Genomic DNA, 57671 nt, shown 5'->3' on the forward strand with positions numbered 1-57671 from the left:
CACCAAATTTGACGAAGAACCGTTTTTCAACTTTATAGTAGGAAAAAATTTCATTCATTTCTGCACCGTTTCATTCATTTCTGCACTGAAATGAGCAAAATAGTGCGATTTTAGTTTATTTCTGCACACTTCTTTGCTAAATGGAAATTTATATTTCACCACAGAGGACACGGAGGACACAGAGATTAACTATTTTTTATTCACTATAGAGTAATACAGAGTAATCGCATTTATCGCTCTGTTTTGCTTACGGAAAGAGAGAAAAGAACTCTGTGTCCTCCGTGTCCTCTGTGGTGAACTCGTAAAGTTCCCGTTTTTTTGTATTCCATATAAAGGTTAAGAGGCAGGATATGAAAAGACAGGAATATTGAACATAAATAAACAGGAGTTGTTTTAGTATATTATTCGCTATTTATCAACGCAAAACCTCTAAACATCAACGTGGTATATGAAAAAGGAATTTGGATTCGTCCTGGCGGCTGCAATCTTGCTGGCTGGCTGCGGACAGAAAAAAGAAACGACAACGACAACTGCACGTCCTGTAAAGACTACGATTGTCGAGTCAAGATCGATTATCAGAAAAGATTTCTCGGGAATCGTGGAAGCGGTGGAATATGTGAAGCTGGCTTTCCGGGTCAACGGACAAATCATCCAGCTTCCTGTCATCGAAGGACAGAAAGTGAAAAAAGGACAGCTCATCGCGGCTATCGACCCCAGAGACATCGCGTTGCAATATGCCGCCACGAAATCGGCATACGAAACGGCTTCGGCACAAGTGGAACGTAACAAACGGCTCCTCTCCCGGCAAGCGATCTCCGTGCAGGAATATGAAATCAGCCTCGCCAACTTCCAGAAGGCGAAGTCTGAATACGAACTGTCTGCCAACAATATGCGCGACACCAAGCTGACAGCTCCTTTCGACGGTTCTATCGAAAAACGACTGGTGGAAAACTATCAGCGTGTCAACTCCGGTGAGGGTATCGTGCAGCTTGTCAATACACACAATCTGCGTATCAAATTCACCATTCCGGATGCGTATCTTTATTTGTTGCGCGCCAAAGACCCGCGTTTCCTTGTAGAGTTCGACACATTTAAAGGACACGTGTTTCAAGCGAAACTGGAAGAATATCTTGATATTTCTACGGATGGCACAGGAATTCCGGTCAGCATCACGATTGACGATCCGTCATTCGACCGCGATCTGTATGCTGTTAAACCCGGTTTCACGTGCAGCATCCGTTTCACGGCAGATGTAGGGCCGTTGGTGCAGGATAGCTGGACGATCGTACCGCTTAGTGCCGTATTCGGCGAAAGCGAAGGGAATAAAATGTATGTCTGGGTGGTAGAAGACAACAAAGTCCACAAACGGGAAGTGACCGTCAACGCCCCGACCGGAGAAGCACAGGCGCTCATCTCGGAAGGTTTGAAACCCGGTGAAAAAATCGTCATAGCAGGCGTATACCAACTAGTAGAAGGAGAATCTATCACAACTGTTGACAGGTGATAGTTGATAAATGATTATGTATCATTTATCCGCTGTCATTCATCAATTATCAACGATCATTTATTATGAGTTTAGCCAAATATTCATTAGATAATACGAAAATCATCTATTTCTTTCTTGCTGTATTGCTGATTGGGGGAATCACTTCCTTCGGCAAGCTGGGTAAGAAAGAGGATGCTCCTTTCGTCATAAAGTCGGCGGTTATTATGACCCGCTATCCGGGTGCCGAACCGGCAGAAGTGGAGCGGTTGATTACCGAGCCTATCTCTCGTGAAATTCAAAGTATGAGCGGTGTGTACAAGATAAAATCAGAATCGATGTACGGGCTCTCAAAAATCACATTCGAGTTGCAACCTTCCTTGTCGGCAAGCTCCATTCCGCAGAAGTGGGATGAGTTGCGACGGAAGGTGCTTAATATACAGCCACAATTGCCGAGCGGTGCTTCCGCACCGACGGTTTCCGATGATTTCGGCGACGTGTTCGGTATCTATTACGGTCTGACGGCAGACGACGGTTACACATACGAAGAGATGCGCAACTGGGCGGAACGGATCAAGACGCAGGTAGTGACGGCGGACGGGGTGATGAAAGTCGCCCTATTCGGGACGCAGACGGAGGTAGTCAATATTTTTATTTCCACCAATAAGCTCGTAGGTATGGGCATCGACCCGAAACAGCTTGCCAGTCTGTTGCAATCGCAGAACCAGATTATTAATACCGGAGAAATCCGTACCGGCGAACAACAGCTCCGGGTGACTGCCAACGGTATGTATACCACCGTAGACGATATCCGTAACCAGGTGATTACCACCCAAGCCGGACAGGTGAAACTGGGCGATATCGCCGTCATCGAAAAAGGGTACATGGACCCTCCATCCAACATCATGCACGTGAACGGCAAACGTGCCATCGGCATCGGCGTCTCCACCGACCCGCAACGGGACGTGGTGCAGACGGGCAAGAACGTGAAAGCCAAACTGGACGAATTGTTGCCACTGATGCCTGTGGGACTGGAACTGCAAAGCCTGTATCTAGAGAACGAAATTGCCAACGAAGCCAACAACGGATTTATCATCAATCTGATCGAATCGATTCTGATTGTTATTGTGATTATCATGTTGGTGATGGGTTTGCGCGCAGGTATGCTGATCGGCTCGTCACTGATTTTCTCTATTGGCGGCACATTGCTTATCATGTCTTTCTTCGGTGTCGGGCTGAACCGTACTTCGTTGGCGGGATTTATCATCGCCATGGGGATGCTGGTGGATAACGCCATCGTGGTGACAGACAATGCACAGATTGCCATCGCCCGCGGAGTAGACCGGCGGAAAGCGCTGATAGACGGAGCAACCGGTCCGCAATGGGGATTGCTTGGAGCTACGTTCATCGCTATCTGTTCGTTCCTCCCGCTCTACCTTGCTCCTTCTGCCGTGGCGGAAATCGTGAAACCGCTTTTTGTGGTGCTTGCCATCTCGCTGGGATTGAGCTGGGTGCTCGCGCTGACGCAGACCACCGTTTTCGGTAATTTCATTCTGAAAGCGAAGGCAAAGGACGGCACGAAAGACCCGTATGACAAACCGTTCTATCACAAATTCGCCTCCATCCTCCGCACGCTGATTCGCAGAAAAACATTGACACTGGGTTCGATGGTAGTGCTCTTTGTTGCTTCGCTGGTTATCATGGGAATGATGCCGCAAAACTTCTTCCCTTCTCTCGATAAGCCTTATTTCCGGGCGGACGTGTTTTATCCCGACGGGTATAGCATCAATGATGTAGTGAAAGAGATGAAATCCGTGGAAGAGCATCTGGCAAAGCAGCCGGAAGTGAAGAAAGTATCGATCACCTTCGGCAGCACGCCGTTAAGGTATTATCTGGCTTCTACTTCGGTGGGGCCGAAACCGAATTTTGCCAATGTATTGGTTGAATTGACGGACAGTAAATATACAAAAGAGTATGAAGAAGATTTCGACGCGTACATGAAGGCGAATTATCCGAATGCGATTACCCGCACCAGTCTGTTTAAACTGTCGCCTGCGGTGGATGCCGCTATCGAAATCGGGTTTATCGGTCCGAATGTGGACACGCTTGTGGCGCTCACCAACCAGGCTTTAGAGATTATGCACCGGAATCCGGATTTAATCAATGTGCGCAATTCGTGGGGAAATAAAGTTCCTGTATGGAAGCCTGTATATAGTCCCGAACGGGCGCAACCGTTAGGGGTATCGCGTCAGGGAATGGCACAAAGTATCCAGATCGGAACCACAGGTATGACGCTTGGAGAGTACCGGCAGGGCGATCAGGTGCTTCCTATCTTATTGAAGGATAACACGGTGGATTCGTTCCGCATCAATGACCTGCGCACGTTGCCCGTGTTCGGCACGGGGAATGAAACGACCAGTCTGGAACAGGTGGTATCGGAATTTGATTTCCAATATCGTTTCTCGAATGTGAAGGATTACAACCGGCAAATGGTGATGATGGCGCAATGCGATCCGCGTCGCGGAGTGAATGCGATTGCTGCTTTCAATGAGGTTTGGCCGCTGGTGCAGAAAGAGATTAAAGTGCCGGAGGGGTATACGATGAAGTATTTCGGGGAACAGGAAAGTCAGGTGGAGTCTAACGAGGCGTTGGCCAAGAATTTACCGTTGACGTTCTTCCTGATGTTCGTCACGCTGTTGTTCCTGTTCAGGACGTATCGTAAGCCGACAGTGATCTTGTTGATGTTACCGCTTATTTTTATCGGTATCGTTTTGGGATTGGTGTTGCTAGGCAAGTCGTTCGACTTCTTCTCCATCCTTGGTTTGCTCGGACTAATTGGGATGAATATCAAAAATGCGATTGTACTGGTGGAACAGATTGATCTAGAGGCTAAAACGGGCAAAAAGCCGTTGGATGCTGTTGTCAGTGCTACAACGAGTCGTATTGTCCCCGTAGCAATGGCGTCCGGCACTACCATTCTGGGTATGTTGCCATTGTTGTTCGACGCGATGTTCGGCGGTATGGCGGCTACGATTATGGGAGGTCTGTTGGTGGCTTCGGCTCTGACATTGTTTGTTCTTCCGGTAGCTTATTGTGCCATTCAGAGAATCAAAGGCTAATTGCCTTCTCTTATATGAAACTTGAATTTATTGTATAGATTGAATAAAATGAAAACTCAACTTATAACTCTGTCTCTGCTGTTCCTCGGTCTCACTGCCGGGGCACAGCAGCCCTATCTTAGCCGGGAAGCTTACCGGGATAAAGTGGAAGCTTACAGTCAAATTCTGAAGCAACAGAAACTAAAGACGATGGCAAGTACGGAAGCACGGAAGATTGCTCACACGGGATTCTTGCCCAAAATTGATATCAATGCGGACGGGACCCTCAACATGAGCGACCTTAGCGCATGGAACGAACCGGTAGGCGAATACCGCAACCATACCTATCAAGGTGTATTTATCGTCTCGCAACCGTTGTACACGGGCGGAGCACTCAACGCCCAACACAAGATTGCCAAAGCGGATGAAAGGCTGAATCAACTAAATGAGGAGCTTACCATCGACCAGATTCATTATCAGAGCGATGCGGTTTACTGGAATGCTTCTGCTTCACAGGCTATGTTGCAGGCGGCGGACAAGTATCAAAGTATTGTGAAGCAACAGTATGACATCATTCAGGATCGTTTTAACGACGGTATGATTAGTCGCACGGACTTATTAATGATTTCCACCCGGTTGAAAGAAGCGGAATTGCAATATATCAAGGCGCGTCAGAACTATACGCTGGCGCTGCAAAAGCTGAATATCCTGATGGGAGAAGATCCGAACAATCCCGTAGACAGTCTGTACACGATTGACACGGCTTCCGCTCCGGTGCAGATCCTTTCTCTGGAGAATGTACTGCAACGTCGCGCGGATTATGAAAGTACGGAGGTGAATATCATGAAAAGTCAGGCGCAACGCAAAGCGGCTCTTAGCCAGTTCAACCCGCAATTGAATATGTATTTCAGCGGCGGATGGGCTACAGCAACACCTAACCTCGGTTATGATGTTTCTTTCAATCCCATCGTCGGCATTAACCTGAATATACCGATCTTCCGTTGGGGAGCCCGGTTCAAAACAAACCGTCAGCAGAAAGCGTATATCGGCATACAGAAACTGCAACAAAGTTATGTGACGGATAATATCAACGAGGAACTTTCTGCCGCCCTGACCAAACTGACGGAAACGGAATATCAAGTGAAAACCGCCAAAGAGACTATGAGTCTGGCTAATGAAAATCTTGATTTGGTTTCTTTCTCGTATAATGAGGGAAAGGCAAATATGGTGGATGTGCTCTCCGCGCAATTGTCATGGACACAGGCGCACACTAATCTGATTAATGCGTATCTGTCGGAAAAGATGGCGGTAGCGGAATACAGAAAGGTTATCAGTGAATAAATTTAGAAACAAAAGAAACTTGTTCACAAAGTCTTAGTCTTATAAAAGAAATCGTCCTGTTATCACGTAACCGTGAAACAGGACGATTTCTTTTTATATCATAAGGACTACAAAATACCGTTTTGCTTCAGGATATCTTCTATTTCCTTATCTGTGATATTTGCACGTTCTGACTTATCATAAATAGTGAGCAATTTTATCTCTGTATCTATTTCTGTCCAGATTATCGTATAGGTTATCACCCGTGCACCTCCACTTTTACCTTTATTTTTCGAAGTTATCGCTATACGTATTTTACGAAGATTATTGCCCAAACTGACTCCTTGTTCAGGATTTAATAACAAATCATTTCCAAAATTCCTAAGATCTTCTTTCAACGATTTATACCGTTTTGACAAATGCTTCATTTCCCTTAAAAATTCGAGGGTAACGCTTATTCTATATTTCATTAAGGGCATCATCTAATGACTTAAACTCCAACTTACCCTCCAGATTCAGTTTCAGTTCCTTACACGCCTGATCTAAGCTTGCCAGAATCTCCGCCTTTGTCTGGTAGGGAGCTGCTTCCTCTGCGACAACATTCGTTTGCTCTTCTTCACAACTCAACATCGATTTCACTCTCCGCAGAATAGCGACATCATCCACATCCAGAATCCGCCGAATCAGTTCGTTCTTTTCGGCTTCCAATGACATTGCACTCATACGCTTGCTATTTTTACTGTTATACATTCACACAAAGATAACGCTATCAAACGAATCTTCCAAGTGTGAATGTATAAAAAGTCTTTTTCAGGCAGGAATTATCTTACGCAAGGAAGGAGATCAACACACCCGCAGCTACGGCAGAACCGATTACTCCAGAGATGTTGCTTGCCATGCAATACTGCAATACGTGATTCTTCGGATCGTATTTCAAAGCAATCTCATTGGCTACACGGCTCGCCATCGGAACGGCACTCAAACCAGTGGCGCCGATAAGCGGATTGATTTTTTTCTTCGAGAAGAGATTTACCAGCTTCACAAAGAAAATACCACCGGTTATAGAAAGTGCAAATGCAAGGAATCCACCGATCACAATACCGATTGTTGTCCAGTTGAGGAATGCTTCGGCTGTCATCGTTGCTCCTACGGACAGTCCGAGGAAGATGGTGGCAGCATTCATGATACTATTGGAAGCGGCATCGAACAAGCGGAATGTGTTGGTTCCGATTTCTTTCACCAGATTACCAAACATCAACATACCCACCAAAGGCACTGCACTTGGCACGAAGAGGGCAACAATAGTAGTTACCACGATCGGGAAGATAATCTTCAACACACGCAGGTTCTTGATTTCAGTCTTCGAAGGGTACTTCTTTTCCTGTTCTTTCATGTTGATGCTCAACTCTTTCTTCGTACAGAACAGTTTCACTACCAGCGGAATAATCACCGGAACGAGCGCCATATACGAATAAGCGGCAATGGCAATCGGGCCCAGCAAATGCGGCGCCAGTTTGATGGTGGTAAAGATAGCTGTCGGACCATCCGCGCCACCGATAATGCCCAGAGAAGCGGCTTCCTGTGGGGTGAATCCCATCAGGATGGCTACCAGCAATACGGTAAAGATACCCAACTGTGCAGCTGCACCGAATATAGAAAGATGCAGGTTACGCAACATCGGCCCGAAGTCCGTCAGCGCACCGACACCCATAAAGATGATCGGAGGCAGGAAACCAGTTTTAATCAACATATAGTAGATGAAGTTCATGATTCCCAGTTCGTGGGCAATGTCATGCAAAGGCATTTCCCAGATGTTCTTCAACACTCCGTTTACCATCACCATACCATTTTCGTCGGCCTGAATCACGCCCATATCTCCTCCGGGGAAGTTGGCTAGCAACACACCGAAAGCGATGGGGACAAGCAGCAACGGCTCGTACTGTTTCTTAATACCCAAATAGAGCAGAACGAACGCGATGGCATACATTATCAGGAACTGCGGTTCGGCAATGATATTGCTGAACGCAGTCATGTCATATAAGTTCTCAAATATTTCGTTCATTATCCTATCTTCATTAATACGTCATCTTCTGAAACAGCATCTCCCGGGTTGACACAGATAGCAGTCACTGTACCGCCAAACTCTGCACGGATGGCATTGTAGGTCTTCATCGCTTCTACATAGCAGATTACATCACCTTCTTTCACAGTGTCACCTACTTGCAAAGGAGTTTCCTGCGCACCTTTCACTAAGAAGAACTTGCCTTCCAACGGAGAAAGTACTTCTTTACCCTCTCCTGCCGGAGCAGCGGCAGCACCCGCAGGAGCAGCAGGTAGTTCGGTATCACCGTATGCTACCGTCACACGATAGGCCTGTCCGTCCACTTGTACGGTCAGTGTCTTCGGTTTGGCATCTTCTTCCGGAGATTTATCTTTTTCGGCACGACGTTTGACCACGTCTTCCAGGAAGTCTTCTTTTGCTTTGCCACTCTTGTAAGCCTCATATTGAGCCGGGTGCATAGCATATTCGAAGAGTTCTTCGTCGTCCTGTCCTACTTCCCATTTGTTCTCTTTCATCAGTTTGCGATATTTGTCGAGGGCATCGGGATAGTTATTCTGCGGATCACCTTCGAAGAACTTACGGCCTTCACGTTCTGCCTTTTCAATGATTTCGGGAGCAAGTTTGCCCGGCAGACGTCCGGCTTTACCCAGAATCATATCCCAGATATCATCGGCAATCATTCCCCAACGTTCTTTTCCTTTTTCCATAGCCATCACATTCATCATGGCGAGGTTCTTCACGTATTGGCTGAACGGAGTCACCAATGGAGGATAACCGACACGAGGCCATACGTAAGCTACTTCATCAAAGAGCTTGATGAGCAACTGGTCTTGCGTCATAAACGGCAGATTGTGTTTTGCCTTATATTTATTGATTGATTCCAGATTGGATTCGAGATCGGCCATCAAACTACCCATCATACCGCCGGGAAGTCCGGGAGCAATCAGCAAGGAGTTCATCAGGCGGTTTTTCGGGCTGATATACAAGCCGAGGAAGTCGTCCATAAATTCCTGAATCATGCCGCGCACTTTCATGTAGGCTTCCATATTGATTTCGGGCACTTGATATCCGGCGTCTTTCAGCATTGCCTGCACGCTAAGCAAGTCAGCGTGGCCTGTTCCCCAGGATAGCGGTTCCATGCCTACGTCGATGTAGTCACAACCGGCTTCACATACTTCGAGGATGCTTGCCATATTGAATCCGGGACCTGCATGACTGTGATACTGAACGGGGATTTCGGGATGTGCCGCCTTGATATTTGCTACAATCTTACCTAACGATACGGGACGACCGATACCTGCCATGTCTTTGATACAGATTTCGTCTGCTCCCAGTTTGATGAGTTCCAGCGCCATATTGGTGTAATACTCTACGGTATGGATAGGCGAATGAGTGATGCAAAGCGAGCATTGCGAAATCATGCCTGCTTCCTTTGCGTATGTGATGGAAGGAGCGATGTTACGCACGTCGTTCAATCCGCAGAACGTACGGGTAATGTCTGTTCCTTGTGCTTTCTTTACTTTGTAGAATAATTTGCGGACGTCTGCCGGAACGGGGCTCATACGGAGTCCGTTCAGTGCGCGGTCGAGCATGTGGGTTTGAATACCGGCTTCGTGGAACGGTTTTGTCCATTCGCGTACCGCTTTATTCGGGTTTTCACCAAACAATAAATTTACCTGTTCAAAACCTCCGCCGTTTGTTTCTACGCGGGCAAAACAGCCCATTTCAATGATGGCAGGAGCTACCTTTACGAGTTGGTCTACACGAGGTACGTATTTTCCGGCAGATTGCCACATATCTCGGAAAACCAAACTAAACTTTACTTCTCTTTTCATGTCTTTCAGTGATATTCTTTATAGATTTATAATTTTTCTACTTTTGTGATTTTTCCTTTACCTTGTGTCACCACATTTACAGCAGCTGTAATGGCGGCTAAGATGTTTCCCGGAACAGGGGCAGGACCTTGCGATGCTTCCCGCTTCACAGGAACCACTTCTTCAGGAGCATACTTGTTGACTAATGTAATCAACAACTTACCTAAATAAATCACAATCAGCAGAATAACAAACACGGTAGCCATTCCGACCACCATCAGCAGGATCGCTGTTTCGATATTTTCCATATAATAAACTATTAGTATTTTAAGTTGTTCGTCTAAAAAGCGTTCGAAAATACCAAATTTTTATTATAAAATAAATTAAGAAAGGAATATAATGTATAAAAACGTCATTTCTCTGATTGGAAAACTGGGGAAGTTTATGATTTATGATTTATGATTTATGATTTAGCGTGCCATCCACATCTAAACTAAATTCCCATTTATCTTATTTATTATCTGCTTCTATTGCACAACCCAAATAGTAAATGGTAAATAGTCCAATAGTAAATCGTCCTATCTATTGTTCCTACAAAAAAATGTGAGAGAAAGCCCCTCAACTTTCTCTCACACTCTGATAAAACAATTATTAAATAAAAATACTCAATGATAGACCGGTTCAGCCCTTTTCTGGTTTCATACTCTCTTAACCTACTATTAAACTACCAGATAAAACCGGCCTTGTTAAACCTCTCATGCGCCATCACGGCTTTCATTCTTTTAATTAGCGTAGCAGTCTAGTTGAAAAACCCTTTTTTAAGCCAACTAAGTCTGTTTAATCGGAAAAAACAAGCCTCTAAAGCTCATATCACGTCCGATGAGGGAATCTTTCCGGCTTACGTTTGTGGCAGGAATAATTCATCTGCCGCTGTCTATTGTTTGCTTTGAGCCCTAGTTTGCATTTCTTTTAAAACATTGTTTGTTTTGGGTTAAATTTAAATTTTATAAAAAGCATCTATTGTTTGTTTTGAGTTTAGTTTGTAATTCTCTATAAAACATCTATTGTTTGTTCTGAATCCCGGCCTTATTTCTGCCGGATAATTTCTAATTTCTTCTACTACAACATTTAATCTTCTAATCAATTCTACCGTTTTCTTCAAATATCATTAAATAGCTCTTATATTAGAAAGAGAAGCATCCGTTGTTTTTTTACCAAGAAAAAATGAAGAAAATTTGAAGAAAAACAAAAAAGCCTCTTCTGGATAGTCAGAAGAGGCTTTTTTTATTTTAAAATAATTTCTTTCCCTCGAATTTGATAACTGATTCCACACGACCCGAAGACTTTTTCCAGTGTGGCGTTCAGGTCTTTTGTTAAGACCGTCCCGTTATAGGTCAGCCCCTCGCATTTCTCATGCCCGACGACTGTTACCTCAAATATATGCTCAATATCTGCCACTACATTTATCAGCGGATCGTCTTCATACCCTAGCACTTCAGGGAATTCCGATTCTTCCGCCTTTTTTTCTACTGGCACAATCTTGGTTTCATCGCAACGCACACTTTCACCGGCAAGCAATGTACGCTTACCTACGGCAGTCTCGACTTTCACGCTTCCTTCCTCACAGTTTACGAACATCTTCTTTCCCTGCTGATCGACCAAGAATTTAGTACCGAGTACCGTCACGTCGCCGGCTTCAGTGCTAACGGTGAATGTCTTGCCTTTGGTTACATTGAAAGAGGCTTTGCCCAACAATTGCAACTTACGCTCCCAAAGCCATGTTATATGATTGTAAGTCAGACGTGAGTTTTCCATCACCTGCACACTACTGCCATCGGGCAATTCATAATTCATTGCAGTGTTATCCGTCACTACCTTTTCCTCTGCCAGAAAGTAACTGCCTACTCCCAAAAGAAGAACGACCGCAGCTGCCACTCCCCAAGAGAAGGAGAAGCTTCTTCTTCCGACACTTTGTTTTCTTTTCCGGCTTAAGATAATCTTATGGCTTTCTTCGCGCTGCAACTTTAATTTATCACCTATTTCTTTCTTACGGGAAAATATTTCGCCCACTAGAGGAAGCTTACCTTCCTCCAGGTATTGTTCTAAAGATTCTGTCCACTTTTCCATATCTCACCTCAATTAAAAATCCACAAATTAGCTGCCACCAGTAGCAAGAAAGATTTGCTCATACGCTCCCGTAGACTGGATATAGCCATATGAGTCGTATTATAAACTGTACGCGAAGTGAGCCCCATCACCTGGGCTATTTCTTCCGGACTCATCTTCTTATAGTACTTAAGATACAATACCTCCCGCTGTTGCTTTGTCAAATTGTTCAGCTCTTTCTGCAAAACTTCCAGCTGTTCTTTTTCCAACTCTGAATGGATAATAGCAGTTTCAATATCGATCTCCAGATCAAACTGATATTCGTTTGTGCCTACTTCATCCAGTGATTTGAATGATCCACTATTCTCTTTTTTCAGCTCGTTCACTATCATGTGTCTCAACGAAACACATAAGTAAGCGGGTATGGATTGAGGGGCCGCGCAAGTTTCTCTTTTCTCAAAGATGTAAACAAACAACGACTGTATCGCCTCGGTTACCAAAGTCTCATCACCGGCTATCTTCATGCCATATCCATACAGTAAATCTGCATATTGCTCATAAAGCTGCCGGAATGCCTCTTCATCCCCTTGCTGAATTTTATCCCAGGATAGTGTCTTCATTTCTCTTCACTCATTTATATGAGATATGTTTTTCCTTTTTTTACCTGATTTTTTAGTTAAAATCGTACGAATATGTTCTAAAACTCACTTGTAAAGTGGAATTTGATGTGTTTAAAGTCTACTTGAGCCATCTGAAGTACATAACTGGAGTCCGCCAAAAACACATCGCGTCCTTCTCTATCCTTTGCCATGTACTGGTATTTACGTTTCTTGAAGGCTTCCAGCTCCGCCGGATCATCGCTTTCTACCCAGCAGGCCTTATAAAGGCTTACCGGTTCCCAGCGACAGGATGCATTGTATTCATTCAACAAACGATACTGAATGACCTCAAATTGCAACTGTCCTACCGTACCAATAATCTTACGGCCATTGAATTGATTGACAAACAGCTGTGCCACACCTTCATCCATCAACTGGTCAATACCTTTTGCCAATTGTTTCTGTTTCATCGGATCGGCATTCTCGATATACTTGAACATCTCCGGCGAGAAGCTCGGCAATCCGCGGAAATGAAGCAGTTCACCCTCTGTCAATGTATCGCCAATCTTAAAGGTACCATTATCCGGCAGACCGATAATATCTCCTGCATAGGCTTCGTCAATCGTCGTTTTGCGCTGTGCCATAAACTGGGTAGGCGATGAAAAACGCACTGTTTTTCCATGACGGACGTGTGTATATGGAGCATTGCGGACAAACTTACCGGAGCAAATCTTACAGAATGCCACACAAGAACGATGGTTGGGATCAATGTTGGCGGTTATCTTAAAGATGAATCCGGAAAATTTCGGTTCGTCAGGTTTCACTTCACGCTCTTCTGCCTGTACAGGACGAGGGCTGGGAGCTATCTCTACGAAACAGTTCAGCAACTCTTGCACACCGAAGTTGTTCAGCGCTGATCCAAAGAATACAGGCGCACAGTCTCCTGCCAAATAGGATTCAGAATCAAATTCCGGATAAACACCCTCAATCAGTTCCAAATCGCCACGCAGTTTGTCTGCCAACGACTTGCCAATCTGCTGATCCAGTTCTTCCGAATGAATATCGACTGCCACTTTCTCTGTTACCATCTGTTTGGATGGCTGATACAAGTCCAGTTTCTGTTCATAGATATTGTATACCCCTTTAAAACGTGCTCCCTGCTCTATCGGCCAGGACAAGGGACGAACCTGAATCATCAGTTCTTCTTCAAGTTCATCAAGCAAATCGAACGGATCTTTTCCTTCACGGTCCATTTTGTTGACGAAGATTATTACCGGAGTCTTTCTCATACGGCACACCTCCATCAGTTTACGTGTCTGCGTTTCCACACCTTTCGCACCGTCTACAACGATGATAACACTGTCTACAGCTGTCAGTGTGCGGTATGTATCTTCGGCAAAGTCCTGGTGACCGGGAGTATCGAGAATGTTAATCTTATAGTCCCGATAGTCGAATTCCATCACGGAAGTCGTTACCGAAATACCACGTTGTTTCTCGATTTCCATCCAGTCGGACGTAGCCGTCTTTTTAATCTTATTACTCTTTACTGCGCCAGCTACCTGTATCTGACCTCCGAAAAGCAATAACTTTTCCGTCAAAGATGTCTTACCAGCATCCGGATGTGCAATAATGGCGAACGTCCGCCGTCTCAAAATTTCTGTATTATCTGCCATAGTTTTTTAGTTAGAATTATGAATTATAAAATATGAATAAGCTATGCTGGAATAACATAGCCTAGATTCATTATTCATCTTTCATAATTTTATCAATGCATTGTTTGAGGCTCTCCTCCCAATGAGGAATCTCTATATCGAACGTTGTTTTTATTTTTGTTTTATCAAGCACGGAATATGCCGGGCGGTTTGCTTTCGCGGGATATTCGGCTGTATGCAAAGGTTTCACTTTGCAGGTGGTTATTCCTGCCAGACGATGAATAGCTACCGTGAAATCATACCAGGAACAAACTCCCTCATTGCTGAAATGGTAGATACCGCGAACAATACCTTTATTAATAATAGCATAGATGGCCCGTGCCAGGTCATTGGCATACGTCGGAGTCCCGATCTGGTCGAAAACAACTCCCAGGCTGTCACGCTCTTTTCCAAGACGAAGCATCGTCTTTACGAAATTATTGCCAAAAATAGAATAGAGCCATGCGGTACGGATAACGACTGCTTGCTCGCAGTGATTCATTACCTCCTTTTCTCCTTCCAGTTTAGTGGTGCCGTATACAGAATCCGGGCAAGGATTGCAGTCTTCCGTGTATGGAGTATGCGCAGTACCGTCAAATACATAGTCAGTAGATACTTGTATCATGGCAGCACCATTGGCTTGTGCTGCACTTGCCAGTTGTTTCGGTGCTTCACAATTCAATTTGTATGCTAATTCTTGATTATCTTCAGCTTTATCTACAGCTGTATAAGCAGCACAATTAACAACAAGCTCAATCTGCTTCTCTGCCATATAAGTCCACACAGCTTGCTTGTCACAGATATCGAGTTCCTGCACATCTGTGAAATAATACGTATGTTGCGGGTTCTCTTTCGCAAGCACCTGCATCTCATTGCCAAGTTGACCGTTGGCACCCGTTACTAAAATTCTCATTTATTCATCCAGTTTTAATTCACCTTTACGGTCTTTATCATAATAATTTGCCAACATAGAAAGGAAACTAGTGATAGCTTCCACTGCCTTGGCAGTTCCTTCGCTGATAGACTTCTTTTGAAGACGAAGCAGGAGTACTCCATACAACGCTTCAAAACAGGTTTCCAGTTCGGGTTCATCTTTCTTGCCGTTTTTATTCCGTAATTCTACGATAAACGGTAATGCCTTGAAATAAGCAGCACTGTAAAAAGGAAATTTAGGAGAAGAGGACAATGCGTTGTGCAACTCTGTCAGATTGATAATCACGTTTTTATTAATCTGCAGATGCCCCTTTTCCCGTACTCCTTCCTCGCCCATCATCGTAATCAGGTTGGTATACCATTCTCGCATGGCAGGCCGCTGTTCTTCCGGATAGCGGGCAATTACATTTGCCTCCATCTCTTCCGGTTCACAATGATTGGCACGGATCAAGTCTTCCTCTTGCCACATATATATAAGGTATTCGGCAATATTCTTCTCTTTCAGTTGTTGTGCTATCTGATTCATTATGTTATCTCTTAATAAAGTGACTCTCCCAACAAAGTATAAATCAATCCGGCAACAGATACCAGCATTACGATACTTCCTACAACACGATTCAGTATCCAGATACCACGTAAATTGAATTTAGTGCGCACCTTATTCACAAAATAAGTGATACCCAACCACCAAGTCAATGCTCCTATAGCAATTGCAAGATATCCCGTGATCTCTTCAAACACCAGGACTCCCGGCTGCACAAAGGCAAAGCGGGCAAAAAGTCCGATAAACAGGAAGATTATCAAGGGGTTGGATAGAGTGACGAAAAAGGCGGTAATAAAATTATGGAAATAAGAACCTTTGCTGGATGAAGCCGGACGAATGGATTGCACCGGATTGCTACGAAAGGTATATATACCAAAAAGGAGTAGCATGACACTCCCCAATAACTGCAGATAGAAAATATTCTTATTGATATAATCGAACACAAAACTCATCCCATAACCGGTGAGCAAAGCGTATGCTATATCGCTCAACGAGGCTCCCAGCCCCGTTACGAATCCGTACCAACGCCCTTTATTCAGAGTCCTCTGGATGCATAATACGCCCACCGGACCGAGGGGTGCGGACACAACAACGCCAATAATAAAGCCTTTCACTAATATATCGAATATGGTCTCTATCTGAATCATGTCGCAAATATCGCACTTTTTTGTGATATGGGGATAGTATATTAACGTTTTTTCCACACAAGAATCACTATATATAGCGATAATAAGTAAAACGTACATCAAAAATAAACATATTAATAAGGTATAGGAATTTATTCTCTATTTTTTTCCTACCACCAACGAAATTGATTATCTTTGCGCCACAGAAAAAGAGAAGAGTTTCTCCTGCAGGAACTTCAATCGTAAAATCGTAAATCGTAAAATCGTAAATATACAACATGATTATTTTTTTCAGAACCCCTTCCAAGAGCGTGATTGCCGTAGAGAGCAACCATCAGCTCACCCCTGACGAAAGTAATAAACTCTGCTGGCTTTTTGGCGAAGCCGTGATGGAAAGTGAAGAAAACCTGAAAGGCTGTTTCGTTGGCCCACGCCGCGAAATGATCACTCCCTGGAGTACAAACGCAGTAGAAATCACCCAAAACATGGGGCTCGAAGGCATCAGCCGCATCGAGGAGTACTTCCCTGTTAAGGACGAAAACGCAGACTACGACCCGATGCTCCAACGCATGTACAAAGGACTCGACCAAAACGTATTCACAACAAACCGTCAACCGGAGCCGATCATCTATATCGAAGATCTCGAAGTGTACAACGAAAAAGAAGGTTTGGCTCTTTCTAAAGAAGAAATGGACTACCTGAAGAAAGTAGAAAAGGACCTCGGACGGAAGCTGACAGACTCTGAAGTATTTGGTTTCGCACAAATCAACTCCGAACACTGCCGCCACAAAATTTTCGGCGGAACGTTTATTATCGACGGCGTAGAACAGGAATCTTCTCTGTTCCAAATGATTAAAAAGACGACACAGGAAAATCCGAATAAAATAATCTCTGCTTATAAAGATAACGTAGCCTTCGCTGAAGGTCCGGTTGTGGAACAGTTTGCTCCGGCAGATCATTCAAAACCTGATTTCTTCCAGGTAAAGGACATCAAGAGTGTTATCTCACTGAAAGCGGAAACTCATAACTTCCCTACTACTGTAGAACCATTCAACGGTGCTTCTACCGGTACGGGTGGTGAAATCCGCGACCGTATGGGTGGTGGTAAAGGTTCATGGCCGATTGCAGGTACTGCTGTTTACATGACTTCTTACCCGCGCACAGAAGAAGGACGCGAGTGGGAAGAGATTCTTCCGGTACGTAAATGGTTGTACCAAACTCCGGAACAAATTCTTATCAAAGCATCCAATGGTGCTTCCGACTTCGGTAACAAGTTCGGTCAGCCGCTGATCTGCGGTTCAGTACTGACTTTCGAACATACAGAAAACAAAGAAGTTTATGGTTACGACAAAGTCATCATGCTCGCCGGTGGTGTTGGTTACGGTACACAACGTGACTGCCTCAAAGGTACACCGGAAGCAGGAAATAAAGTGGTAGTAATCGGTGGTGACAACTATCGTATCGGACTGGGTGGCGGTTCCGTATCTTCTGTTGACACCGGCCGTTACAGCAGCGGTATCGAGTTGAACGCTGTGCAACGTGCCAACGCAGAAATGCAGAAACGTGCCAACAACGTAGTACGCGCTCTTTGCGAAGAAGAGGTGAATCCGGTGGTTTCTATTCATGACCATGGTTCTGCCGGACACGTAAACTGTCTGTCCGAGCTCGTGGAAGAATGTGGTGGTTTGATCGATATGAGCAAATTGCCTATCGGCGATAAGACTTTGTCGGCAAAAGAAATCATCGCCAACGAAAGCCAGGAACGTATGGGGCTATTGATTAAAGAAGAAGCCATCGAACATGTACGTAAGATTGCCGAACGCGAACGCGCTCCAATGTATGTAGTCGGTGAAACAACCGGCGATCATCGTTTCGCCTTCCAACAGGCTGACGGTGTACGTCCGTTTGATCTTGCTGTAGAGCAGATGTTCGGTTCTTCTCCCAAGACATATATGGTAGACAAAACCGTGGAACGTCATTACGAAATGCCGAAATACGAATTGTCTAAATTACATGAATATCTGACAAATGTATTGCAGCTTGAAGCTGTTGCCTGCAAAGACTGGTTGACAAATAAGGTAGACCGCTCGGTAACAGGTAAAGTGGCACGCCAGCAATGTCAGGGCGAACTTCAGTTGCCGTTGAGTGATTGCGGTGTCGTTGCACTTGACTACCGTGGCGAAAAAGGAATCGCTACTTCTATCGGACATGCTCCGCAAGCAGCATTGGCTGATCCGGCTGCCGGTTCTATCCTTTCCGTATCTGAAGCACTGACCAATCTTGTTTGGGCTCCGATGGCGGAAGGTATGGACAGCATTTCTCTGTCTGCCAACTGGATGTGGCCTTGCCGTTCTCAAGAAGGTGAAGATGCCCGTCTGTACACGGCTGTAAAAGCATTGAGCGACTTCTGCTGCGCATTGCAAATCAATGTTCCTACCGGAAAAGACTCTTTGTCTATGACACAGAAGTATCCGAACGGTGAGAAAGTGATTTCTCCGGGAACTGTGATTGTTTCTGCCGGCGGTGAAGTTTCCGACGTGAAGAAAGTAGTATCTCCAGTATTGGTTAACAATGAAAAGACTACGCTTTATCATATTGACTTCAGCTTCGACGAACTGAAATTAGGTGGTTCGGCTTTCGCACAATCTCTGGGTAAAGTGGGCGACGAAGTACCTTGCGTACAGGATGCCGAATATTTCCGTGACGCTTTCCTTGCCGTACAAGAACTTGTAAACAAAGGATTGATCCTTGCAGGACACGATATATCTGCCGGTGGTTTAATCACTACATTGCTCGAAATGTGCTTCTCTAATGTAGAAGGCGGTTTGGAAATCAGCCTCGACAAGATGAAGGAAGAAGATATCGTCAAGATTCTGTTCGCGGAAAACCCGGGTATTGTTATCCAGATCAGCGACAAGCATAAGGATGAAGTGAAGAAGATTCTGGAAGATGCAGGCGTAGGCTATATAAAGCTGGGTAAACCGACTGACGAACGCCACATTTTGGTATCTAAAGATGGTGCTACTTACCAGTTTGGTATCGATTATATGCGTGACGTATGGTATTCTTCTTCTTACCTGCTCGACCGCAAACAATCTATGAACGGTTGCGCAAAAGCACGTTTTGAAAACTATAAGATGCAACCTGTTGAATTCGCTTTCATGCCGGAATTCAAAGGTAAGCTTTCTCAATACGGTATCACTCCGGATCGTCGTACCCCAAGCGGTATCCGTGCGGCTATCATCCGTGAGAAGGGTACAAACGGTGAGCGCGAAATGGCTTACTCACTCTATTTGGCAGGTTTCGACGTAAAAGACGTTACAATGACCGACCTCATCAGCGGACGCGAAACACTGGAAGACGTAAACATGATCGTTTACTGCGGTGGTTTCTCTAACTCCGATGTACTGGGTTCTGCTAAAGGATGGGCAGGCGCATTCCTGTTCAACCCGAAAGCTAAAGAAGCATTGGATAAATTTTATGCACGCGAAGATACATTGTCATTGGGTGTCTGCAACGGTTGCCAGCTGATGATGGAACTCAATCTTATCAACCCGGAACTGAAGAAGAAAGGAAAAATGCTACATAACAATTCACACAAATTCGAATCACGCTTCCTTGGTCTTACTATCCCGACTAACCGCAGTGTGATGTTCGGCTCTTTAAGTGGAAGCAAACTGGGTATCTGGGTAGCTCACGGAGAAGGAAAATTCTCTTTGCCATATGACGAAGATAAATATAATGTAGTAGCGAAGTATAGCTATGATGAATATCCGGGCAATCCGAACGGTTCCGATTATTCTATCGCAGCACTGGCCAGCGCAGACGGACGCCACTTGGCTATCATGCCTCACTTGGAACGTTCCATCTTCCCATGGCAGAACGGTTGCTATCCGGCCGACCGCAAGAACAGCGATCAGGTTACTCCATGGATAGAAGCGTTTGTCAATGCCCGCAAGTGGGTGGAAGCGAAAATGAAATAAATCATTTCCATATTTTACAGAGGCTGGTACTTTAAATAGTGCCAGCCTCTTATTTTACGGAACTTTCCATTCTACCGGAAGACTTCTGATAGATACCAAAATACCGAAAACAAACAGTATATACAAATAGTTATAAAATAGTCTATTTTCTTCATTTTTGGAGCGCTGTTATCTTTCATCAAAATTTTGTAATATCAAAAAATCTTCTTAATTTTGTCAAACTTTCCCCCTCATAAAAGATTCAATAACCCTTAAAAGTCCTATTTGTATGAAAAAATGGCTTTTTCTAATCTTATTGTTTCCTCTAATTTGTGTCGCGCAGACGTATCGATATCTCGGAGTGGAGGATGGGTTAAGTAACCGGCGGGTTTACTGCATTCAAAAAGATAAAACCGGATACATGTGGTTCCTCACGCACGAAGGTATTGATCGATACAATGGAAAAGAGTTTAAACGATATAAGTTAATGGATGGTGACGCAGAAGTGAACTCTCTGTTAAATCTAAACTGGCTTTATATTGATCAGGAAGGAGTCTTATGGGAAATCGGGAAAAAAGGAAAAGTATTCCGGTATGACCAGATTCACGACTGCTTCAGTCTTGTATATAAATTACCGATGGAAAGTTTCAGCGAACAGCCGGACCCGGTCACTTATGCCTGGCTCGACCAGAACAAACACATCTGGCTATGCAATAAAGATACTATCTTTCTCTATAATACGGACACCAAACAAGTCACCCATATAAAGAATGATATAAGTGAAGAAATCACTGATATTGAACAAATAGACGAATCGCATTTCTTCATCGGTACGGAAATGGGGATTCATTATGCCCAATTAGAAAACAACGCATTGAAACTTATCAATTGCGATAAGTTGGAGAGCGTGAAAGCCCAAGTAAGCGATTTACACTTCGACAAAAAGATTCGGAAACTATTCATCGGCACTTTCTTGCGGGGAATTATGGTTTATGATATGAATACCAAATCCGTCATACGACCGGATTATAACCTGAAAGATATCAGTATCACACGGTTCAAGCCGCTAAATGACAAAGAGTTATTAATAGCTACCGATGGCGGAGGAATACACAAAATAAATATGGATACTTATCAAATAGTACCCGAAATTGTGGCTGATTATAACAGTAATTGTGGCATGAACGGTAACAGTATCAATGACATTTTTGTGGATGATGAAGAACGGATATGGCTGGCTAATTATCCCATCGGAATCACGATACAAAACAACCGTTATACGAGCTACAAATGGATTAAGCACTCCATCGGTAACAAACAGTCTTTAATCAACGATCAAGTAAATGCCATTATTGAAGACAGAGAGGGAGATTTATGGTTTGCAACGAACAATGGCATCAGTTTTTTTAATTCAAAGACCGGACAATGGCGATCGGTGCTTAGTGCTTTTGAAGAGTCGCAAGGTAATAAAAGCCATATCTTTCTTACTATATGCGAAGTGGCTCCCGGAATTATCTGGGCAGGCGGGTACTCTTCCGGTGCTTACCAGATAGATAAGAAAACGTTCAGTGTCAGCTATTTCATGCCGCCTTTGTACACTCATACAAACAAGCGACCGGATAAATATATACGTGATATTCGTACAGATATGCAGGGTTATATCTGGTCGGGAGGATTCTACAACCTCAAGCGTATTAATCTGAAGACGCAGGAAGTACGGTTTTATGATGGATTAAATTCCATTACCGCCATCGTTGAGAAAGATGAAAAAAGTATGTGGATCGGTAGTGCCACCGGCCTATGTCTTTTAGATAAAGAATCCGGAAAATTCGAGCGCATAAAACTTCCGGTAGAGTCGAACTATATCTATTCCCTGTACCAAGCAAAAAACGGTTCATTGTATATAGGTACCAGCGGGTCGGGACTATTGATTTACGATATTAATAAAAAACTGTTCACTCATTACCACACGGAAAACTGTGCTTTGATATCCAATAATATCTATACCATATTATCGGATGCGGACAAAGATATAATCATGAGTACAGAAAGCGGATTGACAAGTTTTTATCCCAATGAGAAAAAATTCTATAACTGGACCAAAGATATGGGATTGATGACCACCCATTTCAATGCGCTATCAGGTACGTTACGGAAAAACAATAAATTCATTTTAGGCAGTTCTGACGGAGCAGTGGAATTTGACAAGGATATGAAATTGCCCAGAAGTTATTCTTCTAAAATGATTTTCAGCGATTTCAAGCTTTTTTATCAAACAATCTATCCGGGTGATGAGGATTCTCCGTTGAAAGCAAGCATCAATGATACAAAGGTACTAAAGTTAAAATACAATCAAAACAGATTCTCTTTGCAGGTTTCTTCCATCAACTATGACTATCCTTCCAATATTCTTTACTCTTGGAGGCTAGAAGGTTTCTATGATAAATGGAGCAAACCCGGAACAGAGAACACGATTCGTTACACCAATCTTGCCCCGGGCAAATATACGCTAAGGGTACGTGCCATCTCCAATGAAGACAAACGCATCATGCTTGAAGAAAGAAGTATGGATATTATCATAGCCCAACCTTTCTGGCTGACATTCTGGGCCATGCTGGTTTATACAGCTATCCTTTGTCTCATTGCCATCATTCTATTACGTATCTTGATTTTAAGAAAGCAGCGTAAAGTCTCCGATGAGAAAATACACTTCTTTATCAATACGGCACATGATATCCGTACCCCATTGACGCTTATCAAAGCACCTTTGGAAGAACTACGCGAGAAAGAGGAGTTGAGTAAAGAAGGTATTTCGAACATGAATACGGCATTACGAAACGTAAATGCCCTATTACGTCTTACCACCAATCTTATCAACTTTGAAAGAGCGGACGTATATTCTTCCGAATTATATATTTCAGAGCATGAGCTAAACACGTTTATGAATGAAATATTCAACGCGTTCCAGCAGTACGCCAACATCAAACATATCAACTTCACTTATGAAAGTAATTTCAGGTATATGAACGTATGGTTTGATAAAGAAAAGATGGAATCTATCTTTAAGAACATCATTTCGAACGCACTGAAATATACTCCGGAAAATGGAAATGTACAGGTTTTCGTTTCAGAAACATCTGACTCATGGAGCGTGGAAGTCAGAGACACAGGAATCGGCATCCCGGCCAATGAACAAAAGAAATTGTTCAAACTTCATTTCCGTGGCAGCAATGCTATTAATTCCAAAGTAACAGGAAGTGGTATCGGACTGATGCTTGTATGGAAGCTAGTCCGCCTGCATAAAGGAAAGATTAATCTGTCAAGCATCGAAAACCAGGGATCGGTTATCAAAATAACATTCCCTAAAGACAGCAAGCGCTTCCGGAAAGCACATCTGGCAACTCCGAGCAAACAGCGTATAGAAAATACGATTGATAACGTTCCGCCTCCATCACCTGAAATTTACGAAAATGCACAAAAGAAAGAGAACATTAATCATCGTCGCATCTTGATTGTGGAAGATAATGATGAGTTGCGCAACTATCTGTCGCAAACGTTATCCGAGGAGTATTTCGTACAGGTTTGCTCCAATGGAAAAGAAGCATTGACGATTATTCCCGAGTACAAACCAGAGCTGGTTATTTCAGACATTATGATGCCTGAAATGCGGGGGGATGAATTATGCCAAGCTATCAAGAATAATATCGAAACCTCCCACATTCCTGTTATCCTGCTGACTGCTTTGAATAATGAGAAAGATATTCTCTCGGGACTTCAGATTGGTGCGGATGAATACGTTGTGAAGCCATTCAATATTGGTATATTGAAAGCTAATGTTGCCAATCTGCTGGCTAACCGTGCACTATTGCGCAGCAAATTCGCAAATTTAGATCTGAATGATGAGGAAAATGATGAAGACTGCATCAACTGTTCGCAAGACATTGACTGGAAATTCATAGCAAACGTCAAAAAGAACGTGGAAGATAACATTGACAATCCTGCTCTCACGGTAGATGTATTATGCAGCCTGATGGGAATGAGTCGCACAAGTTTTTACAATAAATTAAGGGCATTAACCGATCAGGCACCGGGAGATTATATCCGGCTGATTCGTCTGAAACGTGCCGTACAATTACTAAAAGAAGACACACATAGCATAACAGAAATTGCAGAAATGACGGGATTCAGTGACGCCAAGTACTTCCGCGAAGTATTTAAGAAGCATTATAATGTAAGTCCCAGTCAATATGGCAAAGAGAAAAAAGCAGTTAGTAAGGAAGGAGGAGAAAAGAAAGAATGAACATTTATCTCGAAGCATTTGGAATCTTTTTTAAAATAGGCGCCTTTACTATTGGAGGAGGATATGCAATGGTGCCACTGATTGAAAATGAAATTGTCACCAAACGGAAATGGATTGCGCAGGAAGATTTTATCGATCTGCTGGCTATCTCCCAATCCGCACCGGGAATTTTGGCAGTCAATATTTCTATCTTTATAGGATATAAGCTGCGTGGAATCCGGGGAAGTATTATCACAGCATTGGGAACAATTTTGCCGTCTTTCATTATTATATTGGCTATCGCCCTGTTCTTTCATAGTTTCAAAGACAATCCGATAGTGGAACGTATTTTTAAAGGAATTCGCCCGGCAGTGGTGGCACTCATCGCGGCGCCGACCTTTACCATGGGACGATCCGCAAAAATCAACCGCTACAATCTGTGGATTCCTGTTGTCTCGGCAATATTAATCTGGCTGTTGGGCTTCTCCCCTATCTGGATTATTATTGCGGCCGGTGTAGGAGGTTTCCTGTGGGGGAAATTTAGAAAAGTTGAGAGTTGAGAATGGAGAATGGAGAGTTGAGAAGGCGCGGATTAACGCTGTTGTTTTACAGATTCATAATTCTAAAAGCCGGGAAATCCGTGTAATCCATGCCTAAAATTATTATATAATAAATTATTAATCACATGATTTACCTACAGTTATTCTATACATTTTTCAAGATCGGGCTCTTTGGCTTCGGTGGCGGTTATGCCATGCTTTCCATGATTCAAGGCGAAGTGGTAACCCGCTATGGATGGGTGAGTTCGCAGGAATTTACTGATATTGTCGCAATCAGCCAAATGACACCAGGGCCTATTGGTATTAATGCAGCTACTTATGTAGGGTTTACTTCTACGGGGAGCGTTTGGGGTTCCGTCATTGCGACATTCGCAGTGGTCCTTCCCTCTTTTATTTTGATGCTGACCATCAGTAAGTTCTTCCTGAAATACCAGAAACACCCCGTAGTAGAATCTATTTTTAATGGATTACGCCCGGCAGTAGTCGGATTACTCGCCTCCGCTGCGTTGGTATTAATGAATGTAGAAAACTTCGGTTCACCTACGGAAGATACTTACTCATTCGTTATCAGCATCATTATCTTTCTGATTGCATTCATCGGAACAAGAAAATATAAAGCCAATCCGATATTAATGATTATCGCCTGTGGTATTGCAGGTTTGCTGCTCTATTAATAACGAGCGACTGAACTGTAAACAAAAAACGGTGAATAAACTGCGTTATCATTCTGCAGAGTGTTCACCGTTTTATCGTTGTTTATTCTATACCTTTACAGTTTTAACTTCTTACTTACGGATTTCGATTCATTATGTAAACGATCTAAAGCAGTCACTACATAACGGTATTTTGTCTTTCCTGTTTCATAAGGAAGTTTGTAGAACGAATTACGGGTGATAGCTACAATATGTGAAGGATCGTCCAAATTCACCTTCTCTTTGCTGCCAAAGCGATAGACTACATATCGAACAGCCTTATCCATCTCCGTATCGGCTTTCGGAGCAGTCCAGAAAAGAATATAGCCGTCTTCTGTCCATACCTTTTTCATTTTACGCACCTTGTCCGGAGCTTTATCATCCATAAAATCAAAGACTGGGACCAAAGCCGGATACTTATGATATTCACTGATTAAAGCATCACGATATCTACCCTGATTCTCAACAACAGCTGCCGCATACCATTGACAACTGCCTCCAATTGTTTGGTAAGCACGTTGCAAAGCCATCTTACGGGGAAGCTGATTGATAGAAGGATTCTGCGGATCGGCAAACTGAACAGTCTTCGGCACAGATTGACCGATAAACAACGGCCGGTTTTCCGAATGAGTAGCCCACCATTTCACCAATGTCTCATAGTCAGCCGCTTTGTGACCGATTTCCCAGTAAACCTGTGGAATATTATAGTCAATCCATCCTTCACGTGCCCAAAGCAGTACATCGGCATAAAGATCATCATAGTTTTGCAAGCCATTGGTGTTACTTCCCAACGGGTCACTCTTCTGGTTACGATAAATACCGAACGGACTGATACCAAACTTCACCCAAGGCTTGATGCCACGAACCGTTTCGTGAAGCTTCTTTATCAACACATTCACATTACTACGACGCCAATCTGCCTTATTCGTGAAACCTCCACCATAACGGGCGAAACTTGCATCATCCGGAAAATCCAATCCATTTACCGGATAAGGATAGAAATAATCATCCATGTGAATAGCATCTACATCATAACGAGACACAATATCGGTCACAATTTTACAGATATGCTCCCGGCTTTCAGGAAGTGCCGGGTCGAAATATAGCTGATCGCCATAAGTAACAAACCATTCCGGATGCTGGTGATAAATATGTTCCGGCGCCAACTTGTTCTTTAATGAAGTCTTCACACGGTAAGGATTGATCCAGGCATGAAACTCCATATTCCGTTTCTGACATTCTTCAATCATAAACTGCATCGGATCCCACATAGGAGAAGGCGTCTGACCTTGCGTTCCTGTCAGGAAACGGCTCCATGGTTCATGCTGGGAAGCATATAATGCATCCGCTTCAGGGCGTACCTGAAAAATGATTGCGTTAATGCCGGCTTCCTGAAGAGAGTTCAACTGACTAACCAATATTTGTTTCAGTCTCTCTGTGGGAATGCCACGAAACTGACCGTTAACAGCTTGTATCCACGCTCCACGGAATTCACGTTTAGGATATTTATTGCCTGATGGCACCTGCGCCCTCACTCCTACCACCAGAAGAAGAGCTAAAAGTAAAAGATAGTTTTTCAGCTTCATAATATTCTTAAATCGTAATAATGTGACGCAAAGATAATACAAACTCCCGATAAATTCGCTAACTTTGCCGACTACCATAAAAAAGGAGTATTTTATGTCAGAAAACAACTATATTTCGATCAAAGGCGCACGAGTCAACAACCTAAAAAACATCGATGTAGATATTCCCCGCAACAAACTTGTTGTTATCACCGGATTGTCGGGTTCGGGAAAATCATCACTTGCTTTTGATACCCTTTATGCAGAGGGACAACGCCGCTACGTAGAAAGCTTAAGCAGCTACGCGCGTCAGTTCCTAGGGAGAATGAGCAAACCGGAATGTGACTTTATCAAAGGGATTCCTCCCGCTATTGCCATCGAACAAAAAGTGAACAGCCGTAATCCCCGTTCCACCGTGGGCACCTCGACTGAAATTTACGAATATCTACGCCTGTTATATTCACGGGTGGGGAAAACGTATAGTCCCATCAGCGGGCAGGAAGTGAAGAAGCACTCCACAGAGGACATCGTCAACTGCATGCTCTCATACCCGGAAGGTACAAGATATACAGTATTGACACCTATCCGCCTGCGTGAAGACCGTACCTTGCAACAACAACTGGAAATAGACCTGAAACAAGGGTTCAACCGTATCGAAGTGAACGGTGAAATGAAACGTATCGATGAATATACGCCTGTGGCAGGTGATGAAGTCTATCTGCTGGTCGACCGTATGGCGGTTGCCACCAGCAAGGACGCCATCAGCCGACTGACTGATTCTGCCGAAACAGCCATGTATGAAGGTGACGGGACCTGTATGCTGCGTTTTTTTCTATCGGATGGAACCACGAAACTTCATACTTTCAGCACTAAATTCGAAGCGGACGGCATTATCTTTGAAGAACCGAACGACCAGATGTTTTCATTCAACTCGCCTATCGGTGCTTGTCCAGAGTGCGAAGGATTCGGCAAAGTAATCGGTATTGACGAGCACTTAGTCGTTCCGGATCGTTCATTATCGGTGTATGAAGGAGCTATCGTATGTTGGCGTGGCGAAAAGATGGGCGAATGGAAAGAAGAATTAATTCATAATGCGGAGAAATTCGACTTCCCTATTTTCACTCCTTATTATGAGTTGACAGACGCTCAACGCCGGTTACTTTGGGAAGGCAACCAATATTTCCACGGCATCAATGATTTCTTCAAAATGCTGGAAGAGAATCAATATAAGATACAATACCGGGTGATGCTGGCGCGTTACCGGGGAAAGACGCTTTGTCCGAAATGCCACGGCACCCGCCTGAAACCGGAAGCCGGATATGTACGGGTGGGCGGAAAGAATATTTCTGAACTGGTGGATTTGCCCATCACAAAACTGAAGCAATTCTTTGACCATCTGGAACTGGATGAGCACGACAGCAATGTATCCCGACGTATTCTGGTTGAAATAAATAGTCGGATTCGCTTCTTAATCGATGTAGGTTTGGGTTATCTGACTTTGAACCGGCTTAGTAATTCCTTATCGGGTGGAGAGAGCCAGCGTATCAATCTGGCAACCTCGCTGGGAAGTAGCCTTGTAGGTAGTCTTTATATTCTCGATGAACCAAGCATCGGACTGCATAGCCGCGACACAGATCGTCTGCTCCATGTGTTGCGTCAACTGCAACAATTAGGAAATACGGTAGTGGTGGTAGAGCACGATGAAGAGATTATCCGTGCAGCCGATTACATTATTGATATAGGTCCCAATGCCGGACGACTAGGTGGAGAAGTTGTCTACCAGGGAGATATGAAGGATTTAAAGAAGGGAAGCAACAGTTATACGGTACATTATCTTTTGGGAGAAGATGAAATACCCGTTCCGAAGCATCGCCGGCCATGGAATAACTATATAGAATTGAAAGGCGCACGTGAGAATAATCTGAAAGGAGTAAACGTACGTATCCCTCTCAATGTAATGACAGTTGTTACGGGTGTTTCCGGTTCCGGGAAAAGTACATTGGTGAGAGATATTTTCTTCCGGGCATTGAAACGTGAATTAGACGAATGTAGTGACCGACCGGGAGAATTCTCTTCAATCGGAGGAAGTTTGCGTGACCTGCGGAATGTAGAATTTGTAGACCAGAACCCGATTGGCAAATCATCGCGCTCAAATCCGGTGACTTACATCAAGGCTTACGACGAAATCCGCAAACTATGGTCCGAACAGCCTTTGGCGAAACAAATGGGATATACCCCCGGATTCTTCAGTTTCAATAGCGAAGGCGGACGTTGCGAAGAGTGTAAAGGAGAAGGAACCATCACTGTAGAAATGCAATTTATGGCAGACTTGGTATTGGAGTGTGAATCTTGTCACGGCAAACGCTTCAAATCTGACACGCTGGAAGTGAAATTCAACGATAAAAGCATCTACGATGTATTGGAGATGACCGTCAACCAAGCGGTTGAGTTCTTCAACGAACATGGACAGAAGAAAATTGTGAAGAAGTTACTTCCTTTGCAGGACGTAGGACTGGGATACATTAAATTAGGACAGGCTTCTTCTACCCTTTCCGGTGGTGAAAACCAACGTGTCAAACTAGCATTCTATTTGAGCCAGGAGAAAGCCGACCCGACGATGTTTATCTTTGACGAGCCGACTACCGGACTTCATTTCCATGATATTCGCAAACTTCTGGATGCTTTCGACGCACTGATTCGCCGGGGACACAGTATCGTTATCATTGAACATAATATGGATGTCATCAAATGTGCCGATTATGTAATCGATCTCGGACCGGAAGGTGGAGATAAGGGTGGAAACATTGTAGCAGTGGGCACTCCGGAAGAAGTTGCCGCCTGCGGAGCAAGTTATACAGGACAATTCTTAAAAGAAAAACTCCGCTAATAAATGATAATTTTAGGGTTCACCACAGAGGCCACGGAGAACACAGAGTTCTTCTCTCTTTTTTCCGTAAGTAAAACAGAGCGATAAATACGATGATAAATACGTGAGACTCTGTGTTATTCTATAGTGAATAAAAATAGTAAACCTCTGTGTCCTCCGTGTCCTCTGTGGTGAAATATAAATTCCTATTTACAGCTAATTAAAAGTAGAATCCGAATCCTATCTTCACACCGAAACGTGAATTATCAGAATCATCAAAACGCCATTTATAATAAACTGCCGGTTCGATCGTTACAGTTTTGGAGAGAAAGTACGCATATCCGGCTTCAATGCCCAATCCCCAATCGTTGTTATGGCTACCACCCTTGTAACGGACCCGTTCCCAGTCAAAACCACCCCCAAGATAAATCCCCGTTGTATTGAAATAACAACGCATTCCTGTACCTAGTGTATATGTATCCTTCGGTTGCGACCAGTCTGCTCCAATATTTACCATCAAAGCAAAACCATCTGCCAAAAATGTACCGGCTTGCGCACCAATACCAAACTTGGCATCATCATTTTTACTGTAAGAAAAATCCAGTCCTGTCACAGAAGGGTTGAGAATCATCGTTCCTTTCTCAAATTGTGCCTGCGCAGTAAAAGAGACTGCTAATAAGCAAAGAACCAAAGCTAATTTCTTCATAAACTTATTTTTTTAAGTGAATAGATTGTTCGTCTTTTTTGCGGCGTTCACGCATTTGTTCCTTTTTTCGAAGCACCAGCCAAAGAAGGAGGACGATGACATAAGAAACCACCACCGTAATTATTTTTTCTGTCAGGCTGACTTCCGTATTACGAGGCAACAAATAAGCCGCTGTTACGGATACATAAATAAGGAATGCAAGCGCAACTCCTGTCGATTTTCTTATTTTCTTCATTCTGATAATTTTCTTGTTTTTTGCTTGCTTATCCAGATATAGAACCAAACTGCCGCAACTACTACACACGCTATACCAACGCCATAGGAAACTGCATGCGAAAGCCCCAATCCTTCAGGAGCAATACATATATAAGTAGAACATACACATGTCATAAACAGTGCCGGTATCAAAGTGATGATATAAGTTTTCTTAGATACCGCCAGAAAAACCGTTATAGCCCACAAGGTAAACACAGCCAGCGTCTGATTCGCCCAGGCAAAATAACGCCATATCATATTAAATCCGTTTGCGTCAAGCAAGCTATACAAAAGCAGACCGATAGCAAGGACAAACATCGGAATGCAAATATATAAACGACAGCGCATACTTTTTTGTTCCATACCCAGGAAGTCTGCCACAATCAGACGTGCCGAACGAAAAGCCGTATCACCCGAAGTAATCGGAGCGGCAATCACTCCCAAAATGGCAAGTACGCCTCCGACAGCTCCCAGCCACTCCTTCGTTATAGAATCTACAATAACGGAAGCATTGCTTTCTTCCATTCCGTTTTCATGGAAAAAGTAAGTAGCGGCAGCAGCCCAAATAAGAGCAACAATGCCCTCGGTAATCATTGCACCGTAAAACACCGGACGTCCATGCCGTTCCGAGGTCATACAACGTGCCATCAACGGGCTTTGCGTAGCATGAAAACCCGAAATGGCACCACATGCAATACTCACAAACATAATCGGAAAAATAGGAAGCTCACTTGCTTCGGGATTTGTATTTTGCAAACCATCCCAAAGTTCAGGCAAAGCCGGATGGTTAACGTAGAGCATCACCAAAATGCCTACTGCCATAAACAACAAGGCAACCGCAAATATAGGATATATTTTACCTATTATTTTATCAACAGGAAGTAGGGTCGCCAAAATATAATAGAGGAATACAACCACAATCCAAAACGTAGCATCCAAACTTTCCGGAGTGAGTTTTGCCAACAGTCCGGCAGGCCCCGCAACGAAAACCGACCCCACCAGAATCATTAAAATGACAGTGAATCCTCTCATCACCTGCTTGGTAGTCAGTCCCAAATAACGTCCTATTATTTCCGGCAGACTTTCACCTCCATTACGCAAAGAAAGCATTCCGGCAAAATAATCATGCACTGCACCCGCAAAAATACTTCCCAACACAATCCACAAGTATGAAGAGCTACCAAATTTCGCTCCCATGATTGCTCCGAAAATAGGACCTAATCCGGCAATATTAAGAAATTGAATCATGAAAATCTTCCAAGTGGGCAATGGAATATAGTCCACTCCATCAGCCTTTGTAAGAGCCGGTGTTTTACGGTCATCAGGACCAAAGACGCGTTCCATCAGGCGTCCGTACGTAAAATAGCCTACTACCAGTGCCAGCAGGCATAGAGTAAATGTAATCATAGCGTGTCGTTTTTTAGCTTGGCAAATGTAACATAATCTCACGAAACAGCCCAACAATACCGACACTTTTACTAACTTTGCAGGGATTTAAAACAAAAAATAAAGAATATGCGTCGATATATTTTCATTCTTTCACTTTTGTTTCCTTTCCTCTCAATGGTTGCGCAACCCAAACATGAAGTTCGTGCCGCATGGGTCACAGCGGTGTACGGACTGGATTGGCCTCGTACACGTGCAACAACTCCCCAAACAATTCGCAAACAGAAAGAAGAGTTAATAGATATTCTTGATAAGTTGAAGGCTGCCAACTTCAACACTGTCCTATTTCAAACCCGTACACGTGGAGATGTATTATATCCTTCAGCAATCGAACCATTCAATTCAATCTTAACTGGAAAGACAGGAGGAAACCCCGGCTATGATCCACTGGCTTTCGCCGTTGAGGAATGTCATAAACGGGGAATGGAATGTCACGCCTGGATGGTAACTATTCCGCTGGGGAATAAGAAACATGTTGCTTCGCTCGGAAGTCAGTCCGTCACCAAGCGGATGAAAGATATCTGTGTCCCTTACAAAAGTGAATATTTCCTCAACCCAGGGCATCCGGCTACGAAAGAGTATTTGATGAAACTGGTACGGGAAGTCGTAAGCGGTTATGATGTGGACGGAGTACATTTTGACTATCTGCGTTATCCGGAGAATGCTCCCCTTTTCCCCGATAAATATGATTTCCGCCGATATAATAAAGGACGTACGCTGGATCAGTGGCGCCGGGATAATATCTCCGAGATTGTACGTTATATATATAAAGGTGTAAAAGCGATGAAGCCTTGGGTAAAGGTAAGTACCTGTCCGGTAGGAAAATACCGGGATACATCACGTTATCCTTCCCGTGGATGGAATGCTTTCTTTACCGTTTATCAGGACCCACAAGGCTGGATGGGAGAAGGGATTATGGACCAGATTTATCCGATGATGTATTTCCAAGGAAACAATTTCTATCCTTTTGCTCTCGACTGGCAGGAACAAAGTAACGGACGACAGGTGGTTCCGGGACTTGGCATTTATTTTCTTCATCCTGATGAGGGTAAATGGACACGTGACGAAATTGATCGTCAGATGAACTTCATCCGCAGTCAGAAAATGGCAGGTGAAGGACATTACCGGGTGAAATATCTTATGGAAAATACACAAGGTATCTACGATGAATTGGCTGAGAATTTCTATGCATATCCAGCTTTACAGCCTCCTATGCCTTGGCTGGACAATGTTCCGCCTACGGCTCCGTCCGAACTAAAGGTTACTGATATCAACAATGGATATACGGAATTAAAGTGGCAGGCTGCTACCGACAATGATTCGCGTAATAATCCGATGTATGTCATTTATGCATCAAATGAATTTCCAGTAGATACTAATCGCCCGGAGAACATTGTTGCACAAGGCGTTCGGGAGACAAGTTATATCTATGCTCCTATCCTACCCTGGAATGCTAAGAAACATTTCGCAGTTACGGCTATTGACCGTTGCGGAAACGAAAGTGCGGCGGTACAGAAGTAAAATAAACATGCCTATACTGGTATGAACTTCCCAGCAAAATAATCTAGTTCTACTTCATTCCAGTTTTCCGGAATGGAATGATTAACAATAACAAGTAAGGCGAACGATAGTCACATGGCATGTGATTACTTGTTTCATGCAATGAAACTTTTTGTTTCTCGGTGTGGAACCAATGGTTTCACTGCATGAAACTATCAGTTTCACACCGAGAAACCATAACTTCGATATAATATCACAAAAACACGCTTTTTGAGATAAACACCCACGCCCGATAACTACTCTTTTTATGAGCCGGCACCAATGACAAATAGCCTGATTTTATTCTTCCTTGTTCTATTTCCAAAGGATAAGCCTCCTCCATTTCTTTGTGTGCTCTCCAGGCTGTTCCTTCCGTAGGGTAATAGCTTATTTGAAAAGCTCCTGTTGAAGTAGGATAGATATAATGGTCATAAATATGACGCGCCACCACTCCCATATTCATCCGCAAGTTGATTTCCACGCAGGGATGAATACGATAAACAGGGGAATCCGGGAAACGGCAGATCATCATATCCACTCCCAAATAACCATTATAAATAGTTCCGAACCGAAGAAGCAACTCTTGTTCAAGACGGTTACGCAGCTTATAAATTTCTTCAACAGGGATATATTCCGAAAGGTTCCGTTCGATGGCAGCATCCGAAATCAGCAAATTACCCTCATATGCCCCACTCCCACCCGTACGGAATTGAGAATATCCGGCAAAGTCAAATCTACCGTTACCCGAAGAACGAAATTCCATAGCGAAATCTTCCATCTTATTATATAAAGGTTCACCAATAACACCTCCTTGCTGATTGCCAATGCGTGAGCACCAACCGGAAATGGAAGGAGTATATACACCTTTGCACCAGTTCAATCCTTTTCCACTACCGGATAAAGGAGCTTTCAGTAAACAAGTATCATGTGATTCTACAAATGACTTCCATTCTTCGGGAATCGTCAGGTAAAAAGACTCTCCACAAAAACAAGCTCCCAGTTGTAACTGTGGTAATAGTTCCACAGCGCAGGAACGATGGGAACAAGAACGCAGTTTATCCAATTGCTCAATAGAAGGAAGTTCGCTTTCTTCCACTCCCAAATCCAACAGTCGTTTTCTTACTGCTATATCCCAGCCCCAAGGATGAATATCCAAATTCCGCTCGGAAGCAAGTTCAGGTTCTGTCATCAAATCAACCGAAAGTCCTAATAATTCCTGTATCTTCTTCACATAATCGAGATTATAAGCGGAAGGAGCCAATACAACACTTCCCTCTTCCGCATACCACATCGGCAACAAAGTCAATTCGGATGCCATTTGCCGGGCGGAAGCCGGTGCCATATAGTTTGTTTCACCGCTGGCTAACGCCAAATCATGTTCCGGATTGAATATATAAAGAGCCTTTTTTGTCATTTTAAACGAATTCAAAACTTTATTCTGCAAATATATACAGGAAATAATCAGGAATAGCTACAATAAACAGAAAGTTGGAATTAAAAGCACAATTTTGCCATCTCTACTTTGCAAATCCTAAAAAAAGCAGTATATTTGCCACCCGAAAAACAAAGAACTGAAATGGAATCATTCTATCGCACACACGCCTACCTCGTTGAGCACACCAATGCCCCCGTTCGCCGCGATCTTATGGACGAGATCGACTGGAGCGACCGCCTGATTGGTATCAAAGGGACACGTGGCGTAGGAAAAACCACTTTCCTTCTCCAATACGCCAAAGAAAAATTCGGGAACGACCGCTCCTGCCTGTTCATCAACATGAACAACTTCTACTTCTCTGGCCACAGCATTGTAGATTTTGCTAACGAATTCCAGAAACGTGGTGGAAAAGTATTGTTGATCGACCAAGTGTTCAAACACCCGGAATGGAGCAGAGAGTTGCGCATGTGTTACGACCGTTTTCCTAATTTGAAGATTGTCTTTACCGGCTCATCCGTAATGCGACTGAAAGAGGAAAATCTTGAACTGCGTGATATTGCAAAGAGCTATAACCTGCGCGGATTCTCTTTCCGTGAATTCCTGAACTTGCAGACAGGCATGAAATTCAGGGCATACAGCCTCGAAGAAATTCTTAGCACTCACGAACAGATTGCCAAAGGAGTACTCTCCAAAGTTCGTCCGCTGGATTACTTCCAGGATTACCTGCATCATGGATTCTATCCATTCTTCCTCGAGAAGCGTAACTTTTCGGAGAATCTGCTGAAAACAATGAACATGATGGTAGAAGTAGATATCCTGCTCATCAAACAAATTGAACTGAAATATCTTTCAAAGATAAAAAAATTACTATATTTGCTCGCTGTCGACGGACCGAAGGCTCCCAATGTGAGTCAACTGGCAAGCGACATACAGACATCTCGCGCCACGGTGATGAACTATATCAAGTATCTGGCAGATGCGCGACTCATTAATCTGGTTTATCCGAAAGGAGAAGAATTTCCTAAAAAACCTTCGAAAATAATGATGCACAACTCCAACCTGATGTATTCCATCTATCCGGTGAAAGTGGAAGAGCAGGATGTGCTCGACACATTCTTTGCAAATTCTTTATGGAAAGACCATAAGGTACATAAAGGAGATAAAAACGTCTCTTTTATGGTAGACAAAGTAATGCCGTTCAAAATTTGCCAGGAAGGCGCAAAGATCAAGAACAATCCGAATGTAACGTACGCGTTGCATAAGGCTGAAATAGGTCGGGGCAACCAGATACCTCTCTGGATGTTCGGCTTTTTATATTAAAAGATTTATTTACTTAAATATTTAATTTAGTTATGACTAAACAGAAGAAATTCATCACTTGTGATGGTAACCAGGCTGCAGCGCATATCTCGTATATGTTCTCTGAAGTAGCAGCTATCTACCCCATCACTCCTTCTTCGACTATGGCTGAGTACGTAGACGAATGGGCTGCCGCAGGACGTAAGAACATCTTCGGCGAAACAGTATTAGTACAGGAAATGCAATCTGAAGGTGGTGCTGCCGGTGCAGTTCACGGTTCTCTTCAGGCTGGTGCGTTGACTACTACTTACACTGCTTCCCAGGGTCTTCTCCTGATGATCCCTAACATGTACAAAATTGCCGGTGAGTTCTTGCCTTGCGTATTCCATGTATCTGCTCGTACATTGGCTTCTCACGCATTGTGTATCTTCGGTGACCACCAAGACGTAATGTCAGCTCGTCAGACTGGCTTTGCTATGTTGGCTGAAGGCTCTGTACAGGAAGTTATGGATTTGGCTGGTGTTGCTCACTTGGCTACCATCAAATCTCGCGTTCCGTTCATGAACTTCTTCGATGGTTTCCGTACATCTCACGAAATCCAAAAGATTGAAATGTTGGAAAATGATGATCTTGCTCCGCTGATCGACCAGGAAGCTTTGGCTGAATTCCGTGCCCGCGCACTGAACCCGATGAAACCGGTAGCTCGTGGTATGGCTGAAAATCCTGACCATTTCTTCCAACATCGTGAATCATGCAACAACTACTATGAAGCAGTTCCTGCTATCGTAGAAGAATACATGAATGAAATTTCTAAGATCACAGGTCGTAAATACGGTTTGTTCGATTACTATGGTGCAGAAGATGCAGAACGCGTAATTATCGCTATGGGTTCTGTAACAGAAGCTGCCCGCGAAGCTATCGACTACCTGGTAGCAAACGGCGAAAAAGTGGGTATGGTTGCCGTACACCTGTATCGTCCGTTCTCTGCTAAACACTTCTTGGCTGCTGTACCTAAGACTGCTAAAACTATCGCAGTTCTTGACCGTACTAAAGAACCGGGTGCTAACGGCGAACCTCTTTACCTTGACGTTAAAGACTGCTTCTACGGTGCAGAAAATGCTCCGGTTATCGTTGGCGGTCGTTACGGTTTGGGTTCAAAAGATACTACTCCTGCTCAAATTCTTTCAGTATTCGAAAACTTGGCTATGCCAATGCCGAAGAACCACTTCACTATCGGTATCGTAGACGACGTTACTTTCACTTCTCTTCCTCAAAAAGAAGAAATCGCTTTAGGCGGCGAAGGTATGTTCGAAGCTAAATTCTACGGTTTGGGTGCTGACGGTACAGTAGGTGCTAACAAGAACTCTGTAAAGATTATCGGTGATAACACTGACAAACACTGCCAGGCTTACTTCTCTTATGACTCTAAGAAGTCGGGCGGTTTCACTTGTTCTCACTTGCGTTTCGGTGACAATCCAATCCGTTCTACTTATCTGGTAAATACTCCGAACTTCGTTGCTTGTCACGTTCAGGCTTACCTGCACATGTACGATGTAACTCGTGGTTTGCGTAAGAACGGTTCTTTCTTGCTGAACACAATCTGGGAAGGTGAAGAACTGGCTAAGAACCTGCCTAACAAGGTTAAGAAATATTTTGCACAGAACAACATTTCTGTATACTATATCAACGCAACACAGATTGCACTGGAAATTGGTTTGGGTAACCGTACCAACACAATCCTTCAATCTGCATTCTTCCGTATCACAGGCGTTATTCCTGTAGAACAAGCTGTTGAGCAGATGAAGAAATTCATCGTTAAGTCTTACGGCAAGAAGGGTGAAGACGTTGTTAACAAGAACTATGCTGCCGTTGACCGTGGTGGTGAATACAAGACTTTGGCTGTTGATCCTGCTTGGGCTAACCTTCCGGATGACGCAAAAGCTGAAAACAACGATCCTGCATTCATCAACGAAGTAGTTCGTCCGATCAATGCACAAGACGGTGACTTGTTGCCGGTATCTGCATTCAAGGGTATCGAAGACGGTACTTGGTATCAAGGTACTGCTAAATACGAAAAACGTGGTGTAGCTGCATTCGTTCCTGAATGGAATCCGGAAAACTGTATCCAGTGTAACAAGTGTGCATACGTTTGTCCTCACGCTTCTATCCGTCCGTTCGTACTCGACGCTGAAGAGCAGAAGGGTGCTAAGTTCGAACAACTGAAAGCTGTAGGTAAAGCATTCGACGGTATGACATTCCGTATCCAGGTGGACGTTCTCGACTGTCTGGGTTGCGGTAACTGTGCTGACATCTGTCCGGGTAATCCGAAGAAGGGTGGCAAAGCATTGACAATGAAACACCTCGAAAGCCAATTGGCTCAAGCTGAAAACTGGACTTACTGTGCTGAAAACGTGAAGACTAAACAACATCTTGTTGATATCAAGGCTAACGTGAAGAACTCACAGTTCGCTACTCCGTTGTTTGAGTTCTCCGGCGCTTGCTCTGGTTGTGGTGAAACTCCGTACGTGAAATTGATTTCTCAATTGTTCGGTGACCGTGAAATGGTTGCTAACGCTACCGGATGTTCTTCTATCTACTCTGGTTCTGTTCCTTCTACTCCGTATACTACAAACGAAAACGGACACGGTCCTGCTTGGGCTAACTCACTGTTCGAAGACTTCTGTGAATTCGGTTTGGGTATGGAACTGGCTAACGAAAAGATGCGTGCTCGTCTCGTGAAAGTGATGAACGAGGCTATTGCTGCTGATTGCACTCCTGCTGAAGTAAAAGAACTGTTCGCTGAATGGATCAACAATATGCTGGATGCGGACAAGACTAAGGAATTGGCTGCTAAGATCATTCCGGTTGTTGAAGCTAACAAGGATAAATGTAACCACTGCAAACAAATCGCTGAACTGCAACAATATCTTGTAAAACGCAGCCAGTGGATCATTGGTGGTGACGGTGCTTCTTACGATATCGGTTACGGTGGTCTTGACCATGTAATCGCTTCCGGTAAGGACGTTAACATCCTCGTTCTGGATACTGAAGTTTACTCTAACACAGGTGGTCAGTCTTCTAAAGCTACTCCGGTAGGTGCTATCGCTAAGTTCGCTGCTGCTGGTAAGCGCGTACGTAAGAAAGACCTCGGTCTGATGGCTACTACTTACGGTTATGTATATGTTGCACAGATCGCTATGGGTGCTGACCAAGCTCAAACTCTGAAAGCTATCCGTGAAGCTGAAGCATATCCGGGACCATCTTTGATTATCGCTTACGCTCCATGTATCAACCACGGTCTGAAAGCAGGTATGGGTAAGAGCCAGGAAGAAGAAGAAAAAGCTGTTAAGTGCGGTTACTGGCACTTGTGGCGTTACAACCCGGCTTTGGAAGAAGAAGGCAAGAACCCATTCCAATTGGATAGCAAAGAACCGAACTGGGAAGATTTCCAAGGTTTCTTGAAGGGTGAAGTTCGTTACGCTTCTGTAATGAAACAATATCCTACTGAAGCTGAAGAACTGTTTAAAGCTGCTGAAGAAAACGCTAAATGGCGTTACAACAGCTACAAACGTTTGGCTAGAGAAAACTGGGGTGCTGAATAATAGTAATACCCTATAAATATAAAGCGGTAATCTTTGATAAGATTACCGCTTTTTTATTGTATGAACTCTGTCCAACATAAACAGTACTCCCTTTTTCCCACTAGAGTTCATGTCTATTTTATATTTAAAATTAAGAATAACAATGCTCCAATCTATTTATTCTCTGACTTCGGAATCCAACTATCCACCAACAGCCGATGCTCATCCCTCCATTTACGGGCTATTTCTTCTTCATCCATCCTGGCATCCTTCATAGCTGTCATAAAAGAGCTAAGTTCTTCTGTCGTTAGTTTGATGTTGCCAAAGAATTCGGCAGCAAACGGATCTTTCTCACTGAATCCTTTCCATGCAATAGCATGTATTTCTTCCAAGTCTCCATATACTTTCTTCGGATCATCCAAGAATTTCAAGTCAAACTGGTCGAACATCCAATGCGGTGTCCACCCCGTAATGACAATCCATTCTCCTTTGTCCATCGCTTTTTTCAAAGAAGCCAGCATGGTGGAACTACTTGAAGTCATGAGGGTATACCCATCAAGTCCGTAAGCAGCAATGGCCTTATCGGTCGTCTTCATTATCCCTGCTCCCGCATCAATTCCTACTATTTCAGAAGAAAAACGGTCTTTGTTAGCTTCCAGCTCACTAATAGACTGGATCGTAACATATTGAGGAACAACCAGTCCTACACGGGCTTCTCCATATACCTCCCCCAAAAATTCGATGCTGTCTCCATACTGATCCATATAATCTTTCATCGTTATTGGTAACCACGCATCCAGAAACACATCTGATTTCTTTCCTGACATAGATACAAAGATGGGGGCAAGGTCAGCATTTTGCAGTTCAACCTCATATCCATGCTCTTCCAATACCACCTTGGCCAAATGACTCATGGCAATACCTTCCAGCCAATTGGCATAGGCTATTTTTACTTTCTTTTTCTCTAAATCTGAATTAGTACAGGAAGCTAGCAAAAACATAGCTGACAATGCTATTCCTACTATTTTATATATTCTCATACGTATTTTATCCTTTCCGTTTAGTTCTTATTTTTTCGTCCTGCCATTCCTTGCGTGATACGGTCTAAGATGATAGCTAAAATAACTACTGCTATACCACCTTCAAACCCAAGTCCGATTTTCATTTGGGTAATACCTTTCAATACAATTTCTCCCAGACCACCGGCAGCAATCATGGCAGCAATTACAACCATAGAAAGCGACATCATTATTGTCTGGTTGACACCAGTCAGGATGGTGGGCAACGCCAAAGGAAGCTGCACTTTATACAATAACTGCCAACGGGTAGCCCCGAACGAACGGGAAGCTTCCACTACATTTTTAGGAACTTGCCGGATTCCCAATCCGGTAAGGCGGACCACAGGAGGCATAGCAAAGATAATGGTGGCAAACACTCCCGGCACTGCTCCCAATCCGAAAAACAAAACAGCAGGAATCAGATAAACAAAAGCAGGCATCGTCTGCATCAAGTCGAGAACAGGACGAAGTATTTTCTCTGCACGCGGACTGTTTGCCGTCCACACTCCTAAAGGTACACCAACAATCAGAGCCAGACAGGTAGATGAAAAAACGAGAGCCAGGGTTTGCATAGTAGCCTCCCAAAATCCCATTCCATAGATCAGTAATAATCCCAATGCGGTGAAAATTGCCGTACCGCGTCCTGCTTTCATCCATGCGAGTGTAGCAAGTACCAAAATGGTTATATAAAAAGGTATTCCGAAAAGTATGTGTTGGAATCCTATAATAAAACTACCGATGCCCGCATTCACGGCATCAAAGAAAGTGGAAAAATGTACCATCATCCAATTGATGGCCATCTCTATATATTGTCCTATATTTATCATAAATCTATTGCGTTTTGAATTATTTCGTTTATTTCTTCTTTATCTTTCCCGGTCACTTCGATGATTAAGGATGAAAGCGGGATTGTTCCTAAAAACTCGCGCGTCTCATCAATCACCCATACCGGCGAATTGCTCTTTGTCATTAGAGGAAGTATATCCTCCAACACCGTATCCTCCAACACAGAATGTACTTCTGTACGCACAATCGTTTCAATGGATTTTTCCTGTTTGCTACGTAACTTAAGCAAGTCGTTCAGACGTACTTCTCCGACCAGTTTATCATCGGCGTCTATGACAGGTAATACGGTGATATTCTTCGCACGCATCTTACGAATCAATACTTCGGGACCTTCTTTCTTCAGACGGGCCACCAACGGTTTGTCAATCATTAAAGAAGAGGCGGTAATAATTTTGCTCCTATCCACGTTTTCAACAAAACGGGCTACATAATCGTTAGCCGGTTCAGTCAGGATTTCCTCCGAAGTACCTACCTGCACCACTTCTCCGTCTTTCATGATGGCAATACGGTCACCTAGCTTAATTGCTTCACTCAAGTCGTGGGTAATAAAAACAATCGTCTTTTTCATCTTTGATTGCAAGGCCAGTAGTTCATCCTGCATCTGTACGCGAATCAGAGGATCGAGAGCAGAGAAAGCCTCATCCATTAAAAGCACTTCAGGATTATTAGCCAGAGCGCGAGCCAGTCCGACACGCTGTTGCATTCCACCGGAAAGATCGCCTACCATCTGATTTTCATATCCTTTCAATCCGACAAGCTTCATGCTTTCCATCGCTTTCTTCTCACGTTCCTCTTTCTTCACTCCCTGAAGTTCGAGGCCGAACGCGATATTGCTCAATACGGAACGGTGAGGTAACAGACCGAAATTCTGGAAAACCATCGCCAGCTCTTTCCGGCGAACGTGCAATAATTCTTTTTCGGAAATTTTAGATATATCTACTCCGTTTACAAGCACTTGCCCGGCAGTAGGACGTATCAGACGATTGATACAACGCAGTAATGTCGATTTTCCACTTCCCGAGAGTCCCATTATCACGAAAAACTCTCCTTCATTAATTGAAAGATTGGCATCTTTCACTCCTACCGTACAACCGGTATCTTTCAGAATTTCCTCTTTACTCTTATCTTTTTTCAACATCTTGAGGGCTTTCTGCTTCTCGTTACCAAAGATAAGGTACAAATCCTTTATTTCTATTTTACTCATATAATATATTGGTTTAGATTATAATATTTGTTTTGTTTTCAACTGCCGCATTCCTTATTCTCACTTACGATAAACAAGTTGAATGTTCGCATGGTTCAGTCATGTCACATGATAACATGACGGTCCGACGTTTTTTTAATGGTTTAAAAAAAACAGACAGAGTAGTTTAAAAGGAATAGAATTTGATAAGATTATCCTCTTAATGAACAGTAGAAAACAGTATTTTCATAAATAAATAACAGTCTGCTCTTGCATATTGTTGGCACAAAGGTAAGGAAAATAGATTAAATATGCAAATTTCATTCAGGTACGGAGTAATTCCAAAGATGCTTTTTCAAGTCTACGCATCCATTTTGTTTGAAAGAGATCCCTTCTTCCAACAAGAGTTGTTTCTGCTCTGTCCAACCCGGAACAAGCCGTCCCGACGCATTGACAACCCGATGACAAGGCGCAGATAAATCATCCGGAATCTGTTTCAAAGCACGCCCCACCATACGGGAACATTGAGACATTCCCAATAATGCGGCAATTCCCCCATAGGTAGAAACTTTACCTACCGGAATTTCTCGGACAACCTGATACACCTCTTGACAAAAAGATGCGGAAAGGCTCGCCTTATCTACTTTATAATCTTTCATCACTCAAACATTACTTTATTTCAGTTCCAAAACTAGATAAAAAGAAAAGAATTTGCAAATAATAAAAGCATTTCAAATAAAATATGCAACTTTATTTGCTTTATTTACAAATAATCCCGACCTTTGTACCCAATAAAAGCAACCCTATTATTAACAAAACAAGCACTGCTGTTATGAAAAAGAAAACTATCCTGTTCGCTTCTTGTTTATTGGGAGCACTGGCTTTCAGCTCCTGTGAGAAGAACCTTTATGATGAAAGCAAACAACCCGAGAAAGAAAAGAGAATAACAGACTTGAATATTCCTGCTGACTTTGATTGGGCTGATTCTCAAAACGCTAAAGTTAAATTCACTTGCCAAACAGCAACTACAATCTACGTATACTCTGAAAAAGATTGTAATGAGAATAGTCTAATGTTACAAATGGATGTGGATGCAACCACAAAAGAACTCCCACTTGAAATACCAGGATACTTAGAGAATGTATATGTGAAATATGAAGGAGAATCTAACGTATTCACTATTCCCGTTGAAAATGAAACGATTTCCATTTCAACAGTTCCTAAAACAAAAGCATTAGCCGGCAAAGCAGCAGCCAAAAGTGGAATGAATATATTTCAATTTTGCTATCCACAAAGTCGTGGTTATGCAACAGTTATGTTTGAAGACATGTATCCAAGTTTAGGTGATTATGATTTCAATGACTTTGTTGCATGGTACAAACTTCAAATACCAGAATTCTATCTTGATTACAAAAAAGGTGGATATTGTACAGAATATCTCTATATAGGATTCCAAGTCAGAGCTATTGGTGGTGTTTATGATTATGACCCATATATACGTCTGACTGATGTTAAATACGATGAAATCAATCTAAATCTAACTTCTGATTATCAAGATGAAAGATTCAAGATTCGAAAAGGACCAAACGGAGAAGTGATTCTTGTCTTTGAAAAACCTTCTATACCAGAGGGGTATAAATACTTTAATACCGATCCGAACCAAATGACCAAACCTGATCTGTTTGCTCCGTATATATATCTGCACTTCAAGTCATCAGTTAGAGTAGAAAGACTACAAAATAGTAAGGTGGATATATATCTGGCTAAGAAAAATCATGGACAGGAAATTCACCTTAAAGATTATAAATCTGTTTACGGTTCTCCACAAGAGAAATATGCAAATGAGAAGAATTTTGTATGGGGATTCAAAATACCGGCAGCAATATATCATGCCACTGAAACAACCAGCTTCCTGGAAGCATATCCCGATTTCGAAGCTTGGGTAACTAGCGGAGGAGAACAAAAGAAGATGTGGTGGGAGAACTGGAATAGCAAAAAATTGATTATCAATTAATCAACATATAGAATAAAGAGGTTACAAAACTTCATATTACTTATTCATTTAGGCGCGGATTACGCAAAACATGAATCAATCAGTCTCATGTTTGCGCAATTCGCGCCTAAAGCATACATATACCAGATTTACTATAATATCCAATCAAAGAAATAAGTTCTATCCTTTCCTCTTCAACAAATCTGTCGGACTCTCTCCAAACTGTTCTCTATAACATTTAGTAAAATAAGAAGGAGAACTAAAACCAACTTCATAACCTATCTCTGCCACTGTCATATCCGACGAGGCAAGCAGAGAAGCAGCTTTCTTCAAACGAGCTATACGAAGCAGTTCATTCGGAGAATAATTAGTCAGAGATTTAATCTTGCGGTAAAGTTGCACACGACTTAATCCCATATCCTTACCCAAATCTTCTACATTCAAATTTGAATCTCCCATCTTTGCCTCAATCAGAGCTTTGAATTTTTCCACAAAGTCTTTATCCATATCACAGACATCCTCTTTCGCCAACGTTTGTCCGTCACCAAAAAACTGTTTCAGGCGGCGGTGTGAATCTATCAGATTACGAACGCGTGCCAATAGTAATTGCGAACTAAAAGGTTTGGATATATAGGAGTCTGCCCCACCATCATATCCTTGAATCCGTTGTTCGTCCAGAGAACAGGCTGTCAGCAGAATGACAGGGATATGACACGTTTGCAATTCGCTTTTCAAGCGACGACAACATTCAATTCCATCTATTCCGGGCATCATTACGTCGGAGATAATCAAGTCCGGGACATATTTCATAGCTTTACGAATACCTTCCGAGCCGTCTGCAGCTTCTATAACAGTATAATCAGTATGAAGCAATCCATGCACATATAAGCGAATATCAGCGTTATCATCAATAATCAGAACGCAAGGTTTGGAAGAGTCGTAACTTTTTTCCAATTCCTCTTCTTCGTAAGTTAAAGCATCATTCAAGCTCGAAGAACCGGAATAACCGGAAGTTGCAGGAGTTGCCGGAATCCCAGCAACGGCAGAGGTTGCAGCATCGGTGGAGGTTACAGAAGTAGCAGGGACAGAGAATGCCGGAGAGTTTTCAGAAACAACAGTCTCGCAAGTCTGTACAGGCAAATCAACGGTAAAGATAGTTCCTTGCTTTTCATCACTTTCCACTGTGATGGTACCTTTATGCAATTCCACAAAAGCCTTTACCAATGCCAGTCCAATACCCGAACCGGCATGGTGCATATCTATCTTATAGAAACGGTCGAAAATATTCCGGATATGCTCCGCAGAAATCATTGAGCCGGTATTGGCAACAGTAAAGCGAATCCAACAATGATCGTCTTTAGTCAGGGAAGACAAGCGTACAGTTACTTTTCCATTCTCCGGAGTAAATTTGAAAGCGTTGGAAAGGAGGTTGAAATAGATGCGTTCCAACTTTTCTACATCTGCCAATGTGCGGTAATCCGTATCCGGTATATAATCGAATGAGAAATGAATATGTTTCTTCCGGGCTGCTGCCATGAAAGACTCGTTCCATCCCTCAAAAGAAGAAAGAATGTCTAACGAAATAGGAGTATATTCCATTTTTCCATTCTCGTATTTACGAAAATCCAGAATCTGATTGACAAGACGCAAGAGGATATTCACGTTTCGCTGAACTAACAATAACATTCGGCGCTGATCTTCACTCAAAGACGAATCAGCCAGTAAATGCTCTACCGGGTCGGCAACTAATGTCAGTGGAGTACGAAAATCGTGAGATATATTTGTGAAGAAAACCAGCTTGGCATGAGTCGCTTCTTCCAGTTGATGAGAAAGCTGGATAAGCTGATCCCGCTGTTCTTCGAGTTTGTCACGCTGTTCTTCAAGAATATCCCGTTGCTCTTCGAGTTTATCGCGCTGTTGCTCTACTTGTTTCTTCTGTTCGGACAACTCTTTATTCAGGCGATTCTTGGAACGGAGGGATTTATAGACTACCAACAACAATCCCGCTACTAATAAAAGAATAACCAAGCCGCCATACATCACGACCTGTTGTGTAGCTACACGCGACAGATACCCACCGATACGTCCGTTCAATGTTTCAATCTTCTGATCCAGTTCCGAGATATGGGTAGTCTGAAGTTGCATAACGTGCGCGTTCGTGCGGTCTACAACGGCAGTATTCATGACCGTTTCGCGAGGATAAGACTTCTTCTCAAGAATATTCATGGCCAGTTGCATCACTTTGTCCCCATTAGTCGGATAAATAAAAGTTGCATCCAGCACATTGTCAAGCACCAATTCAAGCCCGTTTCCTTTGCCGGGCAGGGCATCAATGCCAACAAAAATCATTTCCTTTTCACGTCCGGCTTTCTTCGCAGCTTGATAGGCTCCCGGAGCGATACGGTCGTTATGTGCATATACCGCATCAATCTTCGGATGACGGCGAAGCATACTATCCATTTCCACTTCTGCCGGTTCACGTTCCCAGGCAGCATCCGCTTTATCAATCAGTTTGATATCCGGATAATTGCTGATAGCAGCCATAAATCCCTGATGGCGTTCCATGGCAGGGGTGGAACCACCCAGTCCGGTAAGCTCCACTACATTCCCTTTCCCTTTCAGACTTGATGCGATATAATTTCCTACCGCACGACCTATTTCATAATTATCGGCACCGATATAGGCAGTATATTTATCAGAAAGTATCTTCCGGTCTACAAGAATGACAGGTATTCCTTTCTGATAGGCCTCCTCCACAATTGGAGTCATGGGAGCCGCTTCATTGGCGGAAATTATCAATAAATCAACTCCTTTATCTATAAAATAATGAACATCTTCCGCCTGCTTACGGTTATCATCCGCCGCCGAGCGGATTTCAACCGATACTCCATCATAAAACATCGCTTCGCGAAGAATCTCATCATTCATCTTGTGCCTCCAAGAGTCATCGCTACATTGGGCCACCCCAATACGGAAACGAGGCGCATCCTGCCGACAGGCCGCCAAGCCCAAAAGACAAAACAAGACTGTTATCCACTTCGTATATTTCATCGCTTCAATCATTCCCTTTCTTTCGTATATCTTTTGTATTTCTTTCTGTAATCCAAATTTCTCTCCCCGCATTATTTGCATTCACCACCGGGAAATACATCAGTTCCACTTTCACAGGGTTCAGCGTATATTTTCCAGTAAAGCGTGGAAGCAAAGGAACCGTAAACTGATAAGTACCTACCGGTAATTTTTCGCTAAAGATAACAGTTTTCTCTTTAAAATACTCACGATATACTTCAGAACGGGAGAAATTAACAGGTTTTGAGGCATAACTACAACCTGCCGGAACAGGAACTTCGAGCATCACATATTGCGCACCCTCCTGTTTCACCTGCAAGGTAACTGTCAATGTAACAGGTACACCCGCCACCAAAGAGTCTTTTTCCAAAGTCACCTCCACCTTGAAAGCATCACTCTGACGAGCATTCATCACACGCTTCATTGAATAGACACTATACAATAAAGGCTCTTTTCCCGTTTTTGAAATAAGCAGACTGTCGCCTGCTGTCAGCCGGGTATGGTAAGGAAAATCCGTAATCCGTTGGTGATCCTTACCGCTCACAGATACCGATGTTCCTGACATCCCTCCGGAATCTGCCAGCAAATCGGTCAGAACAGTTGCCACAGCCGAAGAAGCCTGGTACGTATTCCATCCGCGCTCCTTAGTCCGCAAAATATACAATTGCATATTTTCTTTCAACTTCCACAGAGAAGAGTCATTTTTAATAATCCGGTAGGCTATCAATGTATTTATCAGCTGATTTCCCTCCCAATAATAAGTACGCCGTCCGTCGTCACAGTAAACACCTCCGAGCAGATCCTTTTTCAGATAAGGACGTACACTATCACCCACATTCACCGAATCCACCTGTTGCTTGATTTCCCAGAGAAGCAGTTTCTCTTTCAGGTAGGAAAGAGGACGATAATACTTGTTTCTGCCAGCCAATGAGTCTTCTTTCTGTTCCAGTTGCCGGACGAAAGGTTCCAATAATCTGACTGCCGAAGAATAATCCGCCTCCACTTTCCACTCATGAAGAGCATGAAGTATTTCTATATCTTCCAGTTTCATTCCTCGATAAGGACGCGTATGAGCATACTCCACTTTCAAACCATTCAGATTCAACTCCACAGGATAACCTGCATCTTGCGCCATCTTCAAAGCCCGCAGAATATGTGCAGACATCCAGAAAGAAGTATTTTCAGAGTTCCCCCACCACGACCATAACTGATGTTTGTTCTGATGATTCGTCAGTCGATGGATAATAGATCGGATCGCTTTGTCTACTTTCACCTTTTCCCCCTTACTCTGCATATACTGTTGGTAAGCCAGCAGACCGATCAACTTGGATGCCAGCTGCTCATTGCACAAATATTTGTATCCTGTCAGATAATTCACCGATTCTTTATAGATATCCAACTGATTATCGGTGATACTCACCATCACTTCTTCATCCTCGCCGGATTGCACTTTGACCGTCTTTGCATCGGACAGAATACCCAATGTGCCCTGTGCCAATTCAGTTCCCTGTGGCAGTATCGGAATCGTATATTCCTCTCCATCCTGATAGCCATCGTCGCGAGTGAAAAGATAGCTGATGGTCACGCTATCGGCATGAACTGCCTGCATCGGCACTGTTTCATGAAATCCCTCCATGAAACTCACTTCCTGCCGTTTCAACGTATCCGTTCCGACGCAGAACTGTGTCTTTCCGGCTATGTGCTGCCCATCCAGATAATTGCGGATAGTCCCGACCACCGTACTCTGATCCCCCTCCACCAGGAAACGGGGAGTTTTCAACTCCGCCATCAACGGTTTGTAAGAGCGGACGAAACGTCGGAAAGTACCCGTCTGCAAACGACGGTTCATGCCATAAACGACAGTTTCCCATTTCGTCACATTATCGGGGAAAGTTGTTTCAAACTGTACCGTTCCGGTTTTATCCGTAAACAAACGAGGCTGCCAGAAAGCCACATCCGAAAAATTCCTACGTAAGCCATTCAATTGCATCAGTTCATTATACAACTGTTCGTTATCCGCTTCTTCTTTCGCTTTCTGATCTTGCTCTTCCAGTTTCTCCAAAGGTGCGGTTGCAGCAGCAGAAGAAGAACTTACCATTAATCCGGCAACAGCCCCCGTCAACGAAGATCTTGAACGCATGCCGTATCCTACAACGACCACTTCCTCCAGCGCCTGACTATCTTCTTCCAAAGTAACCAACAGATTGGCTCCGGGAGTTGCTCTCATCTCCTGCTGTTTAAAGCCGACATAACTAAACAAAAGCTGATCCCCTCCCCTGTCACAATCCATTTCGAAATATCCGTCCATGTCGGTGATCGTTCCCTCCGTCGTTCCTTTCACCACCACGCTGCACCCGATTAAAGGCTCTCCGGTAGCATCCGTTACATAACCGGAGACTTTACCGCCGTAATTGCGTACATACTGCCTGATCCTCATTTCCCTGTGACCAGGAAAGTTTGTACCGATCCTGCCAATTCCTCTTCCCAGCAAGAGCCACCCTGCTGACAACGAATCGCGTTCGTGTAGAGGCAGAGATTCCATATCTACATCCAGATAGGTATATGATTGTATCGTCAGAGCATCCTGTTTCAGATACTTTCCATTGTTATAAAGCAAAATCGCATCATACGTTCCGGCAGGAAACTTGGAATATATTCTATTCATTTGCACCAAGGTATCCGGATAAACCAGTTCTCCGGTAGTGCAGTCTTTAAAGAGCAAGTTAGCCACTCCGGTAGAATCTTTTTCTTCCGGAAGCCGGAAATTCAACGTCTTATCCGGCAGGGAGAAATAAATCCGGGTGGGATGCCAACTCTTTCCCTTGCGAAGTTCGGCCACCAGACTACGGAATCTTTCCGGTGATAAATGGTAATCATTCAAAGTCGGAATCTTTGCCACAGACGAAAAATTCAGATAAGCCGGGCACAGTTCCTCATCCTTATATTTATAAACCACATTGCCCTCGAATTCATAAGAGAAACCTCCCTCGTGCCGATACAACACACCATTCATATATTTCCAAGGTCCCGCCTCCACAGGACCTGCCAATATCTTTTTCTTGTAGCGCGACAGCTCCATGAGTGAAACCGGAAACAGCTTTCCATTATGTTTGAGCGAAGTATATACCGCCCCATCCATCACTGGAAGACGGCAAAGATACCGTTCATAACGCTTCTTCTCTTCCGAAGTAAACTTATACTCATCATATTTCCCTTTCCTCTGCCGCAACCAGACTACTTCCACTCCTTGCGGCAACTGATTCATATCGAAACTTAAAATCGTTTTCTTGCCCCGGTCGAAAGCCAGAGAATCAATGATGAAAGCCCTGTCGTGCATTCGCAACATTATCTTCTGCTTTCCCGACGGATGCAATACAGGAAAAGAATACTGCTTAGGCTGTTCCGTCCACGAAAAATAGCAGGGAACATCGTTCTGCTCAATCACATAGATATTCACCGCCCGCCCGTTCAGCATCACATAAGGAGCAAACTGGGTGGTTCCATCCGGTGTATCAACCGTCTGACGGAACAGATTTCCCGAAGGATAAGCAAACTGATAATAAGGCAACTTATCCAAATGAAGCAACTGGTTCCAATGCTGATAATCCAATGTGCCGGTATGTAGATACCCTTTTTGCTTCATTGAGTAGGAAGCACGTTGCTCGCGCGGACGGGGTGCACTCCCGTAATAGGGTAAATCGGGTACGTGATAATCCAGCTGCGTGTTGACCGCAAAAGCTGTCAGATCGACGTTGGATACCGGACGCCCTTGTATATTGGTCACGTTCAATTTTGTTTTCACTTTCTGACCGGGATACACTCGTTCCGGCAAATCAGATTCAATCACCAGCCGTTCGGAAGGTGAAGTGTACGAGCGTTTCAACATACATTCCTTATCCCCCATGAAATAAAATACTTCTACGTAATAGACGGAAGAGGGATCGATCTCTCCGGATTTGTGTTCCATCTCTTTTCCCGAACCTTTCTGCAACAGGCGGTTGCCTTGATACACATACCAGGAAAGTTCCAGCTGCAAAGGATTGGAAAGGGAGACACAGAACGAATCTTTTTCTATGCCGCCATTCAGTTCCAGTTTGGAGTCAAGTGCGGCGGAAGCAATCGTCGTTTCATATCCTGTTTCCGGTATTTTGAAACGATAGTCCGTCACCGCCTGATTGAACGGTTCGCGATAGGGCAAACGCACTTTCTTCACTTCTTTCTTTTCACCATAGGTCAGTTCGGCCGCCACAGGACGCTCCACTCCCAGGTCGAAGAATGAAAAGCAAATAGTATCCGCCTGCGTAGTGCACTGCATATCATAGCACGAATAGTAGAAAGTCGCTTTGCTCTGCTGCTCCAAACGGTTATTGTCTGCCGTAAGCAAAACTACATTCACCGTATAGAAGCAATCGGAAGCTCCGAATATCCGAGCAGGAATATCTACCGAAGCTTTCCCGGAAGCATCCAGTTCCGCCTGCACGGACATCAGTGTATCGGGCAAAGAAAGTATCTGCGCATACGACTTCAGTACCTGCTGTCTGCCGACAGTCACTTCTACATTCACCTCCCGCAAAGGAAGTCCGTTGGCATCCGTTGCACTGATATCCATGCGGTTACTCTGCGATGCATATTGCACATTCGAAGCCAGCTTCACCAACAACTTGTTTCCGTTCAGTTCGTAGTCTTCATATTTGAAATTGGTGGAGGCTACGATGCGTCCCCGCTTATCACGAAGCTGTACGGTATATCTCTGATCGAGCTTCAGGTTCAATGAATCCGCCAACAGGAATTCTCCGGCGAAGCCTCCCGGATGGTAAGGGACGACGGACATTATCTTCTTATAGTCACGCCAGGAAGAACCGACACGCATCCACAATGAAAGTTCCTGTTTCAGAGGACGTTTATGTTCGGAGAGAGCATAAGACTTGAAACGGACAGTTTCGCCCGGTCTGTATTTATTCTTGTCAGTAATCAGGTAACTATAAAACTCCGGTGCATCTTGCCGGTCATAATCATTTTTATACCAGGGTGGTACAAGGTGTTTCCTCAAATCGAATACCGCACGAAACTTATCCACTTCAACCGTCAAAATGTGCTGTTCTTTCTGGGACCAGTTATCGTCAGTATATGTCTGACTGTCTTCATCGTAATAAACAACCTTGCTGCCTACCCGCACTTTGGCATCTTTCCTGATTGTTCCCCCGGCATCAACCACCTGCAAGGTAAGTACACCATACTCCTTGAAAAGGAAAACATGAAAAGGAATCACCGGAGCATAACGGTAATGAACTTCGTTCCGCTCTACATCAGCCAGCAGAAAATGCCCTTTGACCGGAGGGTTGTTCCAAGTTTCCGTGAAACGGGCAAAAGGAGTCTGCTGTATTTTTTTCCACTGTTTCTGTCGGAGTTTGCCTTTGAGAAGTTTCAAGGCCTCTTTGTTGGTCAGTTCGAAAACGATCGTTTCGGAAGAGGCATCGTCCCAGAGCATCGGTTGTCCGAATGCTCCATTGGCAAAAAGCAGGACTCCCAATAACAACAGGCTCTTTAGCTGGCATAGCATTGTGTTCATGGTATTCGATAAATAGATAGATTGAGAACAAAAATAGAAAATAAAACTGTGAGTATGCTATAAATCACCCGATTATTCGCAATCTTATCCTCTGAAAAAAAGTAAAAATAGTCCCCATACTTACCCAGGAAACCATTAACAAACGTATAAAGCGTAATACAAACACTTAATTGATGTTATAAAACATCTCTTTTTATTTGGATTATTTGCAAAGTTGACAGAAGTCCGTATCTTTGCAATGTGTTTTTCATAGTATTAGATTTAAGGTTAACAAAGGTTGGAGCAAGGCGTTGCTCCTTTTTTTATGCCTGTATCTTTCGTACGTACAAAAAACAAGAGGTACACCCCCACGAAATGAAATATACCTCTATGCTTACTATCAATAAAAGAATTACATCAGTCTATCTTTCAAAACCTGCGGAAGTTCGGGCATCGCACCGCTCTGTGTGCAGACATAAGCAGAAACCTCGACAGCCAGTTTATGCGCTTCGGGCACCGGTTTTCCATTGAGAATGGAAGCACAGAAAGCAGCCGTAAAAGAATCGCCTGCACCCACTGTGTCGGCAACCGGTACTTTGGGCGTCTCCTGGAAAGAGACAACGCCCGGAGTGAACACATAGCTGCCATTGATTCCACAAGTGAGAATCAGCATCTTCAGGTTGTATTTTGCCAACAGAATCCAGCATTTATCCTGCAAATCGATACCGGGATAACCAAACATACGGCTGATAGTCACCAGTTCTTCGTCGTTTATCTTCAGGACGTTGCAGCGGCGGAACGATTCACGCAATACCTCTTTTGAGTAGAAATCCTGGCGGAGATTGATATCAAATATCTTGAGCTGTCCGTCTATATCAGGCATCGTATCCAGAAAGCGATTGATAGTGGCACGGCTCACGTCATTACGTTGAGCCAGCGAACCGAAGCAAACAGCACGTGTGCTCAAGGCCAAACGTTTCAGTTCATCCGTAAAGGGAATGTTATCCCACGCCACGCCCTCTTTGATTTCGTAACAAGGCACGCCCTCGTCATCGAGCGTCACCTGCACCGTACCGGTAGGATAGTCTACCTGTTCAATCTGCATCTTCAACTTCTTCTCGTTGAATACTTTCAGAATTTCTTCTCCCAGTTCATCCCTGCCTACGGCACTCACTACACGACTGTCAAAACCAAACTGTGATACATGATAGGCAAAGTTTGCCGGAGCACCACCGATTTTCTTTCCTTCGGGCAACACATCCCAAAGTGCTTCGCCCATTCCTACAATTATATTATTCATGATATACAGGTTTTATTGTTTCCAAAGTTATAAAATTATTTTCTGATACGGAACGTATAATACAAAAGATAAAGCACGCCCACCGTCATTACGGCGATAGCACCATTCTGTCCCATGGAAGTATCCGAAGCCACTCCCATTGCCAACGGAAACACCGTCCCGCCGAAAAGTCCCATAATCATCAAGCCGGAAACTTCGTTTTTCTTACCCGGCAGATAAAGCAATGCCTGCGAGAAGATGACGGAAAATACATTGGAGTTGCCGAAACCAATCAAAGCGATGCAAGCATAGATAATTGCCTTTTCATGGAAGATAAACAAACCGATCATGGCAATCAACATCATCACCACACTAATGCCGAAGAAAGATTTCGGAGACATCTTACGCAAGATGAAAGAACCCAGAAAGCAACCTGCCGTACGGAAAATAAAATAAAGACTGGTTGCAAAAGCAGCATCATCCAATCCCATGCCGATGCGCTCCATCAAAATCTTCGGGGCGGTAGTATTCGTACCTACGTCAATGCCGACATGACACATGATGCCAATGAAACAAAGCAGAATAAACGGTTTGCCAAGCAGGGCGATACATTGTCCGAAAGTAGACGGTTTGCCATCTTCTTTCTCCTCTTCAATCTGTGTGACATTGAGCAGAAGAATAGCGATGACGGCCACAATCATATAAATAGGGAACAGGATGCGCCAGCCTAAATCGAAAGTCGGAATGGCCTGTGTCGCTCCCCACATGGCGATATAAGGTGCCAGGAAAGAAGCAATGGCTTTCACAAACTGGCCGAAAGTCAGGCTACTCGCCAAGCGGTCGCCACGCACGATATTGGAAAGTAACGGATTCAGAGAAGTCTGCATCAACGCATTTCCGATGCCCAGGAGGGAGAAGGAAATCAACATCAGCATATAGCTGTCGCCAAAAACGGGTAGTAACAAAGAAGCGAAAGTCACAATCAAACTAAGCAATACGGTTTTCTTCTGACCAATGCGGCTCATCAGCATGCCGGTGGGTACGGAGAAAATCAGGAACCAGAAGAATACCAGTGACGGAAAGATATTCGCCTGTGAGTCTGACAGACCAAGGTCTGCCTTTACGTAATTGGAGGCAATGCCTACCAGGTCAACGAATCCCATGGCGAAGAAGCAAAGCATCACCGGGATTAGTTTGGAGAGGGAAGAGTTTTTACTGTTTTCCATTATTTTATCTTTTATATGATGAATTCTGTTTCCATAGGGCGGAGCACATAACCCTATGGCAATGTATGCATCAGTCCTTTATATAGTTGATGTATCTCCCGTTCCTTGTTACTTTAAAGCTACGGTCTTGTTGGGTTACCACGGCCGTGGTAGCTTCTTCCCACGGCTGTGAAGAGTTCTCACCACGGCCGTGGGAGGATCTCGTCACGGCCGTGACGAACTAACAGAACTGTGGCTTTGAAGAAAGTGTCTCCGCACTTTAGTAGAACTCTTCCACTAGGACAGACGTACTCTTCCATAAGGAAAGACGTATTAGTCTATAGGGAAAGAAGTATTCTACTCTAAAGAAACGAGAAAAGAGCGCATAGAGTAAGAAGAATGAGCTTATTTCTTCAACTTGTAGATCACAAACGAATCTACTTTATACGCTCCTCCTTTACTGTAAAAGTCGATATGAGTGTAAGGTTCCGACGGGAATACCTGATTAGTCATCACAAAACGTCCGCCATCACCAAAGGCTTCCACACTGGATTTATCGACAAAGAGACGGAGTTTCAATTCGTCTTTTCCACTTTCAATGGTCGTCCAGGTCAACATTGGGAAGTTCTCATTGAAACCAACCTCCCCGCTCTTGCGGCGGTCCATCGAGAATTTCTTTTCTTTCATGTCATATTGCATATCCACTTCTTCGCCTTTGTCATTGTAGAGACGGAAGCCGATTACATCCGCATGTTGATTTTCGATAGTCAGTTCTATTTCGTATGCACCCTCATTGCCGGCAATCATGTCTTTGATGGTACGTGTTCCGTTCACTTTGAACGAGCGTTTCTTGGAGATGTCACGCAGTTTCAGCAGTTCGGGAGAGGGAGCCGACTGAAGATAAGTTTCGCCATCTACGGTGAATAGGCTCAAATCGCGAGGAACAGAGTTCGGACTACGGTATTGAGAGGTAGGAACATCGTTTGCATATTGCCAGTTGCTCATCCATGCGATAGCGATGCGACGGTT

General features: G+C 43.7%; 37 protein-coding genes (1 of these 37 running past the window's edge). 12 read left to right on the forward strand and 25 right to left on the reverse strand.

The features are described from left to right. The first annotated feature begins 448 nt into the window (after window positions 1-448). The 3 genes from DXA54_RS01765 (at window position 449) to DXA54_RS01775 (ending at window position 5922) form a co-directional block, all read left to right on the forward strand. Window positions 449-1504 (forward strand): efflux RND transporter periplasmic adaptor subunit, encoded by a 1056-nt coding sequence (locus DXA54_RS01765; RefSeq protein ID WP_004300926.1) that lies wholly within the window; start codon window positions 449-451, stop codon window positions 1502-1504. Window positions 1505-1569: 65 nt separating this feature from the next. After that, entirely contained in the window at window positions 1570-4602 is a 3033-nt protein-coding gene (locus DXA54_RS01770; RefSeq protein ID WP_004300928.1) for an efflux RND transporter permease subunit, read from the forward strand. A gap of 48 nt (window positions 4603-4650) precedes the next feature. Next, window positions 4651-5922, forward strand: coding sequence for a TolC family protein (locus DXA54_RS01775; RefSeq protein ID WP_165863208.1), 1272 nt, complete (start codon window positions 4651-4653; stop codon window positions 5920-5922). Window positions 5923-6029: 107 nt separating this feature from the next. Here the strand turns inward: DXA54_RS01775 and DXA54_RS01780 are convergent, their stop codons facing one another. From DXA54_RS01780 to DXA54_RS01830, 11 genes are all read right to left on the reverse strand, one after another. Then, the gene (locus DXA54_RS01780) at window positions 6030-6371 is read right to left on the reverse strand and encodes a type II toxin-antitoxin system RelE/ParE family toxin (RefSeq protein WP_004300933.1); all 342 of its coding nucleotides are present in this window, start codon (window positions 6369-6371) and stop codon (window positions 6030-6032) included. Continuing rightward, window positions 6361-6624, reverse strand: a complete 264-nt coding sequence (locus tag DXA54_RS01785) for a hypothetical protein (RefSeq protein ID WP_004304421.1) — start codon at window positions 6622-6624, stop codon at window positions 6361-6363. The genes DXA54_RS01780 and DXA54_RS01785 overlap by 11 nt, the downstream gene beginning before the upstream one ends. A gap of 103 nt (window positions 6625-6727) precedes the next feature. Further along, window positions 6728-7963: a sodium ion-translocating decarboxylase subunit beta gene (locus DXA54_RS01790; protein WP_004300937.1), complete on the reverse strand. Its 1236-nt coding sequence runs from the start codon at window positions 7961-7963 to the stop codon at window positions 6728-6730. Next, window positions 7963-9798: a biotin/lipoyl-containing protein gene (locus tag DXA54_RS01795; protein ID WP_004300939.1), complete on the reverse strand. Its 1836-nt coding sequence runs from the start codon at window positions 9796-9798 to the stop codon at window positions 7963-7965. Before DXA54_RS01795 ends, DXA54_RS01790 begins: the two co-directional genes overlap by 1 nt. Before the next feature lie 26 nt (window positions 9799-9824). Then, complete coding sequence (locus tag DXA54_RS01800; protein ID WP_004300941.1) at window positions 9825-10085, reverse strand: OadG family protein; 261 nt, start codon at window positions 10083-10085, stop codon at window positions 9825-9827. 976 nt (window positions 10086-11061) lie between these two features. Continuing rightward, entirely contained in the window at window positions 11062-11904 is an 843-nt protein-coding gene (locus DXA54_RS01805) for a FecR family protein (RefSeq protein ID WP_087323861.1), read from the reverse strand. Window positions 11905-11912: 8 nt separating this feature from the next. Next, a complete protein-coding gene (locus DXA54_RS01810) occupies window positions 11913-12503 on the reverse strand; it encodes an RNA polymerase sigma factor (RefSeq protein WP_008651842.1) in 591 nt (196 codons plus the stop codon). A 77-nt stretch (window positions 12504-12580) separates the two neighbouring features. Next, the gene (locus DXA54_RS01815; protein ID WP_120078858.1) at window positions 12581-14155 is read right to left on the reverse strand and encodes a peptide chain release factor 3; all 1575 of its coding nucleotides are present in this window, start codon (window positions 14153-14155) and stop codon (window positions 12581-12583) included. A 70-nt stretch (window positions 14156-14225) separates the two neighbouring features. Then, on the reverse strand, window positions 14226-15086 hold the full coding sequence (gene rfbD, locus DXA54_RS01820) for a dTDP-4-dehydrorhamnose reductase (RefSeq protein ID WP_008651844.1): 861 nt from the start codon (window positions 15084-15086) through the stop codon (window positions 14226-14228). Continuing rightward, complete coding sequence (locus DXA54_RS01825; RefSeq protein ID WP_008651846.1) at window positions 15087-15632, reverse strand: DUF4924 family protein; 546 nt, start codon at window positions 15630-15632, stop codon at window positions 15087-15089. 11 nt (window positions 15633-15643) lie between these two features. Next, window positions 15644-16297, reverse strand: a complete 654-nt coding sequence (locus DXA54_RS01830) for a LysE family translocator (RefSeq protein WP_004314184.1) — start codon at window positions 16295-16297, stop codon at window positions 15644-15646. Window positions 16298-16554: 257 nt separating this feature from the next. Between DXA54_RS01830 and purL the strand changes: the two genes are divergently transcribed. The 4 genes from purL (at window position 16555) to DXA54_RS01855 (ending at window position 25751) form a co-directional block, all read left to right on the forward strand. Beyond that, a complete protein-coding gene (purL, locus tag DXA54_RS01840; protein ID WP_120078859.1) occupies window positions 16555-20259 on the forward strand; it encodes a phosphoribosylformylglycinamidine synthase in 3705 nt (1234 codons plus the stop codon). A gap of 268 nt (window positions 20260-20527) precedes the next feature. After that, window positions 20528-24538 (forward strand): two-component regulator propeller domain-containing protein, encoded by a 4011-nt coding sequence (locus tag DXA54_RS01845; protein WP_120078860.1) that lies wholly within the window; start codon window positions 20528-20530, stop codon window positions 24536-24538. Beyond that, window positions 24535-25077, forward strand: a complete 543-nt coding sequence (locus DXA54_RS01850; protein WP_004300957.1) for a chromate transporter — start codon at window positions 24535-24537, stop codon at window positions 25075-25077. The genes DXA54_RS01845 and DXA54_RS01850 overlap by 4 nt, the downstream gene beginning before the upstream one ends. A gap of 125 nt (window positions 25078-25202) precedes the next feature. Then, window positions 25203-25751 carry a chromate transporter gene (locus tag DXA54_RS01855; protein ID WP_022200064.1) on the forward strand — a complete coding sequence of 183 codons (549 nt, stop codon included), beginning with the start codon at window positions 25203-25205 and terminating at the stop codon, window positions 25749-25751. Between the two features lie 95 nt (window positions 25752-25846). On the opposite strand, the gene DXA54_RS01860 is transcribed toward DXA54_RS01855, so the two are convergent. Then, a complete protein-coding gene (locus DXA54_RS01860) occupies window positions 25847-27433 on the reverse strand; it encodes a glycoside hydrolase family 10 protein (protein WP_207903479.1) in 1587 nt (528 codons plus the stop codon). Between the two features lie 16 nt (window positions 27434-27449). Between DXA54_RS01860 and uvrA the strand changes: the two genes are divergently transcribed. Further along, window positions 27450-30221, forward strand: coding sequence for an excinuclease ABC subunit UvrA (gene uvrA / locus DXA54_RS01865; protein ID WP_120078862.1), 2772 nt, complete (start codon window positions 27450-27452; stop codon window positions 30219-30221). A 199-nt stretch (window positions 30222-30420) separates the two neighbouring features. Here the strand turns inward: uvrA and DXA54_RS01870 are convergent, their stop codons facing one another. The 3 genes from DXA54_RS01870 to DXA54_RS01880 are packed head-to-tail and all read right to left on the reverse strand — an operon-like array spanning window position 30421 to window position 32568. After that, window positions 30421-30906, reverse strand: coding sequence for an outer membrane beta-barrel protein (locus DXA54_RS01870; RefSeq protein ID WP_004327036.1), 486 nt, complete (start codon window positions 30904-30906; stop codon window positions 30421-30423). 4 nt (window positions 30907-30910) lie between these two features. Then, entirely contained in the window at window positions 30911-31141 is a 231-nt protein-coding gene (locus DXA54_RS01875) for a hypothetical protein (protein WP_004327038.1), read from the reverse strand. Further along, window positions 31138-32568 carry a carbon starvation protein A gene (locus DXA54_RS01880; protein ID WP_120078863.1) on the reverse strand — a complete coding sequence of 477 codons (1431 nt, stop codon included), beginning with the start codon at window positions 32566-32568 and terminating at the stop codon, window positions 31138-31140. Before DXA54_RS01880 ends, DXA54_RS01875 begins: the two co-directional genes overlap by 4 nt. A gap of 108 nt (window positions 32569-32676) precedes the next feature. Here DXA54_RS01880 and DXA54_RS01885 point away from each other — a divergent pair, with 108 nt between their 5' ends. Beyond that, window positions 32677-34128, forward strand: coding sequence for a glycoside hydrolase family 10 protein (locus DXA54_RS01885; RefSeq protein WP_004304437.1), 1452 nt, complete (start codon window positions 32677-32679; stop codon window positions 34126-34128). A 232-nt stretch (window positions 34129-34360) separates the two neighbouring features. Here the strand turns inward: DXA54_RS01885 and DXA54_RS01890 are convergent, their stop codons facing one another. Continuing rightward, window positions 34361-35560, reverse strand: a complete 1200-nt coding sequence (locus DXA54_RS01890) for a hypothetical protein (protein WP_120078864.1) — start codon at window positions 35558-35560, stop codon at window positions 34361-34363. 162 nt (window positions 35561-35722) lie between these two features. On the opposite strand from DXA54_RS01890, the gene DXA54_RS01895 reads away from it, so the two are divergent. Further along, window positions 35723-36901 (forward strand): ATP-binding protein, encoded by a 1179-nt coding sequence (locus tag DXA54_RS01895; RefSeq protein WP_120078865.1) that lies wholly within the window; start codon window positions 35723-35725, stop codon window positions 36899-36901. A gap of 32 nt (window positions 36902-36933) precedes the next feature. After that, window positions 36934-40482: a pyruvate:ferredoxin (flavodoxin) oxidoreductase gene (nifJ, locus tag DXA54_RS01900; protein WP_087318461.1), complete on the forward strand. Its 3549-nt coding sequence runs from the start codon at window positions 36934-36936 to the stop codon at window positions 40480-40482. A 152-nt stretch (window positions 40483-40634) separates the two neighbouring features. Here the strand turns inward: nifJ and DXA54_RS01905 are convergent, their stop codons facing one another. From DXA54_RS01905 to DXA54_RS01920, 4 genes are all read right to left on the reverse strand, one after another. Further along, a complete protein-coding gene (locus tag DXA54_RS01905) occupies window positions 40635-41501 on the reverse strand; it encodes a glycine betaine ABC transporter substrate-binding protein (protein WP_120078866.1) in 867 nt (288 codons plus the stop codon). A gap of 20 nt (window positions 41502-41521) precedes the next feature. After that, window positions 41522-42346: an ABC transporter permease gene (locus DXA54_RS01910; protein WP_004307076.1), complete on the reverse strand. Its 825-nt coding sequence runs from the start codon at window positions 42344-42346 to the stop codon at window positions 41522-41524. Next, the gene (locus DXA54_RS01915; protein ID WP_120078867.1) at window positions 42343-43569 is read right to left on the reverse strand and encodes a glycine betaine/L-proline ABC transporter ATP-binding protein; all 1227 of its coding nucleotides are present in this window, start codon (window positions 43567-43569) and stop codon (window positions 42343-42345) included. The genes DXA54_RS01910 and DXA54_RS01915 overlap by 4 nt, the downstream gene beginning before the upstream one ends. Window positions 43570-43868: 299 nt before the next feature. Continuing rightward, window positions 43869-44207, reverse strand: a complete 339-nt coding sequence (locus DXA54_RS01920; protein ID WP_004307078.1) for an MGMT family protein — start codon at window positions 44205-44207, stop codon at window positions 43869-43871. Between the two features lie 173 nt (window positions 44208-44380). Here DXA54_RS01920 and DXA54_RS01925 point away from each other — a divergent pair, with 173 nt between their 5' ends. Next, complete coding sequence (locus DXA54_RS01925; protein ID WP_243647626.1) at window positions 44381-45562, forward strand: LruC domain-containing protein; 1182 nt, start codon at window positions 44381-44383, stop codon at window positions 45560-45562. Between the two features lie 159 nt (window positions 45563-45721). Here the strand turns inward: DXA54_RS01925 and DXA54_RS01930 are convergent, their stop codons facing one another. From DXA54_RS01930 to DXA54_RS01955, 5 genes are all read right to left on the reverse strand, one after another. Continuing rightward, window positions 45722-48592: a substrate-binding domain-containing protein gene (locus DXA54_RS01930; RefSeq protein WP_371682929.1), complete on the reverse strand. Its 2871-nt coding sequence runs from the start codon at window positions 48590-48592 to the stop codon at window positions 45722-45724. A 4-nt stretch (window positions 48593-48596) separates the two neighbouring features. Further along, on the reverse strand, window positions 48597-54179 hold the full coding sequence (locus tag DXA54_RS01935; protein ID WP_120078869.1) for a carboxypeptidase-like regulatory domain-containing protein: 5583 nt from the start codon (window positions 54177-54179) through the stop codon (window positions 48597-48599). A 391-nt stretch (window positions 54180-54570) separates the two neighbouring features. Then, window positions 54571-55458, reverse strand: coding sequence for a carbohydrate kinase family protein (locus DXA54_RS01945; protein ID WP_004311736.1), 888 nt, complete (start codon window positions 55456-55458; stop codon window positions 54571-54573). Window positions 55459-55493: 35 nt separating this feature from the next. Further along, entirely contained in the window at window positions 55494-56663 is a 1170-nt protein-coding gene (locus tag DXA54_RS01950) for an MFS transporter (protein ID WP_074637871.1), read from the reverse strand. A gap of 384 nt (window positions 56664-57047) precedes the next feature. Further along, window positions 57048-57671, reverse strand: the 3' end of a protein-coding gene (locus DXA54_RS01955; protein WP_120078871.1) for a DUF4980 domain-containing protein. 1212 nt of this gene lie beyond the right edge of the window; the window shows 624 of its 1836 coding nt (coding positions 1213-1836); its start codon lies off the right edge, out of view — the gene reads right to left on this strand; the stop codon is at window positions 57048-57050.

The organism is Bacteroides sp. OF03-11BH (assembly GCF_003604005.1).
Taxonomy (GTDB): domain Bacteria; phylum Bacteroidota; class Bacteroidia; order Bacteroidales; family Bacteroidaceae; genus Bacteroides; species Bacteroides ovatus.

Excerpts from the sequence above, each read along its gene's own strand:
- DXA54_RS01920 (WP_004307078.1), bottom strand. The coding sequence starts at position 44,207 with ATGAAAGATTATAAAGTAGATAAGGCGAGCCTTTCCGCATCTTTTTGT.
- DXA54_RS01790 (WP_004300937.1), bottom strand. The coding sequence starts at position 7,963 with ATGAACGAAATATTTGAGAACTTATATGACATGACTGCGTTCAGCAAT.
- DXA54_RS01765 (WP_004300926.1), top strand. The coding sequence starts at position 449 with ATGAAAAAGGAATTTGGATTCGTCCTGGCGGCTGCAATCTTGCTGGCT.
- DXA54_RS01810 (WP_008651842.1), bottom strand. The coding sequence starts at position 12,503 with ATGAAGACACTATCCTGGGATAAAATTCAGCAAGGGGATGAAGAGGCA.
- DXA54_RS01895 (WP_120078865.1), top strand. The coding sequence starts at position 35,723 with ATGGAATCATTCTATCGCACACACGCCTACCTCGTTGAGCACACCAAT.
- DXA54_RS01785 (WP_004304421.1), bottom strand. The coding sequence starts at position 6,624 with ATGAGTGCAATGTCATTGGAAGCCGAAAAGAACGAACTGATTCGGCGG.
- DXA54_RS01950 (WP_074637871.1), bottom strand. The coding sequence starts at position 56,663 with ATGGAAAACAGTAAAAACTCTTCCCTCTCCAAACTAATCCCGGTGATG.
- DXA54_RS01800 (WP_004300941.1), bottom strand. The coding sequence starts at position 10,085 with ATGGAAAATATCGAAACAGCGATCCTGCTGATGGTGGTCGGAATGGCT.
- DXA54_RS01935 (WP_120078869.1), bottom strand. The coding sequence starts at position 54,179 with ATGAACACAATGCTATGCCAGCTAAAGAGCCTGTTGTTATTGGGAGTC.
- DXA54_RS01910 (WP_004307076.1), bottom strand. The coding sequence starts at position 42,346 with ATGATAAATATAGGACAATATATAGAGATGGCCATCAATTGGATGATG.
- DXA54_RS01770 (WP_004300928.1), top strand. The coding sequence starts at position 1,570 with ATGAGTTTAGCCAAATATTCATTAGATAATACGAAAATCATCTATTTC.
- DXA54_RS01805 (WP_087323861.1), bottom strand. The coding sequence starts at position 11,904 with ATGGAAAAGTGGACAGAATCTTTAGAACAATACCTGGAGGAAGGTAAG.
- DXA54_RS01845 (WP_120078860.1), top strand. The coding sequence starts at position 20,528 with ATGAAAAAATGGCTTTTTCTAATCTTATTGTTTCCTCTAATTTGTGTC.
- DXA54_RS01930 (WP_371682929.1), bottom strand. The coding sequence starts at position 48,592 with ATGAAATATACGAAGTGGATAACAGTCTTGTTTTGTCTTTTGGGCTTG.
- DXA54_RS01925 (WP_243647626.1), top strand. The coding sequence starts at position 44,381 with ATGAAAAAGAAAACTATCCTGTTCGCTTCTTGTTTATTGGGAGCACTG.
- DXA54_RS01870 (WP_004327036.1), bottom strand. The coding sequence starts at position 30,906 with ATGAAGAAATTAGCTTTGGTTCTTTGCTTATTAGCAGTCTCTTTTACT.
- DXA54_RS01795 (WP_004300939.1), bottom strand. The coding sequence starts at position 9,798 with ATGAAAAGAGAAGTAAAGTTTAGTTTGGTTTTCCGAGATATGTGGCAA.
- DXA54_RS01945 (WP_004311736.1), bottom strand. The coding sequence starts at position 55,458 with ATGAATAATATAATTGTAGGAATGGGCGAAGCACTTTGGGATGTGTTG.
- DXA54_RS01875 (WP_004327038.1), bottom strand. The coding sequence starts at position 31,141 with ATGAAGAAAATAAGAAAATCGACAGGAGTTGCGCTTGCATTCCTTATT.
- DXA54_RS01885 (WP_004304437.1), top strand. The coding sequence starts at position 32,677 with ATGCGTCGATATATTTTCATTCTTTCACTTTTGTTTCCTTTCCTCTCA.
- DXA54_RS01890 (WP_120078864.1), bottom strand. The coding sequence starts at position 35,560 with ATGACAAAAAAGGCTCTTTATATATTCAATCCGGAACATGATTTGGCG.
- DXA54_RS01905 (WP_120078866.1), bottom strand. The coding sequence starts at position 41,501 with ATGAGAATATATAAAATAGTAGGAATAGCATTGTCAGCTATGTTTTTG.
- DXA54_RS01850 (WP_004300957.1), top strand. The coding sequence starts at position 24,535 with ATGAACATTTATCTCGAAGCATTTGGAATCTTTTTTAAAATAGGCGCC.
- DXA54_RS01860 (WP_207903479.1), bottom strand. The coding sequence starts at position 27,433 with ATGGTAGTCGGCAAAGTTAGCGAATTTATCGGGAGTTTGTATTATCTT.
- rfbD (WP_008651844.1), bottom strand. The coding sequence starts at position 15,086 with ATGAGAATTTTAGTAACGGGTGCCAACGGTCAACTTGGCAATGAGATG.
- DXA54_RS01880 (WP_120078863.1), bottom strand. The coding sequence starts at position 32,568 with ATGATTACATTTACTCTATGCCTGCTGGCACTGGTAGTAGGCTATTTT.
- DXA54_RS01780 (WP_004300933.1), bottom strand. The coding sequence starts at position 6,371 with ATGAAATATAGAATAAGCGTTACCCTCGAATTTTTAAGGGAAATGAAG.
- DXA54_RS01825 (WP_008651846.1), bottom strand. The coding sequence starts at position 15,632 with ATGAATCAGATAGCACAACAACTGAAAGAGAAGAATATTGCCGAATAC.
- nifJ (WP_087318461.1), top strand. The coding sequence starts at position 36,934 with ATGACTAAACAGAAGAAATTCATCACTTGTGATGGTAACCAGGCTGCA.
- DXA54_RS01855 (WP_022200064.1), top strand. The coding sequence starts at position 25,203 with ATGATTTACCTACAGTTATTCTATACATTTTTCAAGATCGGGCTCTTT.
- DXA54_RS01815 (WP_120078858.1), bottom strand. The coding sequence starts at position 14,155 with ATGGCAGATAATACAGAAATTTTGAGACGGCGGACGTTCGCCATTATT.
- purL (WP_120078859.1), top strand. The coding sequence starts at position 16,555 with ATGATTATTTTTTTCAGAACCCCTTCCAAGAGCGTGATTGCCGTAGAG.
- DXA54_RS01830 (WP_004314184.1), bottom strand. The coding sequence starts at position 16,297 with ATGATTCAGATAGAGACCATATTCGATATATTAGTGAAAGGCTTTATT.
- DXA54_RS01775 (WP_165863208.1), top strand. The coding sequence starts at position 4,651 with ATGAAAACTCAACTTATAACTCTGTCTCTGCTGTTCCTCGGTCTCACT.
- uvrA (WP_120078862.1), top strand. The coding sequence starts at position 27,450 with ATGTCAGAAAACAACTATATTTCGATCAAAGGCGCACGAGTCAACAAC.
- DXA54_RS01915 (WP_120078867.1), bottom strand. The coding sequence starts at position 43,569 with ATGAGTAAAATAGAAATAAAGGATTTGTACCTTATCTTTGGTAACGAG.